Origin of the sequence: Buchnera aphidicola (Microlophium carnosum) (genome assembly GCA_011752475.1) — a bacterium.
GTDB lineage: Bacteria > Pseudomonadota > Gammaproteobacteria > Enterobacterales > Enterobacteriaceae > Buchnera > Buchnera aphidicola_BG.
The window spans coordinates 519,043-576,713 of record CP048747.1 but is presented as its reverse complement, the minus strand read 5'-3'; the positions used below and the strand labels follow the sequence as shown (position 1 = coordinate 576,713).

Sequence of the window (57,671 nt, the reverse complement as noted above, 5' to 3'; positions counted from 1 at the left end):
ATGGGTGCTTCTACTGATTCGAAAGTACATAGAATAAAATTTAATAACCATGATTTTTCTGCTATTGCAGATTTTGATTTAATTTATAATATAGTTTCAGTTGCAAGAAAAATGAATATTAAAGTCTCTATTGGTAATTTTTTTACCACAGATTCTTTTTATAATGATGACAATATAATGCTAAATATTTTAAAGAAATATAATATTATAGGAGTTGATATGGAGACTGCAGGAATATATGGAGTGGCTTCTGAATTAAAAGCTCAAGCATTGTCAATATGTACAGTATCTGATCATATTATAAATAAAAAATCTCTTTCATCAATAGAAAGAGAGTCGACGTTTAATGATATGATTGAATTAGCTCTAGAGTCAATTTTATAAAAAAATATTTTGTTTCTAAATTCACAATATATATTTTTTTGGTGAGAAAGGGATTCGAACCCTTGATACGTTGCCATATACACGCTTTCCAAGCGTGCTCCTTAAGCCTCTCGGACATCTCACCATTTTTTAAAAAAATATTAAAAAAATTGCTTTTATTGTATTTTAATATAAAAAAATCAACTGCGTCAAGTTTTTACTTATCTATATTATATTTTTTTTGAATAACACTTAATATTTTTTTATATCAGCAAAAAAAGATATCTTTTTTAAAATAAAAATAGAAAAAATTATGCTGATTCTGATAGAATATATTTTTATTATATTTTTAAAAGATAGTTATTGTTATATTTTTGCTGTATTAATAAAAAGGATTGAATTGATTAATGAAAAAATAATATAAAATATTTCTACATTTAAAAATTATTATAATTTATTTTATTCTATTTTCGCGTGTGTTTATGTCCTGCCGGCAAAATATGCTGAGCATTGGTATTATTAACGAATTATCCTAGTAATAAAAAAATGGCAGAAAAACGAAATATTTTTCTAGTTGGTCCTATGGGTGCCGGAAAAAGTACTATTGGTCGTCAATTGTCTCAACAACTTAACATGGAATTTTTTGATTCTGATCAAGAAATTGAGAAGCGTACTGGAGCTGATATAAGTTGGGTATTTGATGTAGAAGGTGAAAGTGGTTTTCGTTTGAGAGAACGAAAAATTATTGATGAATTAACTATTAAACAAGGTATTGTTCTTGCTACCGGAGGAGGTTCAGTCAAGTTTAAAGAAACTCGTAATTTTCTATCATCTCGTGGTATTGTTGTTTATTTAGAAACAACAATTGAAAAACAATTAGCACGTACTAAAAGAGATAAAACAAGACCATTATTACAATCTGTTACCTCAAATCGCATTATATTAGAAAATCTAGCTCATGAAAGAAATCCTTTATATGAAGAAATTGCAGATATAAAAGTTCAAACTGATGATTACAGTGCTAAATCTGTAGCTTTTAATATAATTCGTTTATTAGAAGAAATATAATCAAGACCAATAATAAAGAATATGTGGAGTATAAAACATTGTGGAACGATTAAAAGTTGTTCTAGGAGAACGTAGTTATCCTATTAATATAGGATCTGGTATTATTCAAGAAGATAATATCTTCTGGCCTTTAAAACCTGGTGATCAAGCAATGTTAGTGACTAATAAAACACTAGCTAATCTTTTAAAAGATAAAATTTTTTATCATTTAAGAAAGTCTGGAATTAAAATAGATCAAGTAATTTTATCAGATGGTGAACAGTATAAAACATTAAATGAGATGGAGCTAATAATTTCTGCTTTATTAGAAAAAAAACATGCTCGCGATACAACTATCGTTGCGTTAGGTGGAGGTGTGATAGGTGATTTAGCTGGTTTTGCTGCTTCTGTTTATCAAAGAGGCGTACGTTTTATTCAAATACCAACTACTCTTTTATCTCAAGTAGATGCTTCTGTTGGAGGAAAAACAGCTGTGAATCATTTACTTGGTAAAAACATGATTGGTTCTTTTTGGCAACCATCTTCTGTAATCATTGACATCGATTGCTTGAACACACTTCCATATACTGAATTAGTATCTGGTATGGCAGAAGTAATTAAATATGCTATTATTTTTGATGAAACATTTTTTTCTTGGTTAGAAGAAAACATTGAATCTATTTTAGCTCTTAATCATACAGCTATGTCTTATTGTATAAAAAAATGTTGTGAGTTAAAATCACAATTAATTTCTTTAGATGAAAGAGAAAATAATTTTAGAGCATTATTGAATCTTGGTCATACATATGGTCATGCGATCGAAGTGCATGCCGGATATGGAAATTGGCTACATGGAGAAGCAATATCAGTGGGTATAGTTATGGCTGCACGCACTGCTGAATTATTAGGACTCTTAAAAACAATTGATTTTAAAAGAATACTTGTTTTATTACAAAGAACTGGTTTACCTATAAAAGGACCAAAAAATATGTCTGCTGCTTCATATATCCCATATATGATGAGAGATAAAAAAGTAATTTCAGGAGAAATTAGACTAGTACTTCCGCTCTCTGTTGGAAAAGCAGAAATCTATAATAATATAGATAAAAACATTATTTTAACTGCTATTAAAAATTCTCAATAAATTGTTTTCGTCTAAAATATTAAAATTATCTAATATCATCATATAGTTTTTAACTATTTTTTGCTCTTATAGTTTTATTCTTTAGAAGGAAATTATCTATTCCATATTTTTAATGCAAAATTTATATTTAGAATAAAAAATTTTTTCTTTTTAAAATCACATATTTGTTAACAAAATATTCAAAAAATATTTTATAATTAATATGTTTTAAATTATCAAATAAAACTATAGAGAGTAAAAATAACATTTTAAAAAGATTGCACCTCAAACTAAATCAAATAATATAGATATTTTATGAAAAAAAAACGTTCTTTTCTAAAATGGGCAGGAGGAAAATATTTAATGTTAGACTATATCCTTAAAATCCTTCCCGAAAGAAAATGTTTAATTGAACCATTTGTAGGTGCCGGTTCAGTATTCTTGAATACTAACTATAATAATTATATTTTAGCAGATATTAATAGTGATCTTATTAATTTATTTAATATTGTTAAAACTCGTTTTTTAGATTTTATTAATGATGCACAATTTTTTTTTACCCCTCGCACCAATAAACTAGATTTTTATTCTATACATCGCACTATATTTAATAGTAGTTCTAACAATTATCAAAAAGCACTGATTTTCTTATATTTAAATAGACATTGCTATAATGGATTATGTCGATATAATTTAAAAGGAGAATTCAATGTTCCTTTTGGAAGTTATCAAAAACCATATTTTCCACAAAAAGAATTATATCAATTTTCTGAACATGCTCAAAAAGCAGTGTTTATTTGTTCTTCTTATAATAATACATTAAAAAAAATTAAAACTGATTCTGTAGTATACTGTGATCCACCTTATTTGCCTTTATCTAAAACTTCGAATTTTACTAGATATTATATTAATCATTTTGATTTTTATGAACATAAAAAATTAGTATATCTTATAGAATCTATTTTTAAAAAAAAATCTATTCCTTTTTTAGTATCAAATCAAGATATTTTATTAACACGTATATTATACCAAAAAGCTTTCTTATATTTTATAAAATCTAAACGTTCTATTAGTTGCACCGTAAAAAATCGGAAAAAATTTAATGAATTATTAGCTTTATATAATTAAAATTATAATAAATTAATTCAGATTAAAGATAGGAAAATTAAGATGAAAAATTTTTTTTTAGCTCCATCAATTTTATCTGCTGATTTTGCTCGTTTAGGAAAAGATACAAAAAAAGCAATAGATGCAGGAAGTGATTTGATACATTTTGATGTTATGGATAATCATTATGTACCGAATTTAACTATGGGTCCTATGATCTTAGAATCATTGCGCAATTATAATATTAACGCACCAATTGATGTTCATTTAATGGTAAAACCAGTAGATAATTTAATTCCTCAATTTGCTAAAGCAGGAGCAACTTTTATTACTTTTCATCCAGAAGCAACGCTTCATATTGAACGAACATTACAGTTAATTAAGGAACATGGATGTAAAGCAGGATTAGCATTTAATCCTGCTACACCACTTAATTTTCTTGATCATATACTAGAAAAATTAGATTTAATTTTATTAATGTCAGTAAATCCGGGATTTGGTAATCAGTCTTTTTTACCATCTACATTAGATAAATTACGTGAAGTAAGAAAAATGATTGATGCTAATTTTCCTGACATTCTTTTAGAAGTAGATGGTGGAGTAAAACTAAATAATATTGCTGAGATTGCATTAGCTGGAGCTAATGTTTTTGTTATCGGATCTGGATTATTTAAGTATTCTAATTATGAGCTTATCATTAAAAAAATTCGAAAAGAATTGCAACATGTTTGTTCTAGATCTATTCATTAACATTTTATTTAGGATATGCAATGATTTTTTCTAAACCTATTTTATTTAGTGCTGTACAGCCTTCTGGAAACTTAACTCTTGGAAATTATATAGGTACAATGCGTCATTGGTCTAAAATGCAGCATGATTATGAATGTCTCTATTGTGTTGCTGATTTGCATGCGCTAACTATGCAGGAAAATAAAATTGATTTAAAAACATTTACTTTTGATACATTATCTTTTTATTTAGCTTGCGGGGTGGATCCGAATAAAAGTATTATTTTTATTCAATCTCATGCTTATCAGCATAGTCAACTAAATTGGATTTTAAATTGTTTTAGTCAATTTTCAGAATTACTTCGTATGACACAATTTAAAATTAAACGAAACATAAAACAAAATTGTACACAACAAACAAATGCAGCTTTATTTAATTATCCAATTTTAATGGCGTCAGATATTTTGTTATATCAAACTAATTTTGTTCCAGTAGGACGAGATCAAAAACAGCACATAGAATTAACACGGAATATAGCTAATCGATTTAATACTTTGTACGGTAATATATTTACATTACCTGAACCACTCATTACTCAATATGGTTCTAAAATTATGTCTTTATTGGAACCAAATAAAAAAATGTCTAAATCTGATATTAATAAAAACAATGTAATCTTTTTATTAGACGATATTCCAACTATTATATTAAAAATACAACATGCTTTTACCGATTCAGAAATGCCATATAAAATATATTACGATGTAGAAAAAAAACCAGGAATTTCAAATTTATTAGAAATTCTTTCTGCTATTACTAATAAAGATATCAGTTTTTTACTAAAAGAATTAGAAGGTATAATGTACTCAGAATTTAAAAAGATTGTTGCAGATTATTTATCTAAATTTTTATCTAAATTGCAAAAATCTTATAATAATTATCGTTACGACGAATCTTATTTAAAAAAAATAGCTTATGAAGGCGCAATGAAATCTCAATTAAAATCTGAAAAAACTTTAAAAGATATACGTGATAAATTAGGATTAATTGCACCATTTAAATAAACCAGAATTTTTTCTTCTAGTTTATTTTATAATAAATAATGTTTGTTATATATAAAGCATGTTATTTAATATTTTGATATTTTTTATTAAAATAAATTAAAATAGACAAAAAAAATACTGTCGCATATAATATGTTTGAACTAATCAAAGTCATGTATAATCCTTTTACTTCTACTATAGGACTAGTTACAATAAATGTAAGTAAAGTTCCAATTGTACCAAATAATAAAATTAAGTTTATTAATTTTGGGGAAGGTTTTTTTGTCTGTAATGATGCTAATGTTATAATTATAGTATAAATAGCACTAGAGAAAAATCCTAAACCAATAATTATATATTGTTGATTTAAAAAAATTGTACTATGAATAAAGAAATACATAAGTATAGTAGAAATGCTGGTAAGAAAGATAAACATACGATATAAGTTAAAAAACTTAATTATCAAACTAAAAAACCACATTCCAATCATGTAAGACATCCAAAAACTGCTCACTAAACTACCAGTTTTTTTTATATCAATATTCATGATTTTAGCAGCATATTGCGGCACCCAAGAAATAAAACTTAATTGTCCTAAGATATAGAATAATGCTGAAATTGATAATAACAGTACATTAAAGTTCCACTTTTCTTTTATTTCTTTAATATTTTTTATGTCACGTTTAAAGTTTATAAAATTTATATTTATTGTTAGAAAAAAAATTAACAAATAGATGATTCCTATACATACATAAGTCCAATACCAAGTAATTTTTTTTTCTAAAAGATAAGCGGTAATGATCGGAAATATCATTCCAGACATACTAAAAAAAGAATCAGTTAATAGCAATTGAGAACCTCTTTTTGATCCTGAGTATAAATGAGTAATAATAAATGTACCAATTGACATAGTAATTCCACTTACTAAACCCAGTATGAACATATTTATTGAAAACAAAAATATACTATTACAGAAAACTATACCGATGATAGCTATAATAGTCAGTATAAATCCAAATATTAGCTGTTTTTTTAGGGATACAATTTCTATTAGCCAAGAATTTATAAAAATTGATATTAATATTCCTGCATTTAAAAAAGTAAATGTATTACTCATCTGAGATATAGATAAACGAAAATAATCAGCAATATTACCCATAATCATGCCAGTGACAACAACTAGCGCTCCGGTAAATGCATATGATAAAAAACTGATCCATGTTAGTCCCATTCGATTAATATCTTTCATATTTGATGACCTTTTCTCTGAATTTTTGATACAAACAGAATTGAATACATTATATTTTTTTGTAATTTTTTAATATATTGTAGGATGCTATGTAATAATTAAATTTATATATATGCTATATAAAATAGTATTTTATTTTCTTGAATCTTTAATAAAAAATAATGAATGTTTTAAATTTGATCAATAAAGAAGTTTAATTTTAACAAAATATAATGTATATTTTATTTGTAAGTTCTGTATGTATTTTAGAATTTTTATTCTTTTTTTTTAAATTAAGTTTCTATGAGTTTGCGATAGTAATAAATATATTTTAGGAAATTTCATAATATCAAAAAAAACTTTAATTACACGAGATACTTTCGATAAGTTTATTTTACTTATTCATCATCTAATTTCTTTTATTCCTATAATAGGAAAAGGTAGTCGTATTTCGGATTAAACAGGAAAAGAATATATTGATTTTTCTGTAGGAATTAGAGTTATATCATAAGAACATTGTTATTCTTTATTAAATAAAACTTTAAAAAATAAAAGTAAAATTTTCTAGCATGTTAGTAATATTTTTACTAATAAAACAGATCTTAGATGAGCTGAAACATTAGTATCTTCTAGATTTTCATTTACGAGGATTTTTTGCAAATTCTAGTTCGAAAGCTAACGAAGTTGCTTTTAAGTTAGCATATTATTATTCAGATAAAACATATAATTTTGAAAGAAAATAGCATTATTTTTTTATAACTCATTCCATAGATGTACATTTTTTACTGTTTCTATTAGTGAAAAATCAAAAATATTCTGATAATTTTGGTTTAAAACTTTAGGAATAATACATGCTTAATTTAATAATACTAACACTGTAAAAAATATAATTAATAACCATACATGTGTAGTAGTTTTGGCGCGGATTTAAGGGAGAGAGGAATAATACTAGCAATTGTTACTTTTATAAGAAAATTAAGAGAGTTATGTAATCAATATAATGCACTTTTAATTTTTGATAAAATATAAACTAAAATGGGTAAAACTAAAAAATTGTTTTGTTATTAATATTATAGTGTTACTCCAGATATTTTGACTCTTGAAAAGTTTTTAGGTACAGATCTTTCGATCAATTCCATATTAACTACAAATAAATTTTTATCAGTAATAAAGCTTTGGAATACATGACACACTACATATAGTGGAAATACTGTTGCTGTTGCAGTAGCAGAATTTGTTATTGATATTATTAATACTAAAAAATTTTTTTCGGGAATTATCAAAAAATATAAAAGAATAATGTCTAAATTAAATATTATTAACAAACGTTTAAAATGATTTGTAGACATAAAAGGAGTTAAGGATTATTAATCGGCATACTATTACAATTAAATTTTTCTTATAAAATATATAAAATATTCAATTTTATATTTTGAGAAGGTATTATTTTTCTTACAACTAGTGATAATGTAATTTGTTTGGCACCTTCATTAATTATTAGAGAATGTGAGATTATTGAAAGTATTAAATATTTTTATCATACTCTAGCAAAATGTTTCTTAATAAGAATTAGTGTTTATTTTTTATAACAATTAAGAGTGCTGTTATAATTAAATGTCTACGTGGTTATACTTTGTAATATAATTAATATATTTTTTTTCATTTTTAATAAAATTAAATTATACTTAATTTTATATTGTTTTTTCTGTAAATTTTATCTTTTACTTATTATTATTTTAATAAATAAAATACTTTTTTATTTCTATAGTTTTAACTGAAAAATTTTTTTAAGAAAATTAAGAAAGTAACAATAAAATATATTAATTTAATTTTTTTAAGCGGAAAATTTGTCTATTTTAAAGAAAATTATTTAAAATATATTAAAAAAAACATATACTGCATAAAAATATATCGATAATAAAATATGTAATATTTTATGTTTTTTGGAGTTATTAATGATTTTTTTTCTTCTAAAAAAAATAATATTAATTTGTTTAATATTATACGTTCCAAAGTCGTTTTCAATATCAGAACCTGTACCTGATATCTATTTCCAATCTTCTTCAAAAATAAATAATACATTGCACAACCAAAATGAAAAATTAGGTTATGCTTTAGGTGTTTCATTAGGTAATTATGTGAATCAATCTTTTGAAAAACAAAAAAAATTGGGTATTAAATTAGATAAAAATAGTCTTTTAAAAGGAATAGAAGATGCTATTTCTGGTAATTTAAAACTTTCACATCAAGAAATCTTTTCAATTCTCAAGAAGTTCGAAGAAAAATTAAAAAATGCAAATAAAGTTGAATTTAAAAAAAATGCAAAAGAAAACTTCATTCAAGGCGAACTTTATATGAAAAATTTTTCTAAAATGAAGGATGTCAAGAAAACCTCTAGTGGTCTCTTATATTTTATAGAAAGAGAAGGAGAGGGCGAGATATTGACAAATGATGCAAAAATTACTGTGCATTATAAAGGTACACTAATTAATGGAATAGAATTTGATAATTCTTATAGCAGAGGGAAACCTATATCATTGATGTTAAAAGATGTTATATTAGGTTGGCAAGAAGGTTTAAAATATATAAAAAAAGGCGGTAAAATAAAATTAGTAATACCACCTAATTTGGCATATGGAGAAAAAGAAGTTAATGGAATTCCAAAAAACTCTACTTTAATTTTTGACATAGAATTATTAGATGTAGTTAATACACTATAGTATACTATCATCTTGATTTTCAATTTTTACAATCTGATGTAATTAAATATTATTCTACAAGTATTTTGGTATAAAATTTTAAATATGAATTATACGATATTAGTAACAGGCGCTGCCTATGGAACACAAAATTCTAGCACTGCTTTTTTATTTTGTAAGTCTTTATTAAAAACAAAACATACATTACACAGTATATTCTTTTATTGTGATGGAGTCCTTAATGCTAATAGTATGACTCAACCGGCAACTGATGAATTCAACTTAATTAAAGCATGGCAGGGATTAAACAAAAAACATAAAGTAAAATTATATGTTTGTTATAGTGCTGCTTTAAGAAGAGGTGTTATAGAAGATGAAAAAATATTAAATATGCATGTTAAAAAAGGTAATCTAGCGTTTTTCTTTGAATTAAGTGGTTTAGTAGAACTAGCTAATTCTATAAAAATATGTGATCGAATAATACAATTTTAATTTGGTATATTTATTATAATGAAAATGCTTGCTTTTGTTTTTTCCCATGCTCCACATGGAACTAGTTTTGGTAGAGAAGGATTAGATGCTATTTTTAGCATTTCATCAATTTTTAAAAAGATAAGTTTGTTTTTTATTGGTGATGGTGTTTTACAGTTAATTAATAGTCATCAATCAGAAAATATTTTATCTCGCAATTATACATCTTCTTTTTCTATACTATCTTTTTATAATATAAAAGACTTCTATTGTTGTAAAGCATCATTAATTGAACGAGGATTAAGCAATAACAATTTTATATTAAATATAAATATATTAGATTCATATATGTTACGTTCAAAATTAGATAATTATGATGCAATTATGAATTTTTAAGGTTTATGAATATGTTACATACTTTAATGAAATCTCCTTTTGAAACTAATATTTCTCTTCTTATTAGTATGTTAAAAAAATCAGATGATTTTTTAGCACTTCAAGATGGTGTACTGATTGGATTAAAAGATAATATTTTTTTAAAAAGTATTATTATTTCTTCAGTAAAATTATATCTTATAAAAGAAGATGTTTATGCACGGGGGATTCATAAAAACATCTCTAAAAAATTTGTTTTAATAAGCTATATTCATTTCGTTTCATTAACACTTAAACATAAGAAACAAATGACTTGGTAAAAAATTCTGAGTTATTTTAATTTAAATATCCAATCCTAAAATTCTTCATGATAATAGAAAATATTTTTTATTTATATTATTTTGATATTTTTTCAGAAAATCAATTGAAATAATAGGAGTTTTTTTATGGCCACAGTAAATCAATTGGTCCGCAAACCTCGTGTACGAAAAGTTATTAAAAGTAATGTTCCCGCATTAGGAAAGAGTCCTCAAAAAAGAGGTGTGTGTATTAGAGTTTATACTACAACACCTAAAAAACCTAATTCAGCTTTACGTAAAGTATGTCGTGTAAGATTGACTAATGGTTTTGAAGTAACTGCTTACATTGGAGGTGAAGGTCATAATTTACAAGAACATTCTGTTATTTTAATACGAGGAGGTCGTGTGAAAGATTTACCTGGAGTGCGATATCATGTTGTTAGAGGATCACTCGATTGTGCTGGTGTTAAAGAACGTAAACAGGGTCGTTCTAAATACGGCGTAAAGAAAGTAAAAGTATAAAAAAATATTATTTATATATTGTTCATTTAATAGGAGTTTTCTATGCCACGTCGTCGTATTATCAGTACTCGAAAAATTTTACCAGATCCAAAATTTTCTTCAGAATTACTAGCTAAATTTATTAATATTCTTATGGTAAATGGTAAAAAATCTATTGCTGAAGTGATTGTTTATACTGCCTTAAAAAATTTATCTAAACGTACAGATAAAAAAGAACTAGAGGCATTTGAAATAGCTTTAGAACATGTACGTCCAACAGTAGAAGTAAAATCTCGTCGAGTTGGCGGCTCAACATATCAAGTACCTGTTGAAGTGCGTCCAGTACGTCGTAATGCTTTAGCTATGCGTTGGATCGTAGAATCTGCACGCAAGCGTGCTGATAAATCTATGTCTTTGCGTTTGTCTAATGAACTTTACGATGCTTTAGAAAATAAAGGTACAGCAGTTAAGAAAAGAGAAGAAGTTCATCGTATGGCAGAAGCTAATAAAGCTTTTGCTCATTATCGTTGGTAAAATTATTAAAGTATTTTTTGCATTACTTATAAATTATATTGAGGCAATTATCTCAATTCGGCTGATGAGGTCCAATTTTTCAAAACCTAAAAAATGAGAGAAAGATAATGTCTCGTACAACACCTATTTCTCGATATCGTAATATTGGAATTAGTGCACATATAGATGCAGGTAAAACAACTACCACCGAAAGAATTTTATTTTATACAGGAATTAATCATAAAATTGGCGAAGTTCATGATGGTGCAGCTACTATGGATTGGATGGAACAAGAACAAGAAAGAGGAATTACTATTACATCAGCTGCTACTACCACATTTTGGAGTGGGATGGCTAAACAATTTAAACCACATAGAATTAATATTATTGATACACCTGGACACGTGGATTTTACTATTGAAGTAGAGCGTTCTATGCGTGTTTTAGACGGTGCTGTTATGGTTTATTGTGCAGTTGGAGGCGTCCAACCGCAATCAGAAACTGTATGGCGTCAAGCAAATAAATATAACGTTCCTCGTATAGCATTTATAAATAAAATGGATCGTATGGGTGCGAATTTTTTAAAAGTAGTAAAACAAATTAAAACACGCTTAGGTGCTAACCCTGTTCCTTTACAGTTAGCTATTGGATCAGAAGATACTTTTGTTGGTGTTGTTGATTTAATTAAAATGAAAGCTGTTCATTGGAAAGAATCTGATCAAGGTTTGACATTTATTTATAATGAAATTCCCAAAGATATGATTGAATTGTCAAAAAAATGGAATCAAAATTTAATTGAGTCTGCCGTGGAATCTAATGAAGATCTTTTAGAAAAATATTTAAATGGAGTTCAGCTATCTGAAAGTGAAATTAAATCTGCATTGCGGAAACGTGCTTTAAATAGTGAAATCATACTTATTACTTGTGGATCAGCCTTTAAAAATAAAGGAGTGCAAGCTTTATTAGATGCAGTAATTGAATATTTGCCTGCTCCTAATGATGTTCAAGATATTAAAGGTGTCTTAAACAATAGTGAACACACTATAGCTATAAGACATTCAGATGACGAAGCTCCTTTTTCTGCTTTAGCTTTTAAAATTGCTAATGATCCATTTGTAGGAAATTTAACATTTTTTCGTGTGTATTCAGGAGTAGTCAAGTCTGGAGATACTGTATTTAATTCTGTAAAGTCTCAGCGAGAAAGATTTGGTAGAATTGTTCAAATGCATGCTAATAAAAGAGAAGAGATAAAAGAAGTACATGCAGGTGACATAGCAGCTGCTATTGGTTTGAAAGATGTTACTACTGGTGATACCTTATGTGATTTAAATCAACCAATTATATTAGAACGTATGGAGTTTCCTGAACCAGTAATATCTATTTCTGTAGAACCTAGAACTAAAGCTGATCAAGAAAAAATGGGTTTAGCATTAGGTCGATTAGCAAAAGAAGATCCTTCTTTTCGAGTACGAACTGATCAAGAATCTAATCAAACAATCATTTCTGGAATGGGTGAATTACATTTAGAAATTATTATTGATCGTATGAAACGAGAGTTTAGTGTTGATGCTAACATTGGAAAACCACAAGTTGCATATCGTGAAACTATTCTCAATAAAGTTGAGGATATTGAAGGTAAACATATTAAACAATCGGGGGGAAGGGGTCAGTATGGTCATGTTGTTATAGAATTATTTCCACTAGAACCAGGAGGAAAAGGATATTCATTTATTAATGATATTAAAGGAGGAGTTATACCTAGTGAATACATTTCAGCAGTTGATAAAGGAATTCAAGAACAATTGAAATGTGGCCCATTATCTGGTTATCCTGTAGTTGATATTGGGGTACGTCTTTATTTTGGTTCTTATCATGATGTTGATTCATCTGAATTAGCTTTTAAGTTAGCCGCTTCTATCGCATTTAAAACTGGTTTTAAAAAAGCAAAACCGATTTTACTAGAACCAATTATGAAAGTTGAAGTAGAAACACCAGATGACTATATGGGAGATGTTATAGGTGATTTAAATCGTCGTAGAGGTATTATTGAAGGGATGAAAGATTTGTCTGTTAGTAAAATTATTAACGCGTGTGTTCCTTTATCTGAAATGTTTGGTTATGCTACTGATTTACGCTCTCAAACTCAAGGAAGAGCTTCTTATTCTATGGAGTTCTTGAAATATGTAGAAGCTCCATCTAATATTTCTAAAGATATTATTGAAAGAAGAGAAAAGTAGAAGTTTTCTTATATAATGTATACAATATTTTTATTTGTAATAAATGTTTTAATATAAGGTAAACAGAATGTCTAAAGAAAGATTTCAACGTTTAAAACCTCACATAAACGTAGGTACAATCGGTCATGTAGATCATGGAAAAACAACGTTAACTGCAGCTATTACAACTGTTTTATCTAAAAAATTCGGTGGTTCTGCACGTGCTTTTGATCAAATCGATAATGCACCAGAAGAAAAAGCAAGAGGTATTACTATTAATACCTCTCATGTAGAATATGATACTGAGTTCAGACACTATGCTCATGTAGATTGTCCAGGACATGCTGATTATATAAAAAATATGATTACTGGTGCAGCGCAAATGGATGGTGCAATTTTAGTTGTTGCAGCAACTGATGGACCAATGCCCCAAACTCGTGAACATATTTTACTTGGAAGACAAGTAGGTGTACCGTATATTATTGTTTTTCTCAATAAGTGTGATATGGTAGATGATGACGAACTACTAGAACTAGTAGAAATGGAAGTTCGTGACTTATTAACACAATATGATTTTCCTGGAGATGACACTCCTATAATTCGTGGTTCAGCTCTTAAAGCATTAGAAGGTGTTCCTGAATGGGAGTCAAAAATAATTGATTTATCTAAATTTTTAGATAGTTATATTCCTGAACCAAAACGAGCAGTAGATCAACCTTTTTTATTACCAATAGAAGATGTTTTTTCTATATCAGGAAGAGGTACAGTTGTCACTGGACGAGTAGAAAAAGGTGTGATTAAAGTGGGTGAAGAAGTTGAAATTGTAGGAATAAAAAAAACAACTAAAACCACTTGTACAGGTGTAGAAATGTTTAGAAAGTTATTAGATGAAGGTCGTGCTGGAGAAAACGTAGGCGTTTTGCTTCGCGGTACAAAGCGTGATGAAATTGAAAGAGGTCAAGTTTTAGCTAAACCAGGTAGTATTCATCCACATACAACATTTGAGTCTGAAGTTTATGTTCTATCCAAAGAAGAAGGTGGGCGTCATACTCCATTTTTTAAAGGATATCGTCCTCAGTTTTATTTTAGAACTACTGATGTAACAGGTTCCATTGAATTACCTGAAGGCATTGAAATGGTTATGCCAGGAGACAATATAAAAATGACTGTTACTTTAATTAATCCTATTGCAATGACTGATGGATTACGATTTGCTATACGTGAAGGTGGTCGTACTGTGGGAGCTGGTGTAGTATCTAAAGTTTTACTTTAAGATTTTATATTTAAAATATTTTTATATTGATATTTAGTTGAATTTATTAAGAAAAGAGTATAAAATGCTCTTTTCTTGATTATTGTTATTTATATCTCATAAAGAAAATACTATTTTTTCTAATATAATTATCAATTAAAAATTAATTTTTTATATTATAAAAAAATTATATAAATCAATACCGTAAATGTATTAAAATACTTTAAAAAAATACTCCTGATATAGGAGTTATATAGTAATAATTAATTATATCTACTTTCGAATAATATATATTTATTCAAAGCAGATCAAATTTTCATTTGTAAATAATTGGAGTTCTGGTCTGATGCAGAACCAAAGAATTCGTATTCGTTTAAAAGCCTTTGATCATAGATTAATTGATCAATCAACAACAGAAATTGTTGAAACAGCAAAAAGAACTGGTGCACAAGTACGTGGACCAATTCCTCTTCCAACTCGTAAAGAACGTTTTACTATTTTAGTTTCTCCACATGTAAACAAGGATGCACGTGATCAGTATGAAATGCGTACACATAAACGTTTAATTGATATAGTAGAACCTACTGAAAAAACTGTTGATGCACTAATGCGGTTAGATCTAGCTGCCGGAGTAGATGTGCAAATTAGTTTAGGTTAATCAGATAAACATGATTAGGGTATTGAATAAATGATTGGTTTAGTTGGTAAAAAAATAGGAATGACTCGTATTTTCACGAAAGAAGGTTCTTCAGTTCCTGTTACAGTAATTGAACTAAAAGAAAATCGAATTACACAAGTAAAAAATATCAATACTGATTGTTATTGTGCTATTCAAGTAACAACTGGTGCAAAAAAAACGAATAGATTAACAAAACCACAAGCAGGACATTTTTTAAAATCTGGTGTTATTCCTGGTCGTGGTTTATGGGAATTTAGAATTAATAGAGATAAAACTTTTCAAGTTGGACAAAGTATTACAATGAATGTTTTTAATAATGTAAAAAAAGTGGATGTTACAGGTATTTCTAAAGGAAAAGGTTTTTGTGGTACAGTAAAACGTTGGAACTTTCATACTCAAGATGCTACACATGGAAACTCTTTGTCTCATAGAGTTCCTGGTTCTATTGGTCAGAATCAAACTCCGGGTAGAGTATTTAAAGGTAAAAAAATGGCAGGTCAACTAGGAAACAATCGTGTTACTGTGCAAAGTTTAAACATAGTACATATCGATGAACAGAAAAATCTTCTTTTGGTAAAAGGTGCTGTTCCCGGTGCTATTGGTAGTGATCTTATCGTTAAACCAGCTATTAAGGTGTAAGCAGTGAGGAGTAAAGCATGGAATTAGTAGTTAAAGACGGACAAAGTGTTATTAGTGTTTCTGAGGTTATCTTTTCTCGTGATTTCAATGAAGCTCTAATTCATCAAGTCGTTATTGCTTATTCAGCATCTACTCGTCAAGGTACGAGAGCGCAAAAAAGTCGTGCTGAGGTTTCTGGATCAGGTAGAAAACCATGGCGTCAAAAAGGTACAGGTCGTGCACGAGCAGGATCATTTAGAAGTCCAATTTGGCGGTCAGGTGGTGTTACATTTGCTGCGAAACCGCAAGAATATAGTCAGAAAGTTAATAAAAAGATGTATCGTGGTGCATTAAAAAGCATTTTTTCTGAATTAATACGTCAAAAAAGATTAATAGTTTTTAAAAATTTTTCATTAGATTTACCTAAAACAAAACTTTTAGTTCAGAAATTACAAGATATCAATTTAAAAAATGTCCTAATTATTACTAATAAAATAGATAATAATTTATTTCTTGCATCTAGAAATCTATATTCAGTTGATGTGAAAGATGTTCATTCTATAGATCCTGTTAGTTTGATTGCTTTTGAGCATGTTATTATTACTGTTGAAGCAGTGAAAAAAATAGAGGAAATACTTTCATGATTTCTGAAGAACGTTTGCTAAAAATATTACTTTCTCCACATGTATCTGAAAAATCATCGATATCTATAGAAAAATTTAATACCGTTGTTCTAAAAGTTTTAAATAACGCTACGAAATATGAAATTAAATGTGCAGTAAAAAAAATATTTAATGTGGAAGTTGATAGTATAAAAACATTAAAAGTTAAAGGGAAAAAAAAACGTCAATCTAATCGTATTATTCAAAGAAGTAACTGGAAGAAAGCGTATATTAAAGTTAAAAAAGGGTATAATTTAGATTTCATAGGCAATACAGAGTAGTCGGAGGACAAAACAATGGCAATTGTTAAATGCAAACCGACATCTCCGGGTCGTCGCCACGTTATTAAAGTTGTTCATACAGAATTATATAAAGGAAAACCATATTCTTTATTACTAAGAAAAAAAAGTAAAAGCGGAGGACGTAATAATAATGGTAGGATTACAACTCGTCATATCGGTGGCGGACATAAAAGAGCGTATCGTATTATAGATTTTAAAAGAAATAAAGATGGTATCGAAGCTACTGTAGAAAGATTAGAATATGATCCTAATCGTTCTTCTAACATTGCTTTAATATTGTATAAGGATGGTGAAAGAAACTATATTTTAGCTCCCAAACATTTAAAGATAGGAGAAACTATAATATCTGGTGTACATTCTCCTATTAAAGTAGGAAATTCTTTGCCACTTAAAAATATTCCAGTAGGTACATTTATTCATAATGTAGAAATGAGGCCTGGAAAAGGTGGTCAAATAGCTCGTTCTGCAGGAAGTTATGTGCAACTAGTAGCATTTGATGAAGAATATGCTACTTTAAGATTACGCTCTGGTGAAATGAGAAAAACTAAATCTGATTGCAGAGCTACTATTGGTGAAGTAGGTAATGCCGAACATATGTTAAAAGTTTTAGGAAAAGCGGGAGCTTCTCGTTGGATAGGTATACGTCCTACTGTACGTGGTACAGCTATGAATCCTGTCGATCATCCTCATGGTGGTGGTGAAGGAAAAAATTTTGGTAAGCATCCAGTTACTCCATGGGGAATTCAGACAAAAGGTAAAAAAACTCGTAAAAATAAACGTACTGAAAAATTTATTTTACGTCATCGTAGAAAATAATTATTGTAAGGATCATTTTATGCCACGTTCTCTTAAGAAAGGTCCTTTTATCGATGCAAGTTTGTTGAACAAAGTAGAAAAATCAGTAAAATTAAATGATAAAAAACCTATTAAAACATGGTCAAGACGTTCAACAATCTTTCCAAATATGGTAGGTTTAACAATATCTATTCATAATGGTCGTAATCATATTCCTGTTTTTATTACTGAAGAAATGGTTGGACATAAACTAGGTGAGTTTTCTTTAACTCGTACTTACAGAGGGCATACTGCTGATAAAAAAGTAAAAAAACGATAATTTAAAAAAATATAAAAGAGGAGTACATGGAAACTTTAGCTCAACATCGTCAAGCACGTTCTTCAGCTCAAAAAGTTCGTTTAATTGTAGATTTAATTCGTGGAAAAAAAGTTCCACAAGCATTAAACATTTTAACTTATACTAATAAAAAAGCTGCGATTTTAGTAAAAAAAGTTCTTGAATCAGCTATAGCAAATGCAGAACATAATGATGGTGTCGATATAGATAAATTAAGAATTAAAAAAATATTTGTTAATGAAGGTTCAACAATGAAAAGAATGATGCCACGTGCTAAAGGACGTGCAGATCGTATTTTAAAACGTACTAGTCACATTACTGTCGTTGTGTCTGATCGTTAACATTGAGGAGAATCAGTGATGGGTCAGAAAGTACATCCTAATGGTATGCGATTGGGTATAATAAAAAAATGGAATTCTGTTTGGTTTGCTAATACTAAAGATTTTGCTGATCATCTAGATAGTGATCATAAAGTTCGTCAATTTTTAATGAAAAAACTAGAAAAAGCATCTATTTCTCGAATTATTATTGAAAGACCAGCTAAAAGTATTCGAATTACAATTTATACTGCTAGACCTGGTATTGTTATTGGTAAAAAAGGTGAAGACGTAGAAAAATTAAGAGTAGCTATTGCTCAAATTACTAGTGTACCAGTTCAAATTAATATTTCTGAAGTACGTAAACCTGAATTAGATGCTAAACTTGTTTCTGATAGTATTACTTCTCAGTTAGAACGAAGAGTTATGTTTCGACGTGCTATGAAAAGATCAGTTCAAAATGCAATGAGACAAGGTGCTAAAGGTATTAAAGTTGAAGTTAGCGGACGTTTAGGAGGAGCTGAAATAGCTCGTAGAGAATGGTATAGGGAAGGAAGAGTTCCTTTACATACTTTACGCGCAGAGATTGATTATAGTGTTTCAGAGGCTCACACAACATATGGTGTTATAGGTGTTAAAGTATGGATTTTTAAAGGTGAAATATTAGGTGGTATGGCAACCGTTGAAAGATTAGAAAAACCTGCTGTTCAAATAAAAAAGCAATATCGTAAAAATAGAAAGTAATAGAGAGAAGCTTATAATGTTACAACCAAAACGTACTAAATTTCGCAAAATGCATAAAGGACGAAATCGTGGTTTAGCTTCTGGTACTGATATTAATTTTGGTTCTTTTGGTTTGCAGGCTATTGATAGAGGACGTTTAACTGCTCGTCAAATTGAATCTGCACGAAGAGCTATAACTCGTTGTATTAAAAGACAAGGAAAAATGTGGATACGTGTATTTCCTGATAAACCTATAACTCAAAAACCATTAGAAGTAAGAATGGGTAAAGGGAAAGGTAATGTGGAATATTGGGTCGCTCTAGTACAACCTGGTAAAATTCTTTATGAATTAGATGGGGTTACTGAAGAAGAATCTCGTGAAGCATTTAAGCTAGCAGCAGCAAAGTTGCCAATTAAAACTACTTTTGTAACTAAGATGGTGACGTGATGAAGGAAATAGTAGAATTTAGAAAAAAAAATAAAAAAGATCTTTACATTGAACTTTTACAATTATTGCGAGAACAATTTAATCTTCGTATGCAATCTGTTTCTGGAAAGTTAAAACAGCCTCATTTACTACGAACAGTGCGACGAAATATTGCACAAGTAAAGACTTTGTTAGATGAAAAGGAAAAAGTAAAATAATGGAAAAAATTCGAACTTTACAGGGTCGTGTAATAAGTAATAAGATGCAAAAATCTGCTGTTGTAGCAATTGAACGTTTTGTCAAACATATTATTTACGGAAAATTTATAAAACGTACTACAAAATTACATATTCATGATGAAAAAAATGAATGTACCGTAGGTGATTGGATAGAAATTCGGGAATCTCGTCCTATTTCTAAAACAAAATCTTGGATTTTAGTGCGTATTATTGAAAAAACAGTTTTTTAAAAAAACAAAAATATAAACAAATATAAGTCTGCTGATGTTTTCTGTTCATAAAATCTAAGTAGTGTTATAATAAAATTATTTTTAATTATTAGCTTGTTTATCTATTTTAATTAAAATAATTGGAGTGTTATAAATATGATTCAAGAACAAACTATTCTTCATGTAGCTGATAATTCTGGTGCACGATCTGCAATGTGTATCAAAGTTTTAGGTGGTTCGCGTCGTCGTTATGCAGGCATCGGTGATGTTATTAAAATTACAATTAAAGAAGCAATACCTAGGGGAAAAGTAAAAAAAGGAGAAGTTCTTAAAGCAGTAGTAGTGAGAACTAAAAAAGGAGTTAGACGATCTGATGGTTCTGTTATTCGATTTGATACGAATTCTTGTGTTGTACTAAACAATAATGAACAACCTATTGGAACTCGTATTTTTGGACCTGTTACTCGTGAATTAAGAACAGAAAAGTTTATGAAAATTATTTCGCTAGCTCCTGAAGTTCTTTAGTAATACAATCTAGAAGGAATAAAAAATGGCATCAAAATTGCGCCGGAATGATACAGTTATTATATTAACGGGAAAAGATAAAGGAAAAACAGGAACTATAAAAAATTTTTTATCTTTAAATAAAGTGATTATTAAGGGATTAAATTTAATTAAAAAACATCAAAAACCAGTTCCATCTCAAAACAAAAGTGGCGGTATTATAGAAAAAGAAGCACCTATTCACATATCAAACATTGCTATTTTGAATCCTGAATCTAATAAATCAGATCGTATTGGTTTTAGATTTGAAGAAGGAAAAAAAGTTCGGTTTTTTAAATCTAATAGTAAAACGATTTAATAGTTTGGAGTAATATGATGGCAACATTATATAATTATTATAAGTCAAAAGTCATCAAACAGCTTATGGTTAAACTAAATTACAGTTCTGTTATGCAAGTTCCTAAAATTGATAAAATAACCTTAAATATGGGTGTGGGTGCTGCTGCTTCTGATAAAAAAATTTTAGATAATGCTATTTTAGATTTAACAGCGATATCCGGACAAAAACCACTAATTACTAAAGCTCGTAAATCTGTTGCTGGTTTTAAAATTCGACAAGGTTATCCTATTGGATGCAAAGTTACACTACGTGGTCAGAAAAAATGGGATTTTTTTGAGCGTTTAATTATTATTGCTGTTCCGCGTATTCGTGATTTTCGTGGATTATCAAGCAATTCTTTTGATGGACAAGGAAATTATAGTTTTGGAATACGGGAGCAAATTATTTTTCCTGAAATTGATTATGATAAAATTGATCGAGTTCGTGGATTAGACGTAACAATAACTACTAGTGCTAAATCTGATCATGAAGCTCGTTTATTATTATCTGCTTTTAATTTTCCTTTTCGTAAGTAAAAAAGGCTATGCAATGGCTAAACAATCAATGAAAGCACGTGAAGTAAAACGTATAAAACTAGCTAATAAATTTTATACACAACGTAATGAACTAAAAAATATTATTTCTAACATGAATTTGACAGAGGAAGAACGTTGGAATGCAGTTCTTAAGCTGCAATCTTTTCCACGTGATTCCAGTCCATCGCGTCAGAGAAATAGATGTCGTCAAACAGGTCGTCCACACGCTTTTTTGCGTAAATTTGGATTGAGTCGTATCAAAGTCAGAGAAGCTGCTATGAAAGGTGAAATACCTGGTTTAAAAAAAGCAAGTTGGTAAAATACACTTTTTTAGGTTTTGGAGTTTAAAATGAGCATGCAAGACCCGGTAGCAGATATGTTGACTCGTATTCGAAATGGTCAATCAGCTAATAAATATTCTGTTAAAATGCCTTTATCCAGATTAAAACAATCAATTATTAAATTATTAAAAAAAGAAGGTTATATTCAAGATTATAAGATTTTGGGTAATGTGAAATTAGAATTAGAAGTAGTTCTAAAATATTTTCAAGGAAAACCAGTAGTAGAAATGATCCAACGTATTAGTCGTCCTAGTTTACGAATATATAAAAATAAAAATAATTTGCCTAAGGTTATGTCCGGTTTAGGAATAGCAGTAATTTCTACTTCTAAAGGAGTTATGACAGACCGAGTAGCTCGTCAAGCAGGTCTTGGCGGTGAAATTATTTGTTATGTAGCTTAATGGAGGAAGAATGTCTCGTGTTGCTAAATGTCCAATTGTTGTTCCTTCCGATATTAGTATTCAATTAAATTTGCAGGATATATCAATTAAAGGAAAATATGGTCATCTTTCACGTACTATTCATGAATCAGTTAAAATTGAATATTTAAATAATAAAATAATTTTTTCGCCACATTCAGGTTTTTCTAATAGTTGGGCGCACGCAGGAACTTCAAGAGCTCTTGTCAATTCTATGATTATAGGTGTTTCTAAAAAATTTAGTAAAAAATTACAATTATCTGGAGTTGGTTATCGTGTTTCAATAACAAAAGGCGAGATAATCAATATGTCATTAGGTTATTCTCATATAATTACATATTATCTACCTAAAGGTATTAATGCAGAAAATCCATCTCCGACAGAAATTATTATTCAAGGAATAGATAAACAATTAGTCGGACAAATTGCAGCTAATTTACGTTCCTATCGTATACCAGAACCTTATAAAGGAAAAGGTATACGATATTCAGATGAAATCGTACGTATAAAAGAGGCTAAAAAGAAATAAAAATGGTCTTTTCCAGTAAAAATAAAATAATTTCTCGTATACGCCGTTCTATAAAAACACGTTGTAAAATTAAAAAATTAGGTGCTATTCGATTAGTTGTACATCGTACTTCACGTCATATGTATGCTCAAATAATTTCTTCTGCAGAATCGAAAGTATTAGCATTTGCTTCAACGTTAGAAAAAAAAATCAATCGCAGTTTGAAATATACAGGAAATAAAGAAGCTGCAGAAAAAATAGGCAAAATTATTGCAGAACGCGCTTTGTCAAAAGGAATAGATCGTGTTTCTTTTGATCGATCTGGTTTTAAATATCATGGTCGTATACAAGTTTTAGCTGAATCTGCACGTGAAGTTGGACTAAAGTTTTAAGGCGAAAATTACAGAATGTCTAATATTGAAAAAAAAAATAATAGTGATTTACAAGAAAAATTAATTACAGTCAATCGTGTTTCAAAAACTGTTAAAGGTGGTCGTATATTTTCTTTTACAGCATTAACTGTCGTAGGAAATGGAGATGGACGAGTTGGTTTTGGTTATGGAAAAGCGCGAGAAGTCCCTGCAGCTATTCAGAAAGCTATGGAAAAGGCTAGACGTAACATGATTACGATACCGTTAGTTAATAAAACTTTACAACATTCATTAAAAGGCTCTCATACTGGGTCAAATATTTTTATGAAGCCTGCTTCTGATGGAACTGGAATTATTGCGGGAGGAGCTATGCGTGCAGTTTTAGAGGTAGCAGGAATACATAATGTGTTAGCCAAAACTTATGGTTCTACTAATCCAATCAATGTAGTACGAGCTACTATGAATGGTTTAGTTAACATGAAATCTCCAGAAATGATAGCTGCTAAAAGAAATAAACGTATTAAAGATATATTAGGATAAATTATATTTAATGAAAAATATAAAAATCACTCAAATAAAAAGTGCCATAGGAAGATTGCCTAAGCATAAAAAAACATTGATTGGACTTGGATTACGTTATATCGGACATACTGTTGTACGTGAAGATACACCATCCATTCAAGGAATGATTAAAAAAATTTCTTATCTTTTAAAAATACAAGAGGAATAAAATATGCATTTAAATACTCTTTCTCCAGCAAACGGAGCGCGTCAAAATCAAAAAAGATTAGGTCGTGGTATCGGTTCGGGATTTGGAAAAACTTCTGGTCGCGGTCATAAAGGTCAAAAATCTAGAACAGGAAGTAGTATTCGTCGTGGTTTCGAAGGAGGACAAATGCCTTTATATAGAAGACTTCCTAAGTTTGGTTTTAATTCTAGAAAAAAAAATATTACAACGGAAGTTCGTTTATCAGATTTATCAAATTTATCTACAAACATTATTGATCTTAATATATTAAAACAAGAAAATATTATCAAAAAAAATATCAAATATGCCAAGATAATTCTTGCAGGGAAATTAAAAGCATCCTTAATCATTCGAGGTTTACGTGTTACTAAAGGTGCTCGTTCTGCAATTGAAAATTCTGGTGGCAAAGTGGAAGGATAAGCCGTAAATAATGGTTAAGAAATTAGGATTAAATTTTAAAAATAATAAAAAAAGTTTTAGTGAACTAAAACAGAGAATTATTTTTCTAATAGTAGCTATCATCGTTTTTCGTATTGGTTCTTTTATTCCGATTCCTGGAATTAATACTACGATTTTATCTAAAATATTGAACGAACAAAAAGGCACTATTGTTGATATGTTTAATATGTTTTCTGGTGGTGCTTTAAGTCGTGCTTCTATTTTTGCTTTAGGAATCATGCCCTATATATCAGCTTCTATTATTATTCAACTACTTACATTAGTATATCCCACTTTATCTGAAATCAAAAAAGAAGGAGAATCTGGACGCCATAAAATCAATCAGTATACTAGATATGCCACTTTAGTCTTAGCTCTTGTGCAGTCTATTGGAATTGCTACTACACTTCCTAATACAACAGGAATGCATGCAATTATAATAAATACTGATTTTTGTTTTTATTTAATTGCTATTATAAGTTTAGTAACGGGTACTATGTTTTTAATGTGGTTAGGGGAATTAATTACAGAATATGGTATTGGTAATGGTATTTCAATCATTATTTTTATAGGAATTATAGCTGGATTACCATCAGCTATCGGAAATACTATTGAAAAAACTAGACAAGGGGATTTACATCTTGCATTGTTTTTATTTATTTTACTATTAATTTTTTTAGTGATTTTTCTTGTTGTCTTTATGGAAAGAGGACAGAGAAAAATTATTGTACATTATGCACAGCGTCAACAAGGTCGACGTATCTATTCCGCTCAAAGTACTCATTTACCTTTAAAAATTAATATGTCTGGTGTTATACCTGCAATTTTTGCTTCTAGTATTGTTCTATTTCCTCCAACTATTATATCTTGGTTTAAAGTAAATAACGAGTGGTTAAAAACCATATCATTTTATTTGCAACCTAATCAATCCTTATATTTAATTTTATATATATCTGCAATAGTATTTTTTTGTTTTTTTTATACAAGTTTAGTATTTAATCCCCGTGAAACAGCAGATAATTTAAAGAAATCAGGAGCTTTTATTTCAGGAATTAGACCTGGTGAACAAACAGCAAAATATATTAATAAAATTATGTTAAGATTAACATTATTTGGTTCTTTGTATATTACATTTATTTGTTTAATCCCAGAATTTATGCGAAGCGCTATGAATGTTCCTTTTTATTTTGGTGGGACTTCATTGTTAATTGTTGTAGTAGTTATTATGGATTTTATTACTCAAATTCAAACACTGATAATGTCTAATCAATATGAATCTATGCTAAAAAAAGCTAATTTAAACTAAATATTTTATATAAGAAAATTCAAGGGTACAAAATGAAGGTACAAGCTTCTGTAAAAATACTTTGTCGAAATTGTAAAATAATAAGAAGAAATAATGTTGTAAGAGTTATTTGTAGCAATGATCCAAAACATAAACAGCGTCAGGGTTGATAATTTTTATTAATTGAAATATTTTTTTAGTATTAATTATTATCTTTAATTTTATAAATACATGTAAAATATATTCATAAGGTCTTATAATATGGCACGTATTGCAGGTATTAATATTCCTGAACATAAACATACTTTAATTGCATTAACTGCAATATATGGAATTGGTAGAAAACGTTCTAAAGAAATTTGTTCTATTACAAATATTTCTGAATACTCTAAGATTATAGATTTAAATGAAGAACAAATTGACCTTTTAAGAACACATGTTGCAAAATATGTTATTGAAGGTGATTTAAGAAGAGAAAGAACTCTCAATATTAAGCGTCTAATTGATCTAAGTTGTTATCGTGGTCTGCGTCATCGTAGAAGTCTTCCAGTACATGGACAAAGAACTAAAACTAATGCTAGAACTTGTAAAGGTCCTCGAAAACCAATAAAAAAATAATTAGGTAAGATTAATCATGGTAAAAAATTCAGTATCTGTTCGTACGCGTAAACGAGTAAAAAAACAAATTTTAGATGGAATAGCTCATATTCATGCATCTTTTAACAACACCATTGTGACTATTACTGATAGACAAGGTAATGCTTTAGGTTGGGCAACTTCTGGAGGTTCTGGTTTTAGAGGTTCTCGAAAATCTACTCCTTTTGCAGCACAAGTTGCCGCCGAACGTTGTGCAGAAATAGTAAAAGACTATGGTATAAAAAATTTAGAGGTGATGGTTAAAGGTCCAGGTCCAGGTAGAGAATCTACAATTCGAGCTTTAAATGCAGCTGGATTTCGTATTACAAATATCACTGATGTGACACCGATTCCTCATAATGGTTGCCGTCCTCCCAAAAAACGTCGAGTATGATTTTTAGGGATTCTTGGAGAACAACATGGCAAAATATTTAGGCCCGAAATTAAAATTAAGTCGACGTGAAGGTACTGATTTATTTCTTAAATCAGGACTCCGTCCAATAGAATCAAAATGTAAATTAGAACAGCCTCCTGGACAACATGGTATTCGAAAACCTAGATTATCTGATTATGCGATTCAATTGCGTGAAAAACAAAAAGTGCGTCGTTTATACGGTATTTTAGAAAGACAATTTAAAATATATTATAAACTAGCAGCTAGTTTAAAAGGCAATACCGGAGCAAATTTATTACAGTTACTAGAATCTAGATTAGATAATGTAGTTTATCGTATGGGTTTTGGTTGTACTCGTTCTGAAGCAAGACAATTAATTAATCATAAATCTATTATGGTAAATAATAAAGTTGTTAATATTGCTTCATATCAAGTGTCTCCTAATGATCTAATTTCTATTAGAAATAAATCTAAAAATCAATCACGAATAAAAGCAGCTTTAGAACTTGTTGAACAAAGAGAAAAACCAATTTGGTTAGAAGTTAATCCAACTAAAATGGAAGGTATTTTTAAAAGATTTCCTGAACGTTCTGATTTATCCGCAGAAATTAATGAATACTTAATTATTGAACTTTATTCTAAATAATAAAGTTAATTATTAAAGAGAGGATAATATGCAGAATTCTATTATAGATTTTTTGAAACCGCGTTTAGTTGATATCGAGCAAATTAGTGCAACTCATACTAAAGTAACTTTAGAACCATTAGAAAGAGGATTTGGTCATACACTTGGAAACGCACTTCGTAGAATTCTTCTATCTTCTATGCCAGGATGTGCAGTAACTGAAGTTGAAATTGATGGAGTGTTGCATGAATATAGTGCTAAAGAGGGTGTACAAGAAGATATTTTAGAAATATTGTTAAATTTAAAAGGATTATCTGTAAAAGTATATGGAAAAGACGAAGCTTTTCTTACATTGAATAAATCTGGAATTGGTTCTGTTACTGCTGCAGATATCATACATGATGGTGATGTCGAAATTATTAAACCAGAACATATGATTTGTCATTTAACTTACGATAGTGCTTCTATTAAAATGCGAATAAAAGTACAACGTGGAAGAGGTTACATTCCTGCATCTTCAAGAGTTCATTTAGAAGACGATTCAAGACCAATAGGTTGTTTATTAGTAGATGCTTGTTATAGTCCTATAGATCGAATTTCTTATAATGTAGAAGCTGCACGTGTAGAACAAAGAACTGATTTAGATAAATTAGTTATTGAAATGGAAACAAATGGAACGATTGATCCAGAAGAAGCAATTCGAAGAGCTGCTACTATTTTAGCCGAGCAATTAGAAGCTTTTGTAGATTTAAGAGATGTTCGTGAACCTGAAATAAAAGAAGTAAAACCTGCATTTGAACCTATTTTATTACGTCCAGTAGATGATTTAGAACTAACGGTTCGTTCTGCTAATTGCCTTAAAGCAGAAGCAATACATTATATTGGTGATTTAGTGCAAAGAACTGAAGTAGAACTTTTAAAAACTCCTAATTTAGGAAAAAAGTCTTTAACTGAAATTAAAGATATATTAGCTTCTCGAAGTCTATCTCTTGGTATGAGATTAGAAAATTGGCCACCATCAAATATTGTAGATGAATAATTTATATTTTATTTTATATTAATATCTTAATAGAAGGAATAAATTTATGCGTCATCGAAAAAGTGGCCGTCAATTAAATCGTAATAGTGCCCATCTTAATGCTATGCTGAAAAATATGGCATGTTCGTTATTTACATATGAAGTTATAAAAACTACTCTAGCTAAAGCAAAAGAACTACGTCGTATTGTCGAACCTCTTATTACTTTATCTAAAATAGATACTATTGCACATAGAAGATTAGTTTTTTCTCGTATTCGTGATAATGTAATAGTAGTAAAATTATTTAAAAATTTAGGACCTTTTTTTTTTAGTAGATTAGGTGGTTATACGCGTATTTTAAAATGTGGATTTCGTTCTGGAGATAAAGCTCCAATGGCTTATATCGAATTAGTTGATCGTGTTAAAAAAAATAAAAAACAAGAAATCGTAGAATCATAACATTTGTATTTTTCTTTTAGAAAAATCTATTAAATATGCTTTTCAAGCAAACGGAGATATACCGTTTGCTTATTTTTTAATATACATAGTTTTGATATATATATAAATTTATTAATATTTTTTTATACAATAGTACCAATTTTAAATAAATTTTTTTGAGAAAGCATTACATTTTTAACATCTATAATTTTTTTTCCAGGTAATTGTAATTTTTCAATATTTAATATTTGATGAGATGTGTTTATTTGAATTCCATTTTTATTAGAACAGATAATTTCTCCTATAGAAAAATTTGACTGTACTATCGGAATTACTGATGATTGCCATACTCTTATAGTTTTTTTTTGCAAGAAAAAATAACATACAGGCCATGGATTAAATGCTCGTATTAAACGTTCTAATTTTTTAGCTTGCAAATTCCAGTCCAACAAAGCATCTTTTTTATGTATTTTTTTTGATATAAGTACATTTTTTTCATCTTGTTTTTTTGCAATAATTGTATTTGAAATAATTTTTTCTAAAACTTCTAATAATGCTTTTATTCCAATTTTTATTAGTTTTAAAGATAAACTTTTAGTAGTATCTTTCAATGATATGCTGCACGTTATTGAATGTATTATAGTACCAGAGTCAATTTTTTCATTCATATTAATGATACTTATACCTGTTTTTTTATCACCATATAAAATTGATGATTGAATTGGAGTTGCTCCTCTCCATCTAGGTAATAATGAAGCATGAACATTAATACAGCCTTTTGGAAACATAGTCAGAATTATTTTGGGTATTATGTTGCCATAGGATACAACTATCATTATATCTGCATTAAGTTGTAATAGTTGATTTTGAAAATTTTTATCATTTAAATTTAAAGGCTGAAAAATAGGTATTTGATTATTTATAGATAGAATTTTTACAGGAGAAAAAATAATTTTTTGTCCTCTTCCAGAAGAACGATCTGGTTGAGTGATTACTGCAATTACGTCATGTGAAGAAACAATTAGTGCGTTTAAATGTTCTGCAGAAAAATATTCTGTTCCAGCAAAAATAATTTTTAACTTGTTCAAATGTATTTTATTCCCTAATTAAGAATTTATTTTTATTACTTTTTTTTGTTAATTTATTAATTTTTTTTTGCATTCTCTCTCTTTTAAATTTTGATAAATAATCAATAAATAGTTTACCTTTAAGGTGATCTATTTCATGTTGTATACAAATAGACATTATTGATTCTGCTTCTGTCTCTATTTTTTCTCCATAAAGATTAATTGATTGGACTCTTATATAGTTATATCTTGGTACAGAAGCACGATATTCTGGAATTGATAAACATCCTTCTTCAATACTAATATTACCTTCTTTCTTAATAATTTTAGGGTTAATAAGCACTAAATTATTTTTTTCTTGCTCCATTGTGTTGATGACTATAATTTGTAATTGAATGTTTACTTGTGTTGCTGCTAAACCAATTCCTTCTTCTTGATGCATTGTATCTATCATATTATTTATAATTTTTTTTATTTTCTTATCAACTATATTAACTGGTTTAGCGATAAGTCTTAAACGTATATCAGGATAATAGAGTATTTTTAACAAAGACATATATATTTTAGATGTAAAATAGTAGAATTTTATATTAGTATAGACTTTTTTATTATAATTAAAAGTTTGCTATTGTTGTTTTTTATATTTTCAACAAAACAATCTATTATATTTTTAGTAAAAATTTATCTCTATTAAAATATAGTATTTTTCATATATTATATATTAGTAATGCTAATGATGAAATTATATATAGAATGTATTACTAAATATTTAAGTTTTTTTAATATTTGATTGAGGACGTAATGTTTGATATATTAATATATTTTTTTGAAAATTATGTACATAGTGAATCAAAAATTTCTATTGATTACGATATTCTAACTAATGATTTGTCTGATATAGGTTTTCAGAAACGAGATATTTATAATGCTTTACGTTGGTTAAAAAATCTTTCTTGTTATAAAAAAAATATTATTTCATCTATTAATTTATTATCGAAACAGATTTCTACTCGAATTTACACTCAAGAAGAATCTCTTAAACTCAATGTTGATTGCCGTGGTTTTATACTTTTTTTAGAACAGTTAGAAATATTGACATTAGATACACGTGAAATGATTATCGAAAGAATTATGGAGTTAGAAATTAATGAATTGAATCTTGAAGATTTAAAATGGATTGTATTAATTGTATTGTTTAATGTGCCTGGATGTGAATTAGTATATCGTAAACTTGAAAATTTATTATTTAATTTTACAGAAGAGATCGTTCATTAAATAATATCATTTTTAATTAAAATTAAAAAAAGTAATAATTTTTATTATGAGAAAATGTTCATGGATAAACATTGTTTTTCAAATTCATTACTTTATTGTATAAAAATGTTGCATGATGATAATGTCATTGCTTATCCTACAGAATCAATGTTTGGGTTAGGTTGCGATCCTACTAGTAAAAAAGCTGTAAAAAAATTATTAAATTTAAAAAAAAGAAGTGTAGAAAAAGGATTTATATTAGTAGCTGCAGATTTTAATCAGCTAAAAATGTACATTAATGAAAAAAATTTAACAAATAAACAAAAAAATAAGATTTTTTTTCATTGGCCGGGACCTTTTACTTTTTTACTTCCAGCAAAGTCTGATGTTCCTTATTGGTTAACCGGTAAATTTAATACTGTAGCTGTGCGTGTAAGCGCTCATTTTGAAATAATCAAACTATGTAATGCTTTTGGAGGAGCATTAATATCGACTAGTGCTAATATTTCAAATATGACGCCATGTTTTACTCCCGAAGACGTATTTAAGTTTTTTGGTAAAGATTTTCCATTATTAAATGGAAAAATAGGTGACGAAAAGAATCCTTCTAAAATTATTAATATTATTAATGGAAAGTTAATTCGCTATGTTTAAATACCAAAATTTTAATTATGCTGTATTTGGTAATCCTATTAATCATAGTAAATCTCCTAAAATTCATAGTTTATTTGCGAAACAAACAGGTATTCTTCATATTTATAAATCTATTCATGTTCCATTAGATGGCTTTCGTACTGTTTTATGTAATTTTTTTGAACAAGATGGTCAGGGTGCAAACATTACTGCACCATTTAAACAAGAAGCTTATTTTTTCTGTGATAAACTAACTGAAAGAGCAAAAATAGCTCAATCTGTTAATACATTTAAAAACATAAATGGTAAATATATTTTAGGAGATAATACAGATGGTATTGGATTATTATCTGATTTAATAAGATTAAATTTTATAAAAAAAAAATACTCAATATTAATAATTGGTGCAGGTGGTGCAGCTAAAGGAATTATTTCTCCTCTTTTATCATTTGGATGTTCTATTTTTATTTTAAATAGAACTTATTTAAATGCTGCAAAATTAGTTTTACAATTTAATAAGTATGGAAATATATATGTATTCAATAAAAAATTATTAAAAATCAAACACTTTGATTTGATTATTAATGCAACATCAAAATCCGTTATAAAAAAAGATGATTTTTTTCCTATATCTATAGTTTCTTCAAAAACATGTTTTTATGATATGAATTATCAAGTAGGTAATACAATTTTTATTGATTGGTGTCTTGAAATAGGAGCTAATTTTTATTCTGATGGGATAGGGATGTTAGTTTTTCAAGCTGCTCATTCTTTTTCTTTATGGCATCATGTTCTTCCAGAAATAGATTATATTATTGATATTTTAAAAAAATAATTTTTTTAAAAGGAATAAAAACATTATTTAATCTATAAGTTTTTTAGTATATTTTTCAATATTTTAATTAATTAATAATAAAAAATACTTGACTCTTTTTTTTTGATCTGTTATTAATTATATTAACTATTATGTATTATATTATATTAAATAAAAAATAATTTTACGTTAAAGGTCCCCTTCGTCTAGAGGTCTAGGACACCGCCCTTTCACGGCGGCAACAGGGGTTCAAATCCCCTAGGGGACGATAAATAAAAATATTTTTAAAAATATTATATACTAATTTAAATTATTGTGTTATTCTCAAAATAACTTTTTAATAAAAGTTAAAATTAATAAAAAAAAGCTCTTTAAAAATTCGGAAAAACAAGCATATAACTTATTTTTTTAAAAAACACCTGTGGGTTGTAAGGTTAAGCAAATAAGCGTACATGGTGAATGCCTTGGCAGTCAGAGGCGAAGAAGGACGTGCTAATCTGCGAAAAGCGTCGGCAAGCTGATATGAAGCGTAATAACCGTCGATATCCGAATGGGGAAACCCGATGCAATTTTATGCATCATTATTAACCGAATTAAATAAGTTAATAAAGCAAACCAAGGGAACTGAAACATCTAAGTACCTTGAGGAAAAGAAATCAACCGAGATTCCCCTAGTAGTGGCGAGCGAAAAGGGAACAGCCCAGAACTATAATCAATATAAATCATAGTAGAATGATTTGGAAATTTCAGCGAAACAAGGTGATAGCCCTGTATACGAAATAATTTATATTGTGAGTTCGAAAAGTAGAGCGGGACACGAGAAATCCTGTTTGAATATGGGGGGACCATCCTCCAAGGCTAAATACTCCTGACTGACCGATAGTGAACTAGTACCGTAAGGGAAAGGCGAAAAGAACCCCGGCGAGGGGAGTGAAATAGAACCTGAAACCGTGTACGTACAAGCAGTGGAAGCATTTTTTTTTAAAGAATGTGACTGCGTACCTTTTGTATAATGGGTCAGCGACTTGTACTCTGTAGCAAGGTTAACCAAATAGGGGAGCCGAAGGGAAACCGAGTCCTAAATAGGCGTTAAGTTTCAGGGTACAGACCCGAAACCCGGTGATCTAGCCACGGGCAGGTTGAAGGTTGGGTAAAACCAACTGGAGGACCGAACCGACTGATGTTGAAAAATCAGCGGATGACCTATGGCTAGGGGTGAAAGGCCAATCAAACCGGGAGATAGCTGGTTCTCCCCGAAAGCTATTTAGGTAGCGCCTCGTGAATTCATCTTCGGGGGTAGAGCACTGTTTCGACTAGGGGGCCATCCCGGCTTACCAAACCGATGCAAACTCCGAATACCGTAGAATGTTATCACGGGAGACACACAGCGGGTGCTAACGTTCGTTGTGGAAAGGGAAACAACCCAGACCGCCAGCTAAGGTCCCAAAGTCATAGTTAAGTGGGAAACGATGTGGGAAGGCATAAACAGCCAGGATGTTGGCTTAGAAGCAGCCATCATTTAAAGAAAGCGTAATAGCTCACTGGTCAAGTCGGCCTGCGCGGAAGATATAACGGGGCTCAAACTATGCACCGAAGCTGCGGCAGTAAAAATATATTTTTTTGCTGGGTAGGGGAGCGTTCTGTAAGCCAAAGAAGATATATTGTAAAATGTATTGGAGGTATCAGAAGTGCGAATGCTGACATGAGTAACGATAAAGCAGGTGAAAAACCTGCTCGCCGAAAAACCAAGGTTTCCTGTCCAACGTTAATCGGGGCAGGGTAAGCCGACCCCTAAGGCGAGGCTGAAAAGCGTAGTCGATGGACAACAGGTTAATATTCCTGTGCTTAATATTACTGCGAAGTGGGGACGAAGAAGGTTAAGTTATCCAGGTGACGGTTATCCTGGTTTAAATGTGTAGGTATGATAATTAGGCAAATCCGGTTATCTTTAATCTGAGGCATGATGACGAATCATTAAGGTGATGAAGTAACTAATACCACGCTTCCAAGAAAAGCCTCTAAGCATCAGGTAAAATTAAATCGTACCCTAAACCGACACAGGTGGTTAAGTAGAGAATACTAAGGCGCTTGAGAGAACCCAGGTGAAGGAACTAGGCAAAATAGTGCCGTAACTTCGGGAGAAGGCACGCTAATATTAAGTGAAAAGATTTACTCTAATAGCTGAAGTTAGTCGAAGATACCAGCTGGCTGCAACTGTTTATTAAAAACACAGCACTGTGCAAACACGAAAGTGGAAGTATACGGTGTGACGCCTGCCCGGTGCCGGAAGGTTAATCGAAAGAGTCAAAGGAAACTTAAAGCTCTGAACTGAAGCCCCGGTAAACGGCGGCCGTAACTATAACGGTCCTAAGGTAGCGAAATTCCTTGTCGGGTAAGTTCCGACCTGCACGAATGGCGTAATGATGGCCAGGCTGTCTCCACCTGGGACTCAGTGAAATTGAATTTGCTGTGAAGATGCAGTATATCCGCGGCAAGACGGAAAGACCCCGTGAACCTTTACTATAGCTTGACACTGAATTTTGAATTTTAATGTGTAGGATAGGTGGGAGGCTATGAAATTAAAACGCTAGTTTTAACGGAGCCAAACTTGAAATACCACCCTTTAAAATACGGTATTCTAACCTAGTGCCGTAATCCGGCACAGAGACAGTGTCTGGTGGGTAGTTTGACTGGGGCGGTCTCCTCCCAAAGAGTAACGGAGGAGTACGAAGATTGGCTAATCACGGTCGGACATCGTGAGGTTAGTGCAAAGGCATAAGCCAGTTTGACTGTGAGCGTGATAACGCGAGCAGGTGCGAAAGCAGGTCTTAGTGATCCGGTGGTTCTGAATGGAAGGGCCATCGCTCAACGGATAAAAGGTACTCCGGGGATAACAGGCTGATACCGCCCAAGAGTTCATATCGACGGCGGTGTTTGGCACCTCGATGTCGGCTCATCACATCCTGGGGCTGAAGCAGGTCCCAAGGGTATGGCTGTTCGCCATTTAAAGTGGTACGCGAGCTGGGTTTAGAACGTCGTGAGACAGTTCGGTCCCTATCTGCCGTGGGCGTTGGAAGATTGAGGGGGGCTGCTTCTAGTACGAGAGGACCGAAGTGGACGCATCACTGGTGTTCGGGTTGTCATGCCAATGGCATTGCCCGGTAGCTAAATGCGGAAAAGATAAGCGCTGAACGCATATAAGCACGAAACTTGCCCCAAGATGAATCTTCCCTGAAACAGAAATGTTTACTGAAGGGACGTTGAAGACTACGACGTTGATAGGCTAGATGTGTAAGCATAGCGATATGTTGAGCTAACTAGTACTAATGACCCAAGAGGCTTAACCTTGCAACACCAGAGGTGTTTTTAAAATAAATTTAATTAAAAAGCTTGTTTTACTGAATTAATTACTTTTTAAAGTATTTTAAAAAATAAAAAATTATTAAAAATTCCTGGTAAAAATAGTGTAGTAGAACCACCTGAATCCATTCCGAACTCAGAAGTGAAATGCTATAACGCCAATGGTAGTACGGGGCCTCCCCGTGCGAGAGTAGGTCAAATCCAGGATAAAAAAACCCGAAATTTTTTTCGGGTTTTTTTATATTCAAAATAAATTATTTTTAAAAATAAATTACTTTCTAGCTAACAATAGATTTACATGTTAATCTATTGAGAATTTAAATATTTTATATTATTTTTTTTAAATTCTAATATCATTAGTAATTATTAATTAGTCTTTTTTCAATTTAGTATATTTTTTTATGTAAGGTAATATAGATGTCCAAGATTAAAGGTAATGTGAAGTGGTTCAATGAATCTAAAGGTTTTGGTTTTATTACTCCAGAAGATGGAAGTAAAGATGTATTTGTGCATTTTTCAGCTATACAAAGCAATGGGTTTAAAACTTTAGCAGAAGGTCAAAGTGTTGAATTCGAGATTACTGAAGGAGCAAAAGGACCATCTGCTGCTAATGTTATTAGTTTATAAAATGATTCAATTTTTTTGATGTAAAAAAATGTGTTTTTTATAGTACGGCTCTTTAATAGGGCTGTACTATATTGTTTTAAAATATTTTTATATATATTTTAAATTGCTCATAACACCATTCGAACTATATTAATTTTACTAATTTCATGATATAAAATTTCAATTTGTTCAAAATTTTTAGCACATATTGTAATTGAAACAGAAAGATAATTTCCTCTGTTACTTGATTTTACTTGAGGTGTATAATCTCCAGGAATTTGAATTTGAATAACTTTTATTATTTGATCAATAAGTTCAGGCTGTGCCAATCCAATAATCTTATAAGTAAAAAAACAAGGGAATTTTAACATTTCTCGTAATTTTGTTTTCATTATTAATCCCCTATTTTTTTTACGAAGAATATTCTTTTTTTTAAAATACATAATTTTTTTCTCATGTATTTTACAATTAATTTTAAAAGGATTGTAAATAATAATTTATTCAGTTTAGCACATTGGCAATATGGAAAATAATATATTTTATATTATTTTTTACTGAATATATTTTTATAGGATATAAATTATGCTGAAAATTTTTAATACACTAACTGGTAAAAAAGAAATTTTTAAACCTATTATAAAAGATAAAATTAATTTATATGTATGTGGTGTTACTGTATATGATTTTTGTCATATTGGACATGGACGTACTTTTGTGTTTTTTGATATATTAGTTCGTTATCTGCGTTTTTCTGGTTTTGAAGTAAAATATATTCGAAATATTACTGATATCGATGATAAAATTATTCTAAGATCAGCTAAAGAAAAAACTAATATTCATTCTTTTACTTCTTCTATGATAAAAGAAATGCATAAAGATTTTAATTTGTTAGGAATTTCCCCTCCTGATGAAGAGCCTCGTGTTACAGATTTTATTACTAATATTATTCAAATCATTATGAAGTTGATACAAAAAAAACATGCATATAAAAATAAAAATGGAGACATTGTCTTTGCTATAGATAGCGATCCCAATTATGGTACTTTATCTCGTCAATCTTTAATTTTATTAAAATCTGGATTGCGTATTCCTGTGAATAACATGAAAAAAAATCCAATAGATTTTGTACTTTGGAAAATTTCTGATCAAGAGGAATATTCTTGGGATTCTCCATGGGGTAGAGGACGTCCTGGTTGGCATATTGAGTGTAGTGCGATAACTAGTATTTTTTTTAATAATGCTATAGATATTCATGGAGGTGGTTCTGATCTTATTTTTCCTCATCATGAAAATGAAAAGTCTCAATCTACGTGTTTCAATAATAAATCGATAATAAATTTTTGGATGCATACTGGCATGGTTATTATAAATAATCAAAAAATGTCTAAGTCATTAGGAAATGTTCATTTGTTAAGAAATATATTAAAAAATTATGATCCTGAAGTTTTACGTTATTTTTTTCTTTCAACACATTACCGTCATCCTATTTACTATTGTGAAAAAAAAATAGATCAAGCATACATAGCATTGAAATATTTGTATACAGCATTATGCAATACTAATCCTTTTGTTAATAACAAAGAAAATGTTAAATTTGAATTTGAATTTGAATTTTATGATGCTATGAATGATGATTTTAATACTCCTAGAGCATTTTCTATTTTTTTAAAAATAGCACGTAAAATTAATTTTTTTAAAAAGACAGATATATTAAAAAGTAATCAACTTGCTTTTATATTAAAATATTTAGCTAATAATTTAGGTTTTTTATTACAAAATCCAGAAGATTTTTTGCAAGAAAAAACTACATTGAATTCATGTGAATTAAAAGAGATTGAATTATTAATAGAAAAAAGAAATATTGCAAGACAGTTAAAATTATGGAAAAAAGCAGATAATATACGAGAAAAATTAATATCTTTAAATGTTATCTTAGAAGATCTTCCCGACAAAACAATATGGCGTAAAAATAAAAAAATTTAAAAATCGTGATAATTCTCACAAGCCTCTAATGTATTTTGTAATAATGTTGCTACTGTCATAGGACCAACTCCTCCAGGTACAGGAGTGATATAAGATGCTCTTAAATATGCATTTTTAAAGTCTACATCACCTACTATTTGCCCATTTTCTAATCTATTAATACCAACATCTATAACTATAGAACCACGCTTAATCCAATTTCCTTTTAAAAAGTTTGCTTTTCCAACTGCAACAATTAATAAATCAGCATTTTTTACATGATTTTTTAAATTTTTAGTAAATCGATGTGTAACAGTAGTTGTACATCCTGCTAATAATAATTCTAGACTCATCGGTCTTCCAACTATATTCGATGCGCCAACCATGACTGCATGTAGTCCATGAGTTTTTATTTTATTATATTTTAACATTGTAATAATACCCTTAGGGGTACATGCTCTTAATTTTGGGGTTCTTTGGCATAAAGAACCAGTGTTATATGGATGAAATCCATCTACATCTTTATCGGGAGTAATACTACTTAAAACATTCATATAGTTTATTTGTTGAGGAAGTGGTAATTGTATCAAAATTCCATCTATATTTTCGTTTTTATTTAATTTGGAAATGAGATTTAATACTTCGATTTCATGAACATTATCAGGAAAATTCCAACATTCTGAAAAAAAACCAACATTTTTGCATGCTATTTTTTTTTTATTGACATAGATCTGTGAAGGAGTATTAGTTCCTACTAAAATCATAGCTAATCCGGGTATTTTTTTTCCATCTTTTTTTCGTTTTTTTACTTTGTTTAAAATATTTAATTCTAATTGTTTTGCTATTTTATTACCATCGATAATTATTGCTGGCATCGGTAAGTGACTCAATTATTTTTTACGTTATTATATACAAAAATACTATTATAATATAGGTTAGTATAATTAAACATATTAAAATATAATAATAATAGTAATTTAGTTGCATATATATTATATTAATGTTAAATTTTAAATCTAATTATTTTATGCGTTCTTAGCTCAGTTGGATAGAGCAACGGCCTTCTAAGCCGTAGGTCACAGGTTCAAATCCTGTAGAACGCAAAAATCATTTTTTTAAAATCATTTCTACCTCTTTTTTTATCAATGATAAAACATTCATGGCATTAATTTGAAAAAATTTTATTTTTCCTAATTTTTTTTCATTTATGTAATATTCAACTAATAAACGATTTGTTTTTTTATATTCTTCTAATCTATTTTTAACACTCTCTTCTTTATCATCTTTTCTTATAATTAATGACTCTCCAGTTAGATCATCCTTATCTTTATTTTTTGGAGGATTGAATTTTACATGATAGATACGTCCTGATTGAATGTGTATTCGTCTACCTAATATTCGTTCTAATATAGAGTCATATGGCATTATAAATTCTAATACATAATCTATTTTTATTTTATTTTTTGATAAGTAAAAAGCTTGTTCAATAGTTCTTGGAAAACCATCTAATAAAAAACCATTGATACAGTCTTTTTTTTTCACTCTTTTTTTTATCAAATCACATACAATTTTATCAGAAACTAATTTACCTTTTTCTATAATTTTTTGAATACTTGTTCCTATTTTATTTTTTGCACGAATGGTTTCCCGAAGCATATCACCTGTAGATATTTGAGGAATTTGATATTTTTTGGCAATAAATTTTCCTTGTGTTCCCTTTCCTGTACCAGGTGCACCTAGTAAAATAATACGCATAATAATTTTTTATTCATCTTAAAGTTAATTTTAAGATTACTACTATATGATAGTAGTAATCATATTTTTTATTATTTAACAAGTAATTTATTCATTCTTGAAATAAATTTATGTGGATTTTCTAAATTTCCTTTTTCAGCTAATAATGCTTGATCTAATAATAATTTAATCCACTGATTAAGTTCATTTTGATTGTTAATTAAACATATTTTTTTTATTAAAATATGTTCTGGATTAATTTCAAAAATATATTTTAATTCCGGTACAGACTGTCCTGCTGCAGAAAAAAGTTTAGCCATTTGTGTAGTCATTTCAGCAGAATCACTCAGTAAAATACAGGGAGTTTCTGTTAATCGATGAGTTAATCTTACATCTTTTACTTTATTTCCAAGTACTTGTTTTACTGTTTTTAAAAATTCAATCATATTTACTGAAACGTCACTATTGTTTATTTTTTTTTCTTTTGTGATTTTGTTTAGTGATGAATCTTCTTTACTAATAGATTGGAATTTTTTTCCTTCAAATTCAGTAAGATAATTCATCATCCATTCATCGATTCGATCTGATAATAATAAAACATCAATATTATTTTTTTTAAATAATTCTAAATGAGGACTATTTTTAGCGGATGAATAACTATCTGCAGTAATATAATATATTTTTTCTTGTTTTTCATTCATATTAGATATGTATTTTTTTAAAGAAACGTTTTGTTCAGAACTATTATTTTTTATAGATGAAAAACGTAATAAATTAGCAATCTTTTCTAAATTCTCATGATCTTCAGCAGGACCTTCTTTTAATACAAGACCAAATTGATTCCAGAAAATTTGATACTTTTCACTAGTGTTTTTTGCTAATTTTTCTAACATACTTAAAGATCTTTTGATTAGTGCTTTTCTTAATTTTTCTGTTATTGCATTATCCTGCAATATTTCACGGGAAATATTTAAGGGTAAATTACTAGAATCTATTAAACCTCTTATGAAACGTAAGTAATTAGGAAGAAAAGCTTGCGCATTATCCATAATATAGACGCGTTTTACATATAATTTTAAACCATTTTTATTATCTCTATTCCAGATGTCCCAAGCTGCTTTTTCAGGAATATATAATAGACTAATATATTCTTGATTTCCTTCGACACGATTATGACTCCAAATCAGTGGATTGTTTTGATCATTAGTAAGATGTTTATAAAAATCTTGATAATCGTTATCAGTAATAGAAGATTTATTTAGTGTCCATAATGCTTTAGCTTTATTAATTTGTTCCCAAAAATATGTTTTATTTTTTTCATCGTAATTTTGTATATGTATTGGAACAGTAATATGATCAGAATATTTGCTAATTATACTTTTAATACGCCATATTTCTAAAAATTCTTCTTCTTCTGGTTTTAAAAATAGAGTAATTTCAGTTCCCCGAGTTTTTTTTGTAATATTTGTAATATCATATTCTCCTTCTCCCGAGGATTCCCATAATGTTCCTTCATTAGATTTTGAATCAGCATATCTAGTTCTAACCGATACTTTTCGTGATACAATAAAAGATGAATAAAAACCAACTCCAAATTCTCCAATTAATTCATTTTTTTTATCTTGTTTTTTTTCTAGAGATTCAAGGAAAGATTTTGTTCCTGATTTAGCAATTGTACCAAGATTTTCAATAGTATCTTGTTTAGTCATTCCAATACCATTATCACTAATAGTTAGTGTTTTTTGTGCTTGATTAATGGATATTTGAATTTTGAGATTGCTATCGTTTTCATATAGTTCTGGTGATGATATAGATTCAAATCTTAATTTATCTATTGCATCTGATGAATTAGATATTAATTCTCTTAAAAAAATTTCTTTATTAGAGTAAAGTGAATGAATCATTAAATGTAATAATTGTTTTACTTCTGATTGAAAATTATAGATTTCTTTTTTTTGTGTTTTCATACAGTCATCTCTTTTTAAATAAAAAATAAAAGAAACTTATTAAAAAAATAAAATTAGTTATTTATAAAATTATTTTTATAGAAAAATATATATTTTAAATGAATGTGTAATCATGAATTAATAAGATATTTTTCATTTTATATTATTTTAAATAGGTAAATTAAATCCAGTCGGAAGCTGCATTCCTGTAGATATAGCAGACATTTTCTTTTTTTGAACTTCAGATATTCTTCTTGTCGCATCATTAAACGCAGCTGCTGCTAAATCTTCTAGCATATCTTTATCATCTTGTAATAAACTTGGATCTACTTCGACACGTCTACAATTATGTGCTCCATTAATAGTTACTTTAACTAATCCAGCTCCTGCTTCTCCTGTTACCTCCATTTGAGCGATTTCTTCTTGTATTTTTGCCATTTTTTCTTGCATTTGCTGTGCTTGTTTAATCAAATTACTTAACCCACCTTTAGTAAACATATGTATTGACCTCTCTTGTAATTTTCTCAAAATAATATTTTTTATACTTTTAGTATATATTTAAATGAGATTAATATTAGTTTTTTGCAATTTTATATTAAGAAATTTTTTTAATATTGCAATATTAGGATCTTTTTTTAATAATGAATGCTTTGTTAATATTTTTTCTTTGTATATTTTGCGAACTACTGATAAGGCGTCAATGTATGTAGTTTATTTTTTTCTATAATTAATTGAATTTTGTTATAGTTATTTTATATAGTTCTTTTTTGAAAATTATCTATTTATATTTCTAAATTAAATATTTTTTGATCGGTCATATATATATTAACATTTTAAAGTATTGTTATAGGAAATATGCATTACTAATTTTTTTACATCTATTAATAGTTTTTTTAATTTGCATATTTTGTCATACCAAAGATCTATTTTTTCAATTTTTTCTTTTAATCTTATTATTACTTGTTTATCTTTTATAGTTTCTATCTAATAATTGTATTTGTGCGATGTTAAATTTATTTTTTTATATAGATAGATGTTTTATTTATTCTCTTGTGTAGAAGTATTATTTTTTATTACTTTTAAATAGTTCATTTTTATTTTTTAATACTAAATTTTTTGTATTCATTCATTTTTTTCTATTATAGTCATTGCACGTAATAAAGACATTTCCACTCCTATTTTTTGATTTGGAGCAAACTGTAGTTCTTTTCTTCCATTTAATAGTATTTGATAACATAACTGAACATGTTTTTTACTGATATTTTTAGATATTTTTTGAATCTGATGCCTATATGTTTTTGTAAAACATGTTTCGTATGATATCGGAAAAGTTTGCGATATAGAAATATGATATAAAAAACGTAACATTTCTATTAAAACTTCTTCCCATTCTACTCCTATACTGCTTATTTTATTTAACAATAACATTGTTTTTTTTGAATCTTTTTTTAAAACTGCATCAGTTAATAAAAAAGAATATTTTTTAGATGGAATACCTAACATTTCTGTTATATTTTTTATATAGACGTGACCGTTTCCGAGATAGATAGCATGTTCTAGTAAATTAAGTGCATCTCGTATGCTTCCTTTAGCATGATGAGAGATTTTTTGTAAAGAATATTCATCAGTATTAATTGATTCTTTTATTAGAACATGTTTTAAAAAGTTAAAAATCTTTTCTTCAGAAATTATCTGTAATTTAAAATACAAACAACGAGAGATAATAGTCTTAGGAATTCGTTCTATATCTGTCGTTGCTAAAATAAATTTAATATGCGCAGGAGGTTCTTCAAGTGTTTTAAGCAGTGCATTAAAACTATGACGAGAAAGCATATGAACTTCATCAATTATATATACTTTAAAACGGCTTTTATTAGGAGCATAGTAAACGTTATCTAAAATTTCTCGCATATCTTCTACTTTGGTACGAGAAGCTCCATCTATTTCAAGTACATCTAGACATAATCCTTTTTCTATTTCTTCACAAATTATACATTTTCGACAAGGATTTGATGAAATGCCATTTTGACAATTTAAACTTTTAGCAAGTAATCGAGCAATTGTAGTTTTTCCAATTCCTCTTGTACCAGATAATAACCATGCATGATGAATACGACCAAGAGAGAACCCATTAGATATAGCAGTTACAATGTGTTTTTGACCAACTATATCTTTAAAAGATTGCGGACGCCATTTTCGTGCTAATATTTGATAGTTCATATAAATGTTATATATTTCATTAAAAGACTATTATGCTATCAATATTCATTGTATTATGAAAGTATTCTTACTTATTTTATAAAAATTTTTTATAATATATAATTTAAATGTAAATATTAGTTGTAAATTTCATATTTGATATATACAATAAAACCTTAATTTAATTTTTCTATACAAAATATATAATAGAGTTTTCTGTTAGCTCCAAACACTGTTATATTGAATACCTGGTCAGATTCGGAAGAAAGCAGCCATATCAAATTAATACAGGTGTTCTGATACAGCTAACAGAAACTCTTTACAACTTAGATAATTGAAATTTTTGCATTTTCCAATAACAATTTTTTTTATTTAATAATTGCTGATGCGTGCCTAGTTCAATAACTTTTCCTTTTTTTAAGACTACAATGAGATCTGCTTCAATAATTGTCGAAAGTCTATGAGCGATTACTATTAATGTACATTTTTTTCGTATTGACAATAATGCTTTTTGAATTAGTTGTTCTGTTTCAGAATCAATATTAGCAGTAGCTTCATCTAATATAAGAACTTTAGGATATGAAACTAGTATTCTAGCAATCGCTAGCAATTGCTTTTGACCGACAGATAAATTATTACCTTCTTCCCCTAATAGAGAATAGATACCATTTGGCATAGATTTCACTATGTATGAAAGATGAACTGTATCTAATATTTTCCAAACTTGTTCTTCAGATATTTTTCTTCCTAGTGTAATATTATAAAAAATAGTATCTGAAAGAACTATTGGTTCTTGCTGTACCATTAATACATTTTTTCTTAAGACATAATGACTTATTGAATCAAGAGATTGATTATCTAAATATATTTTTCCATTTTGTATAGGATAGTATCCCATTAATAAACTTGCTAAAGTGCTTTTTCCACTTCCAGTATGTCCTACAAATGCAACAAAACTTTTAGAGAGAATATTAATATTAATATCCTCCAGTATATTGTTTTTACAATTTTTATACTTAAAACTAATATTTTTAATATTTATTTTTCCACTGTTTAATGAATTTTTATTTTTTCCATATTTTTGTTTTGGTGAATCTATAAGTGAAAATATTCTTTCTCCTGCAACAATAGATTGTTGCAATGTTGATTGTTGAATAGTTATAGCAATTAAGGGTTCGTTAAGTCGTCCAAGATAGGTAATAAATGCATATAATATACCTACCTCAAATGCTTTAATCGGAAAAAAACTAAACAAGAATATAAAGTTACATAATACTACGGCTGATAACAAACTAAGTAGTGGTCTTAATAAAAAACCATCTAATCTCAATATTTTCATACGTGACATATAATGTAAATGACTACTGTTTTTTATTTTTTTTTCAAATCTACTTTGCTGACGAAATTGTTGAATGACATTCATTCCATTAATAGTTTCATTAAATTTGTTATTAATATCAGCTAAGTAGTATCTTACTTTTCGTAAAAGTGGAGTACTATAATACTGATAAACTAACATTACTGTAATCATTAATGGTAAAATAAATAAAGCTATAATTGCCATATGCCATTCAAGAGTAAACATTGCGAATAATATAATAAAAATTAACATTATACTGCGAAATAGAGTAGGTCCAACTGTATCATATAATTCTTTAACTGCTTCAGTATCGTTTGTCACCTTTGAAATCATTTGTCCAATAGGTTGAGAATCAAATTTACTAATAGGTTGTCTTAATGCAGCATACATAACATCTTGTCGTAATTTATTAGTGCTTTCTACTGCTATTTTATTAAATAAAATACTTTGAAAATAATTTAGGCAAACTGATGATATTTGCAATAATATGAATGATATAATAATAATAAATATTATTAATAAATCTAATTGGTGTTTAGATAAAATATTATTAATAAAATAACTTATTAAAACTGGTCCTAAAACTTCTGATATCGATCCACTTAAAAGTAAAATAAATGCTAAAATTAATTTTTTTTTATAAGGTTTTACATAAATTAGCAAACGTTTTAAAATTGGCCAAAACTCAATTAAATGATCCATAGTATAAATTTTTCACCTGTTTTTTAGTCATCCTCAAGTTCTACTTCTAATTGTTGATAAGAGAACATAGATTTATACCAATTGTCTTCTTGAATTAATTTCAAATGATTACCTCTCTGTATAATAGAACCATTTTTTATAACTATAATTTCATCTGAATTAATTAATGCAGATAGACGATGTGCTGTAATGATTAATGAATGTCCTTTTTCTTTCCATTTTTTAATGTTGTTTAAGATATTGTTTTCAGTTTGAGCATCAACAGCAGAGAGTGCATCATCTAATATTAATATTTCTGCATTTAATAATAATGCACGTGCTATACAAATTCGTTGTTTTTGACCACCAGATAGCATTACACCACGTTCTCCTACTTGAGTGTCATATCTTTCTGGTAAATAGAGAATATCTTTATGTACATCAGCTAGTTTTGCTGCTTTTTCAATTTCTTTTTGAGATGCATTAATTTTCCCTAAAGAAATATTATTAGCTATACTTTCGGAAAATAAAAAAGAAGTTTGATTGACAACTGCGATTCGACTTCTCCAATCATCAATTTTTAATTCTAATAATGATGAAGAATGATAAACTATTTCTTCTTTATTAAAATTAAATTGTCGTTGAATCAGTTTTAATAAAGTACTTTTACCAGATCCTGTGGGCCCACAAATGCCTAGAGTATGTCCTGGTTTTAAAAGAATATTTATATTTTTTAAAGATGGTGTTTGATTATTTGGATAACAAAATTTATTAATATTGATACTTAATATTCCAGGAGATAGTGGAATCGTTTTATTTCCATCTTGAATGTATAATTGTTTATTTATAATAGAATGAATTCTATCCCAAGCTGCACTACCTCTTTCAACTATATTAAACATCCATGCAAGTGCTAACATCGGCCAAATCATTAATCCAAGATACATTATAAAGCTAGTTAGTTGTCCTATGGTAATCTGATTATTCCATACTAACCATCCTCCGCCCATAATAGCTAATAAATTAGAAAAAGCTACTGATAAATAAATTACTGGATCAAAACGCGCGTCGATTTTAGCTACTTCCATGTTTTTTTTTCCTGTATTAGTTACAATAAAATTAAATTTATTTGATTGATTTTTTTCTAATCCAAAAGCCCTGATCATTCGAATACTTGTCAACATTTCTTGCGTTTGATTATTTAATAGAGAAAAAGCAATTTGAGCATGACGAAAAGTTTCATGTAATTCTTTTCCATATTTTTTTATTAATATAGCCATTATTGGCATAGGTATTAAAGAAATGATTGTTAATTTAAAACTAATTTGAGTACTCATTACTATTAAAACAGAACAACCCATAACTAATGAATCAACAAGTGTTAGAACACCTTCTCCTGCAGCAAAAACTACACGATCAACATCGTTTGTTGCTCTTGCTATTAAATCTCCGGTCCTGTTTTTTAAAAAAAATATTTGACTTTGTTGACTCAGATAAGAATAAAACTTTACTCGAAGTTCTGTAGCTAATTGATAAGAAGCACCAAATAGTAATATTCTCCACAAATAACGTAATATATATACAATTACAGCCACCACAAGAATAATTGAAATATATGGCAATATTTGCAAACTATCCATGTTTTTTTTTATAATTGAGTCTATTAAAACACCTACTATTTTAGGAGGTAATAATTGTAAAGCAGCAATTATTATTAATAAGAAAATTGCTCCTAAATACCTCTTCCATTCTCGTATAAAAAACCATCTTAATTGATTAAACAATTTCACAAAGAAATCCTAGTTTTTAAATATTATAAATGTGTTTTTGAGAATAAAGTATTTTTGATAAACATAAAAAATACTTTTATTTTTTAATATAAAAATGAATTTCTTGATAACATTTTTATTGATTTTTAGTTAAAATTAAATGTTGTTTTTTCTATATAAAAATATCACACTTAAAAAGTGTAACTTATAAAAAACGAGAAACTTTTATTATTTTTAAATCATAGATGAAGTTGAACAACTTATTTAATATATTACTCTCATGATAGAGAAATGTATTGTATCAATGTTGATTGTGATTAATTATATACATACGAAATAAATTTTTCTTTTTTGCACTTAAAAAATTATAAATAAAAAATTATATAATCCTATATGTTTAATATTCAATAGTTAGTATCTTAAAAAAATAATATATTAATTGATAATCGTTATGTACTAATTTTTTTTAATCATATTTTTATTTTTGAATATTTTATTTGTCAAATTTATTTTTTAGATAGTTTAATATAAAAGAATAAATTTAGTAGTTTTTGGTATAGAGAAAACTTCTCTTTCTTGATTATAAAAATAGTAGAAATAAATTTTTCAAACAATTCAATAATATTATTGAAATGAGATGTTAATAATAGCATTAACATCAAAACATCTTTAATTAATTTAAGTAACTCAGAAATATGGATTTTATTAGACTAATAGAATATGATATTGATATTATTTTAAATAAGGCAAGTTATTTCTTATATTAGAATTTCATGAAAAAAGATTGCTTTATACGTCAAACTTATATCTTTTTTCGAAATAAAAAAATTGATTAACAAAAAATAAATTGTTATTTTTATTATGCAGGCATTAAAATAAATATAAAAAATATTATAATTAATTTTATATATCTTTTCAATTAAGTTATAATTTTTTTATAAAGTTATTTATATTTATAAACAATATATTTATTTTTAATAACTGTTTTCAGTGTAGTTTATATTTTTTCTATTTTTTCGTATGTAATTATTGATTTTTCACGAATATCTTTAAGAATAGAATTAAAAATTATTTCAGTATTATTTTTTTCTAGATATTCAATAATAACATTTTTTTCTCTTTGAGAAAAATTTGTATTATAAACTTTTTCAAGTGATATAATTATAAAATCTTTATTTTTATCTTGATATAAAGTATATATTTTTTTTCCTTCTTGTGGATGAGGCAAAGAAAACACTATTGATGTAATAGGATTTTGATCATAACGAGATATAATTTCAGGATCAGTAAAATAAAGATTTGATTTGTGAAATAAATTTGTTCTTTCTTTTTTTAATTCATCAACAATTTTTTCGGATTTTTGTCTTGTTTCTTTAATTGCTTTTATAAATTTTAATTTTTTTATAATATTTATTTTAACATCTTCAAAGTTTTGCATTTTTTTATGTCTAAAATCTTTAATTTTAATTAAAAAAGATTGATGATTTTTTAAATTAATTAAATGTAAACGTGGTTTTGTTGTATTATTTTTAAATAATTCTTTATTAAAAATTACTTTTGTTAAAATAGGGATATTTAATATTTTAGGAATAGATTTTTTATCAAACCAATCAGTTTCTTGAGTAGCTATATTACTTTTCTGCAGAATTAATGTAATTTTATCTGGATTGGTTTTAAGATTATTAGATATTTCATTTTTTAACTTATTATATAGATTTAATGATTTTTTATTTTGTATTTCTTTTTTAATTATATCAAATACTTCATATATTTTTTTTGGTTTTCCAACTTCAATTTCATTTAATTTAATAATTAAAAATTCGTTTCGAAATGGAACAACATTAGATATTTGATTTTTTTGATTCAGATTAGCGTTTTTAATTTCATTTGGTATAAGGTCGATTGATATCCATCCAATATCTCCACCTTTTTTTGATGAAATAGGATCTGTTGATTTTTTCTTAGCTATGTTTGAAAAATCTTTTGGTGTATTGTGTAATTGAGATAATATCGATAATGCTTCATTTTTATTTTTTATTTGAATAATACTATATTTTCTTTTTTCTTTTGTTGAGTATTGTTTAATATTTTTTAAATACCACTCATAAATTTCTTCATTTTTACAATTTGTTTTGAATGTATCCACTTTAAATTGAATAAAACTAATTTTAAATTGTTCTGGAATATAAAAATTATCTTTATTTTTATAGAAGTAATTCTGCGCTTCTACATCAGTTATATTTTGTTTGTCAATTATAGAATTTGTTTTAATAATGGATTTTTTAATGATTCTTTTTTGAGATAGTAGTTTTATAATATTTTTTTCTTCATTTTCTAAAATAAAATTACTATTAGCAATAGTATGTATTAAATTTTTGGTATTTATTTTTTTCTTAATAATATTTATATATTGATCATTAGTTAAATTCATAGATGTAAGATAATGAAAATATTTTTCTTTATTAAATCTGTTATTTTTCTGAAATATAGGAGAACTTAATATAATTTTTTTTATTTCATTATCATTTACTTGTAAATGTATTTTTTTTACGTATTGTTCTAAAAGAACATTATTAATTAGTTGAGATAAAACATAATTGTAAGTGTCCTTTGTAAATTTTTTATTGAGACTAAATTTCAAAAAATTTTTTCCTAGTATTTTTTTTTGTTTTTCTCTTTCAACAAAATACATTTTTTTAAAAATATTAAAACTAATTTTTTCACCATTGACTGTTGCTATATATTTTTCTGAATCTTTATTTACATAGCTATTCATAGTACTCAATATTAAAGATAAAATAATTATTCCTAAAATGCACTTAACTATAATACGATTTAATCGTGATTTTAAATATTTTGTCATAATATGACGATCCTAGAAATTTTTAATATTAATTAGAGTTAAAAATATTTTTATTATCATATCTAAATCTAAAGGCTGACAATTATTTGTCAGCCAAATTTGACTTTATTTATAAAATATTATTTTTACGTATTAAAACATAAGGAGCATGTTCTAATGCTAAGTTTAAAACTTCTTCAATTTTTTTCACTGGATATATCTGTAATCCTTCAATAATATTTTGAGGTATTTCTTCTAGATTACGTTTATTTTCATAGGGTATTAATACTGTTTTAATTCCTCCACGATGTGCTGCTAATAGTTTTTCTTTCAATCCTCCAATTGGTAGAACTTGTCCATGTAAAGTAATCTCTCCTGTCATTGCAATATTGGATTTAACAGGATTCTTTGTTAAAGATGAGACTATAGCTGTACACATTGCTACACCTGCACTTGGTCCATCTTTTGGCGTTGCACCCTCAGGAACATGAACATGGATATCATGTTTTTCATGAAAGTTTTTATTAATTCCTAATTTATCAGCTTGAGAACGAACCACAGTTAATGCTGCTTGAATAGATTCTTGCATAACTTCGCCTAAAGAACCTGTATATGTAAGTTTTCCTTTCCCTATTACACATGCCGTTTCAATGGTAAGCAATTCTCCACCTACTTCAGTCCATGCTAATCCAATTACTTCTCCAATTTGATTAGTACTGTTAATTTTTCCATAGTCAAAACGTTTTATTCCTAAAAACTTTTTTAGGTTTTTTTTATTTATTTCAACATGTTTTAAAGATTTATCTAACAGTAAATTTTTTACTACTTTTCGACATATTTTAGAAATTTCACGTTCTAAACTGCGAACACCTGCTTCACGAGTGTAGTAGTGAATAATACTAGTTATTGCACAATCAGTAATTGTGAGTTCGTCTTCTTTTAGTGCATTTCTTTCTATTTGTTTTGGGTATAGATATCGTTTAGCTATATTTAGTTTTTCATTTTCAGTGTAACCAGAAAGACGAATAATTTCCATACGATCAAGTAATGGTGCAGGTATATTCATAGAATTTGATGTCGCAACAAACATCACATCTGAAAGATCATAATCTACTTCTAGATAATGATCATTAAAAGTGACATTTTGTTCTGGATCTAATACTTCTAATAAAGCAGATGCTGGATCTACTCTTATGTCGTGAGACATTTTATCAATTTCATCTAGTAGAAATAAAGGATTTTTAACTTTTGCTTTTGCCATTTTTTGAATTAGTTTGCCAGGCATAGAACCTATATATGTACGTCTATGACCTCTAATTTCTGCTTCATCTCTAATTCCTCCTAAAGCCATTCTTACATATTTTCTACCTGTAGATCTCGCAATAGATTTTCCTAATGATGTTTTTCCTACACCAGGAGGTCCAATTAAACATAAAATCGGTCCTTTTATTTTGTTTTTTCGGCTTTGTACTGCTAAATATTCCAATATTCTATCTTTTACTTTTTCGAGACCAAAATGGTCAATATCAAGAATTTTTTTGGCTTTTTTAATATCTTTTTTTATTTTTGTCCTAATATACCAAGGTACTTGTATCATCCAGTCAATATAACTGCGCACTACAGTTGCTTCTGCTGACATAGGTGACATCATCTTTAATTTTTGAAGTTCTGATTCTGTTTTTTCTTTTGCTTCTTTTGGCATTCGTGATGCTTTAATTTTACGTTTTAATATTTTATTTTCATCTGGAATTTCATCCATATCACCAAGTTCTTTTTGTATAGCTTTTATTTGTTCATTTAAATAATATTCTCTTTGACTTTTTTCCATTTGCTTTTTTACACGGTTTCTAATTCTTTTTTCAACTTGTAATAAATCTATTTCAGTTTCCATAATAGCCATTAAAAACTCTAATCTTTCATTTATGTTACGTATTTCTAAAACTGATTGTTTATCATTTAATTTTAATGGCATATGAGCAGCAATAGTATCTGCTAGTTTTTCTGAATTGTGAATATTATTAAGAGTATTTAATATTTCTGATGGAATTTTTTTATTAAGTTTAATGTAAGATTCAAACTGATTAATTGTTGTACGAATTAACACTTCTTGTTCTTTATCTATAATAATAGGAGAAATAATTAATTCTACTTCTGCAATGAAATATTGCCCATTATTTGTTAAATTTTTAATATAAGCACGTTGTAAACCTTCTATTAATACCTTTACTGTTCCATCTGGTAATTTTAACATTTGTAAAATTGAACTAATAGTTCCTATATTAAATAAATCATTTGTAGTAGGTTCATCTTTAGATGCTTCTTTTTGTGCAATTAACATAATTTTTTTGTCATTATTCATAGAAGTTTCAATACATTTAATTGATTTTTTACGACCTACAAATAATGGAATTACCATATGAGGATATATAACTACATCTCTCAGTGGTAAGACAGGGATTTTAATGCGTTCAGAACGCTCAGAATTCATAGAGCTCTCTCTTAGTTGAATTTCCCGATATTTATAATATTTAAAAACTGCAGATATAATACAACATGCAGTTACACCTATAATCAGCCAAGTATATCAGAATGGTCGCTTGACGTTTAATGCTAAGCGTTTGACAAAATAAAAGACAATTACTTTTATTTTTTAGATCATCGGATGTTTTTTTTATGCACCTGATGCTTTTTTTGATTTGTTCTTTCCATATATTATTTTTGGTAACGAATTAGTATTTACAACAGATTCATTAATTAATACTTTTTCTATGTTTTTTACAGATGGTAATTCATACATTATATTGAGTAGTATACCTTCAATAATAGAACGTAGTCCTCTAGCACCTGTTTTTTTATTCATGGCTTTTCGTGCAATAGCTAAAATAGATTCTGTACTAAATTCTAATTGCACTTTTTCTAATTCGAATAATATTTGATATTGTTTAATTAAAGCGTTTTTAGGCTTACATAATATGTTAACTAATGCATCTTCAGTTAATTTATTTAATATAGTTATTATTGGTAATCGACTAATAAACTCTGGAATTAATCCAAATTTCATTAAGTCTTCAGGTTCTACTTGTTTCAGTAAAAAGTCTTCTGATATTTTTTGTTGTTTTTCTTTAACATTAGCGTTAAAACCTATTTCTGTTCCTGTATTAATTCTTTTAGAGATTATTTTAGATAATTCTGAAAATGCCCCAGCACATATAAATAAAATATTTGAAGTATTTACTTGTAAAAATTCTTGTTGTGGATGTTTTCGTCCTCCTTGAGGAGGAATAGAAGCTAATGTTCCTTCAATTAACTTCAATAGAGCTTGTTGCACTCCTTCTCCAGATACATCTCTAGTAATAGAAGGATTATCAGATTTTCTTGCTATTTTATCTATTTCATCTATATAAACAATACCTAATTCCGCTTTTTTTACGTTGTATTTACATTTTTGTAACAATTTTTGTATTACATTCTCAACATCTTCTCCTACATATCCAGCTTCGGTTAAAGTTGTGGCATCTGCAATAGTGAATGGAACATCTAGGAGTTTAGCTAATGTTTGTGCTAGTAATGTTTTCCCGCTACCTGTTGGTCCTATTAATAAAATATTGCTTTTACCTAATTCAACTGAATCTATATTTTCATTAAAATTATGGAGACGTTTGTAATGATTATAAACTGCAACAGATAGAATTTTTTTTGTATGATCTTGTCCAATTACATAATTATCAAGATGTTTTTTTATTTCATATGGTGTGGGTAAATAATTTATTTTATTTTCAGTATTATTTATTTTATTTTTTAGGGTTTCTTCAATAAGAATATTATTACATAATTTAACACATTCATCACATATGTGTACTGTTGGTCCGGCTATTAACTTTTTTACTTCTTTTTGACTTTTTCCACAAAAAGAACAACAAAGTAGCTTTTTAGAATTTTCTTTACTCTTATCTGTCATGCTTAACCTCTTTTTTTTACATATTTTATATTTTTGAGTAAATAGATTCTATATATTTTCATTAAATATTTTAAAATAAAATGGATTGATTTAATGTTTTTATTGACGCTGAGTTAAAATGGAATCGATTAGTCCGTATTTAATAGATTCATCTGCTGATAAAAAACAATCTCGTTCTGTATCTTTATTTATTCTTTTTATAGATTGACCAGTGTGAAATGACATTAATTTATTTAGTTTTTTTTTCATTTCCATTATTTCTCTAGCATGAATTGCAATATCTGAAGCCTGTCCTTGGTATCCACCTAATGGCTGATGAATCATAACTTTTGAATTAGGCAAACAAAATCTTTTTCCTTTTGTCCCAGATGTTAATAATAAAGCAGCCATTGAGCATGCTTGACCCATACAAATAGTACTGATTTCTGGTTTAACAAACTTCATGGTGTCATAAATAGACATACCTGATGTAATAATTCCTCCTGGAGAATTAATATATAAAAATATATCTTTTTCTGGATTTTCAGCTTCTAAAAATAATATTTGAGCTACAATATTATTAGCCATATTATCTTCAATAGTCCCTATCATAAAAATTATTCGTTCTTTTAATAATCTTGAATATATATCATATGAACGTTCTCCTCTAGAATGTTCTTCTACAACCATTGGAATTAACGTTGCGTATGAGTGTTTATTATTATATAACATTTTTTATTCCTGAAAAAATTGAATATCTTAAATAATTATCATTATTCTTTTGATAATTTTCTTGTTAAATTATTTAATAATTACACCAAAGATTAATAAAGTGAAAAAATTATATTATAATAATATAATTAATTATAGAATTCATACCTTATAATTTGTCCAGTTATAATTTATAAATTCTTCAAAAGTCCAATATTTTTTTTCTATTTGAATACTTTTTTTTAAAAAAAGCATGGCTTGATTTTTTAATTCTATATCTTTTATCGCGTTTTTTAGATTTTTATTTTGATTATATAAATTAATAATTTCTATTGGTCTTTTATAACTCAAAGATATTTCTTGAATTAATTTTTGTATATTATTTTCATTGGCTAAGAATTGATTATCAGAAATAATTTTTTCTATTATCATTTGAGAATATAATTTTTTTTTAACTTGTGAACTCAGATCTAAATGATATTTTTTTTCTAAAATATTAGATTTTTCTTCTTTATATTTTTTTTTGTATTGTTGAGATAAAATTTTTATTTCTTCTTCAAATAAAAGTGGAGGTATTAGGATAATATTTTTTTCAATTATTTTTTGTATGATTTGATCTTCTAAATATTTTTCAGTTATGATATTGATTTGAGAATGAAGATTATTTTTTATTGTTTGGTAATGTTTTTGTGTGATTTTTTTTTCTATAAAATCTTGTTTGCTATTGTTTTCTAGTTCTATTTCTTGTTTTTTTTCAATTTTAATAATTTTTATTTTAAATGTTATATCTTTGTTTTGTAGTTCTTTTTCTGGATGAAATTGATGAACTTTGATTTTAAAAAAAATAATATCATTCAAAAAGTGATTAATTATTTTATAATTTAATTGAGGTATGAGTGTATTTTGAGATACAATAAAGCTAATTTTTTCTATATTAAATTTGTTTATTTTTTTATGTTTTTCATAAATACAATAATTGATTGTCACACGATCATGAGATTTAATGGCTTTATTAACTGTATTCCAAATATTTTTTTTTGTATTATATTTTTCTATATTTTTTTTAATATCTTGATCGGTTATTTTTACATTTACTTTTTTTACTTGTATTTTTTTTATATTTTTTATTTGAAATTCTGGATAAATTTCATAAATCACCGAATATTCAAAATGTTCTTTTTTATTATCTTCATTTTGATGCATGTAAAATTTTGGAGATCCAATAAGTTTTATTTTTTCTTTATTTATAAATTCATAAAAAAATTTTTGCATTAGTTGTTTAAATATATCATAATAAACAGAATTTCCATATTTTTCTTTTATGACTTTAATAGGAGTTTTACCTTTTCTAAATCCATTAATGTTAGTAGTTTTACTAATTTTAGTGAATTCTCTAAGAAGAGAGTTGTTAACTGTAGTTTTTGGAATATTAATTGTAACACGATGACCTGCATCTTTATTTTTTTCCATAAAAAATTTCATCTTATTACCTCAAACGATTACTTTTATCAGTATATTTTAGATGTTTTATTATATTATATTTTTAAAAATTTTTCTTTTAAGACAAGTTATTTTTATATTTTTAAATATAAATTTTTAAAAAATTATATAGCTATTTTGCAAAATTTTTTTAGCAAACTGATAAAATATTATTTTCTTTTGAAACACTTAGCATGATTACTTTTTTTAAATTTTTTATTGCTCCATTCATTTAAAGTGTAAGTATTTAGTGTTAATGAGTATATTTTTTTTTTGATTATTTCTGATAATATTGAAAAAATCATGCGGTGTCTAATGATTAATTTTTGCTTAATAAAATCATTGCTAATAATAATTATTCTTAAATGTGTAAGACCTGTTTCTGAATAATTATGAAACGAG

General features: G+C 27.7%; 65 protein-coding genes, 3 tRNA genes, 2 rRNA genes and 1 other RNA gene (2 of these 71 only partly in view). 52 read left to right on the top strand and 19 right to left on the bottom strand.

The window, feature by feature from the left end; all coding sequences use genetic code 11:
* Positions 1–384, top strand: partial view of a purine-nucleoside phosphorylase gene (gene deoD / locus G4A98_02705; protein QIQ42100.1) — the 3' portion only. The gene continues 321 nt to the left of window position 1, outside the view; only the last 384 of its 705 coding nucleotides appear in the window; the start codon falls outside the window, past its left edge; its stop codon occupies positions 382–384.
* Positions 385–423: 39 nt separating this feature from the next.
* Here the strand turns inward: deoD and G4A98_02700 are convergent.
* Positions 424–508: transfer RNA gene (locus tag G4A98_02700), tRNA-Ser, on the bottom strand.
* 401 nt (positions 509–909) lie between these two features.
* On the opposite strand from G4A98_02700, the gene aroK reads away from it, so the two are divergent.
* The 5 genes from aroK to trpS all read left to right on the top strand — a co-directional run bounded on the left by aroK (position 910) and on the right by trpS (position 5,433).
* Positions 910–1,431 carry a shikimate kinase AroK gene (gene aroK / locus G4A98_02695; protein ID QIQ42099.1) on the top strand — a complete coding sequence of 174 codons (522 nt, stop codon included), beginning with the start codon at positions 910–912 and terminating at the stop codon, positions 1,429–1,431.
* Between the two features lie 40 nt (positions 1,432–1,471).
* Entirely contained in the window at positions 1,472–2,554 is a 1,083-nt protein-coding gene (aroB, locus tag G4A98_02690) for a 3-dehydroquinate synthase (GenBank protein QIQ42098.1), read from the top strand.
* A gap of 294 nt (positions 2,555–2,848) precedes the next feature.
* Positions 2,849–3,661 (top strand): Dam family site-specific DNA-(adenine-N6)-methyltransferase, encoded by an 813-nt coding sequence (locus G4A98_02685; protein ID QIQ42097.1) that lies wholly within the window; start codon positions 2,849–2,851, stop codon positions 3,659–3,661.
* A 42-nt stretch (positions 3,662–3,703) separates the two neighbouring features.
* Positions 3,704–4,390, top strand: coding sequence for a ribulose-phosphate 3-epimerase (rpe, locus tag G4A98_02680; protein QIQ42096.1), 687 nt, complete (start codon positions 3,704–3,706; stop codon positions 4,388–4,390).
* Between the two features lie 20 nt (positions 4,391–4,410).
* Positions 4,411–5,433: a tryptophan--tRNA ligase gene (gene trpS / locus G4A98_02675; protein QIQ42095.1), complete on the top strand. Its 1,023-nt coding sequence runs from the start codon at positions 4,411–4,413 to the stop codon at positions 5,431–5,433.
* Between the two features lie 61 nt (positions 5,434–5,494).
* On the opposite strand, the gene tsgA is transcribed toward trpS, so the two are convergent.
* The gene (gene tsgA, locus G4A98_02670) at positions 5,495–6,661 is read right to left on the bottom strand and encodes an MFS transporter TsgA (GenBank protein QIQ42094.1); all 1,167 of its coding nucleotides are present in this window, start codon (positions 6,659–6,661) and stop codon (positions 5,495–5,497) included.
* A gap of 1,049 nt (positions 6,662–7,710) precedes the next feature.
* Positions 7,711–7,989, bottom strand: coding sequence for a hypothetical protein (locus G4A98_02665; protein QIQ42093.1), 279 nt, complete (start codon positions 7,987–7,989; stop codon positions 7,711–7,713).
* Positions 7,990–8,595: 606 nt separating this feature from the next.
* Here G4A98_02665 and fkpA point away from each other — a divergent pair.
* The 36 genes from fkpA (at position 8,596) to rplQ (ending at position 28,936) form a co-directional block, all read left to right on the top strand.
* Entirely contained in the window at positions 8,596–9,360 is a 765-nt protein-coding gene (fkpA, locus tag G4A98_02660) for an FKBP-type peptidyl-prolyl cis-trans isomerase (protein ID QIQ42092.1), read from the top strand.
* Between the two features lie 84 nt (positions 9,361–9,444).
* A complete protein-coding gene (tusD, locus tag G4A98_02655) occupies positions 9,445–9,831 on the top strand; it encodes a sulfurtransferase complex subunit TusD (GenBank protein QIQ42091.1) in 387 nt (128 codons plus the stop codon).
* Positions 9,832–9,849: 18 nt separating this feature from the next.
* Entirely contained in the window at positions 9,850–10,206 is a 357-nt protein-coding gene (gene tusC, locus G4A98_02650) for a sulfurtransferase complex subunit TusC (GenBank protein QIQ42090.1), read from the top strand.
* A gap of 11 nt (positions 10,207–10,217) precedes the next feature.
* Positions 10,218–10,505 carry a sulfurtransferase complex subunit TusB gene (tusB, locus tag G4A98_02645; GenBank protein QIQ42089.1) on the top strand — a complete coding sequence of 96 codons (288 nt, stop codon included), beginning with the start codon at positions 10,218–10,220 and terminating at the stop codon, positions 10,503–10,505.
* A 126-nt stretch (positions 10,506–10,631) separates the two neighbouring features.
* Positions 10,632–11,006: a 30S ribosomal protein S12 gene (gene rpsL, locus G4A98_02640; protein ID QIQ42088.1), complete on the top strand. Its 375-nt coding sequence runs from the start codon at positions 10,632–10,634 to the stop codon at positions 11,004–11,006.
* A 42-nt stretch (positions 11,007–11,048) separates the two neighbouring features.
* Positions 11,049–11,519 carry a 30S ribosomal protein S7 gene (gene rpsG / locus G4A98_02635; protein ID QIQ42087.1) on the top strand — a complete coding sequence of 157 codons (471 nt, stop codon included), beginning with the start codon at positions 11,049–11,051 and terminating at the stop codon, positions 11,517–11,519.
* Between the two features lie 107 nt (positions 11,520–11,626).
* Entirely contained in the window at positions 11,627–13,735 is a 2,109-nt protein-coding gene (fusA, locus tag G4A98_02630; GenBank protein QIQ42086.1) for an elongation factor G, read from the top strand.
* Positions 13,736–13,802: 67 nt separating this feature from the next.
* Positions 13,803–14,987 carry an elongation factor Tu gene (gene tuf / locus G4A98_02625; GenBank protein QIQ42085.1) on the top strand — a complete coding sequence of 395 codons (1,185 nt, stop codon included), beginning with the start codon at positions 13,803–13,805 and terminating at the stop codon, positions 14,985–14,987.
* A gap of 325 nt (positions 14,988–15,312) precedes the next feature.
* Positions 15,313–15,624, top strand: coding sequence for a 30S ribosomal protein S10 (gene rpsJ / locus G4A98_02620; protein ID QIQ42084.1), 312 nt, complete (start codon positions 15,313–15,315; stop codon positions 15,622–15,624).
* A 30-nt stretch (positions 15,625–15,654) separates the two neighbouring features.
* Positions 15,655–16,284 carry a 50S ribosomal protein L3 gene (gene rplC, locus G4A98_02615; protein QIQ42083.1) on the top strand — a complete coding sequence of 210 codons (630 nt, stop codon included), beginning with the start codon at positions 15,655–15,657 and terminating at the stop codon, positions 16,282–16,284.
* Positions 16,285–16,301: 17 nt separating this feature from the next.
* Entirely contained in the window at positions 16,302–16,907 is a 606-nt protein-coding gene (rplD, locus tag G4A98_02610) for a 50S ribosomal protein L4 (protein QIQ42082.1), read from the top strand.
* The gene (gene rplW, locus G4A98_02605; GenBank protein ID QIQ42081.1) at positions 16,904–17,206 is read left to right on the top strand and encodes a 50S ribosomal protein L23; all 303 of its coding nucleotides are present in this window, start codon (positions 16,904–16,906) and stop codon (positions 17,204–17,206) included. The genes rplD and rplW overlap by 4 nt, the downstream gene beginning before the upstream one ends.
* A gap of 15 nt (positions 17,207–17,221) precedes the next feature.
* Entirely contained in the window at positions 17,222–18,043 is an 822-nt protein-coding gene (rplB, locus tag G4A98_02600; GenBank protein QIQ42080.1) for a 50S ribosomal protein L2, read from the top strand.
* Between the two features lie 19 nt (positions 18,044–18,062).
* Complete coding sequence (gene rpsS, locus G4A98_02595; GenBank protein QIQ42079.1) at positions 18,063–18,341, top strand: 30S ribosomal protein S19; 279 nt, start codon at positions 18,063–18,065, stop codon at positions 18,339–18,341.
* Positions 18,342–18,367: 26 nt separating this feature from the next.
* Positions 18,368–18,700, top strand: a complete 333-nt coding sequence (gene rplV / locus G4A98_02590) for a 50S ribosomal protein L22 (protein QIQ42078.1) — start codon at positions 18,368–18,370, stop codon at positions 18,698–18,700.
* Positions 18,701–18,718: 18 nt separating this feature from the next.
* Positions 18,719–19,420 (top strand): 30S ribosomal protein S3, encoded by a 702-nt coding sequence (rpsC, locus tag G4A98_02585; GenBank protein QIQ42077.1) that lies wholly within the window; start codon positions 18,719–18,721, stop codon positions 19,418–19,420.
* Between the two features lie 16 nt (positions 19,421–19,436).
* Positions 19,437–19,847, top strand: coding sequence for a 50S ribosomal protein L16 (gene rplP / locus G4A98_02580; GenBank protein ID QIQ42076.1), 411 nt, complete (start codon positions 19,437–19,439; stop codon positions 19,845–19,847).
* Positions 19,847–20,044 carry a 50S ribosomal protein L29 gene (gene rpmC / locus G4A98_02575; GenBank protein ID QIQ42075.1) on the top strand — a complete coding sequence of 66 codons (198 nt, stop codon included), beginning with the start codon at positions 19,847–19,849 and terminating at the stop codon, positions 20,042–20,044. The genes rplP and rpmC overlap by 1 nt, the downstream gene beginning before the upstream one ends.
* The gene (gene rpsQ, locus G4A98_02570; protein QIQ42179.1) at positions 20,041–20,295 is read left to right on the top strand and encodes a 30S ribosomal protein S17; all 255 of its coding nucleotides are present in this window, start codon (positions 20,041–20,043) and stop codon (positions 20,293–20,295) included. The genes rpmC and rpsQ overlap by 4 nt, the downstream gene beginning before the upstream one ends.
* Positions 20,296–20,430: 135 nt before the next feature.
* Complete coding sequence (rplN, locus tag G4A98_02565; protein ID QIQ42074.1) at positions 20,431–20,799, top strand: 50S ribosomal protein L14; 369 nt, start codon at positions 20,431–20,433, stop codon at positions 20,797–20,799.
* A gap of 25 nt (positions 20,800–20,824) precedes the next feature.
* Positions 20,825–21,136, top strand: a complete 312-nt coding sequence (rplX, locus tag G4A98_02560; GenBank protein ID QIQ42073.1) for a 50S ribosomal protein L24 — start codon at positions 20,825–20,827, stop codon at positions 21,134–21,136.
* Positions 21,137–21,153: 17 nt separating this feature from the next.
* Positions 21,154–21,693, top strand: coding sequence for a 50S ribosomal protein L5 (gene rplE, locus G4A98_02555; GenBank protein QIQ42072.1), 540 nt, complete (start codon positions 21,154–21,156; stop codon positions 21,691–21,693).
* 13 nt (positions 21,694–21,706) lie between these two features.
* Positions 21,707–22,012: a 30S ribosomal protein S14 gene (rpsN, locus tag G4A98_02550; GenBank protein QIQ42071.1), complete on the top strand. Its 306-nt coding sequence runs from the start codon at positions 21,707–21,709 to the stop codon at positions 22,010–22,012.
* A gap of 30 nt (positions 22,013–22,042) precedes the next feature.
* Entirely contained in the window at positions 22,043–22,435 is a 393-nt protein-coding gene (gene rpsH / locus G4A98_02545) for a 30S ribosomal protein S8 (protein ID QIQ42070.1), read from the top strand.
* Between the two features lie 10 nt (positions 22,436–22,445).
* On the top strand, positions 22,446–22,982 hold the full coding sequence (rplF, locus tag G4A98_02540) for a 50S ribosomal protein L6 (protein QIQ42069.1): 537 nt from the start codon (positions 22,446–22,448) through the stop codon (positions 22,980–22,982).
* A 2-nt stretch (positions 22,983–22,984) separates the two neighbouring features.
* Positions 22,985–23,353 carry a 50S ribosomal protein L18 gene (rplR, locus tag G4A98_02535; protein ID QIQ42068.1) on the top strand — a complete coding sequence of 123 codons (369 nt, stop codon included), beginning with the start codon at positions 22,985–22,987 and terminating at the stop codon, positions 23,351–23,353.
* Between the two features lie 15 nt (positions 23,354–23,368).
* Positions 23,369–23,872 carry a 30S ribosomal protein S5 gene (gene rpsE / locus G4A98_02530; GenBank protein QIQ42067.1) on the top strand — a complete coding sequence of 168 codons (504 nt, stop codon included), beginning with the start codon at positions 23,369–23,371 and terminating at the stop codon, positions 23,870–23,872.
* Positions 23,873–23,882: 10 nt separating this feature from the next.
* Positions 23,883–24,062, top strand: a complete 180-nt coding sequence (gene rpmD / locus G4A98_02525) for a 50S ribosomal protein L30 (protein ID QIQ42066.1) — start codon at positions 23,883–23,885, stop codon at positions 24,060–24,062.
* A 3-nt stretch (positions 24,063–24,065) separates the two neighbouring features.
* Positions 24,066–24,500, top strand: coding sequence for a 50S ribosomal protein L15 (rplO, locus tag G4A98_02520; protein ID QIQ42065.1), 435 nt, complete (start codon positions 24,066–24,068; stop codon positions 24,498–24,500).
* Positions 24,501–24,510: 10 nt separating this feature from the next.
* Complete coding sequence (gene secY, locus G4A98_02515; GenBank protein QIQ42064.1) at positions 24,511–25,824, top strand: preprotein translocase subunit SecY; 1,314 nt, start codon at positions 24,511–24,513, stop codon at positions 25,822–25,824.
* 32 nt (positions 25,825–25,856) lie between these two features.
* A complete protein-coding gene (rpmJ, locus tag G4A98_02510; protein QIQ42063.1) occupies positions 25,857–25,973 on the top strand; it encodes a 50S ribosomal protein L36 in 117 nt (38 codons plus the stop codon).
* 91 nt (positions 25,974–26,064) lie between these two features.
* Positions 26,065–26,421: a 30S ribosomal protein S13 gene (gene rpsM, locus G4A98_02505; GenBank protein QIQ42062.1), complete on the top strand. Its 357-nt coding sequence runs from the start codon at positions 26,065–26,067 to the stop codon at positions 26,419–26,421.
* A 16-nt stretch (positions 26,422–26,437) separates the two neighbouring features.
* Positions 26,438–26,833: a 30S ribosomal protein S11 gene (gene rpsK, locus G4A98_02500; protein ID QIQ42061.1), complete on the top strand. Its 396-nt coding sequence runs from the start codon at positions 26,438–26,440 to the stop codon at positions 26,831–26,833.
* A 25-nt stretch (positions 26,834–26,858) separates the two neighbouring features.
* A complete protein-coding gene (gene rpsD / locus G4A98_02495) occupies positions 26,859–27,479 on the top strand; it encodes a 30S ribosomal protein S4 (protein ID QIQ42060.1) in 621 nt (206 codons plus the stop codon).
* 28 nt (positions 27,480–27,507) lie between these two features.
* The gene (rpoA, locus tag G4A98_02490; protein QIQ42059.1) at positions 27,508–28,497 is read left to right on the top strand and encodes a DNA-directed RNA polymerase subunit alpha; all 990 of its coding nucleotides are present in this window, start codon (positions 27,508–27,510) and stop codon (positions 28,495–28,497) included.
* A 46-nt stretch (positions 28,498–28,543) separates the two neighbouring features.
* Positions 28,544–28,936 (top strand): 50S ribosomal protein L17, encoded by a 393-nt coding sequence (rplQ, locus tag G4A98_02485; GenBank protein ID QIQ42058.1) that lies wholly within the window; start codon positions 28,544–28,546, stop codon positions 28,934–28,936.
* Between the two features lie 122 nt (positions 28,937–29,058).
* Here the strand turns inward: rplQ and G4A98_02480 are convergent, their stop codons facing one another.
* Together G4A98_02480 and def are read right to left on the bottom strand one after the other, a co-directional pair.
* Positions 29,059–30,003 (bottom strand): methionyl-tRNA formyltransferase, encoded by a 945-nt coding sequence (locus G4A98_02480; protein ID QIQ42057.1) that lies wholly within the window; start codon positions 30,001–30,003, stop codon positions 29,059–29,061.
* A gap of 7 nt (positions 30,004–30,010) precedes the next feature.
* Entirely contained in the window at positions 30,011–30,538 is a 528-nt protein-coding gene (gene def / locus G4A98_02475; GenBank protein QIQ42056.1) for a peptide deformylase, read from the bottom strand.
* A gap of 245 nt (positions 30,539–30,783) precedes the next feature.
* On the opposite strand from def, the gene G4A98_02470 reads away from it, so the two are divergent.
* The 7 genes from G4A98_02470 (at position 30,784) to cspE (ending at position 36,670) form a co-directional block, all read left to right on the top strand.
* Positions 30,784–31,257 carry a DUF494 family protein gene (locus G4A98_02470; GenBank protein QIQ42055.1) on the top strand — a complete coding sequence of 158 codons (474 nt, stop codon included), beginning with the start codon at positions 30,784–30,786 and terminating at the stop codon, positions 31,255–31,257.
* Between the two features lie 60 nt (positions 31,258–31,317).
* The gene (locus G4A98_02465) at positions 31,318–31,890 is read left to right on the top strand and encodes an L-threonylcarbamoyladenylate synthase type 1 TsaC (GenBank protein QIQ42054.1); all 573 of its coding nucleotides are present in this window, start codon (positions 31,318–31,320) and stop codon (positions 31,888–31,890) included.
* The gene (aroE, locus tag G4A98_02460; protein QIQ42053.1) at positions 31,883–32,704 is read left to right on the top strand and encodes a shikimate dehydrogenase; all 822 of its coding nucleotides are present in this window, start codon (positions 31,883–31,885) and stop codon (positions 32,702–32,704) included. Before G4A98_02465 ends, aroE begins: the two co-directional genes overlap by 8 nt.
* Before the next feature lie 174 nt (positions 32,705–32,878).
* Positions 32,879–32,951 (top strand) — tRNA-Glu (locus tag G4A98_02455).
* 157 nt (positions 32,952–33,108) lie between these two features.
* Positions 33,109–36,049, top strand: a 23S ribosomal RNA gene (locus G4A98_02450).
* A gap of 85 nt (positions 36,050–36,134) precedes the next feature.
* Positions 36,135–36,250: ribosomal RNA gene (gene rrf / locus G4A98_02445) — 5S ribosomal RNA — on the top strand.
* Between the two features lie 210 nt (positions 36,251–36,460).
* Positions 36,461–36,670 (top strand): transcription antiterminator/RNA stability regulator CspE, encoded by a 210-nt coding sequence (gene cspE / locus G4A98_02440; GenBank protein ID QIQ42052.1) that lies wholly within the window; start codon positions 36,461–36,463, stop codon positions 36,668–36,670.
* A gap of 107 nt (positions 36,671–36,777) precedes the next feature.
* Here the strand turns inward: cspE and G4A98_02435 are convergent, their stop codons facing one another.
* Entirely contained in the window at positions 36,778–37,041 is a 264-nt protein-coding gene (locus G4A98_02435) for a DUF493 family protein (protein ID QIQ42051.1), read from the bottom strand.
* Between the two features lie 190 nt (positions 37,042–37,231).
* On the opposite strand from G4A98_02435, the gene G4A98_02430 reads away from it, so the two are divergent.
* A complete protein-coding gene (locus tag G4A98_02430) occupies positions 37,232–38,632 on the top strand; it encodes a cysteine--tRNA ligase (GenBank protein QIQ42050.1) in 1,401 nt (466 codons plus the stop codon).
* On the opposite strand, the gene folD is transcribed toward G4A98_02430, so the two are convergent.
* Positions 38,629–39,486 carry a bifunctional methylenetetrahydrofolate dehydrogenase/methenyltetrahydrofolate cyclohydrolase FolD gene (gene folD / locus G4A98_02425; protein QIQ42049.1) on the bottom strand — a complete coding sequence of 286 codons (858 nt, stop codon included), beginning with the start codon at positions 39,484–39,486 and terminating at the stop codon, positions 38,629–38,631. The genes G4A98_02430 and folD overlap by 4 nt on opposite strands.
* Before the next feature lie 154 nt (positions 39,487–39,640).
* Here folD and G4A98_02420 point away from each other — a divergent pair.
* A tRNA-Arg gene (locus tag G4A98_02420) sits at positions 39,641–39,714 on the top strand.
* Between the two features lie 4 nt (positions 39,715–39,718).
* On the opposite strand, the gene adk is transcribed toward G4A98_02420, so the two are convergent.
* From adk to dnaX, 4 genes are all read right to left on the bottom strand, one after another.
* Complete coding sequence (gene adk, locus G4A98_02415; protein ID QIQ42048.1) at positions 39,719–40,366, bottom strand: adenylate kinase; 648 nt, start codon at positions 40,364–40,366, stop codon at positions 39,719–39,721.
* A gap of 71 nt (positions 40,367–40,437) precedes the next feature.
* Positions 40,438–42,312 (bottom strand): molecular chaperone HtpG, encoded by a 1,875-nt coding sequence (gene htpG, locus G4A98_02410; GenBank protein QIQ42047.1) that lies wholly within the window; start codon positions 42,310–42,312, stop codon positions 40,438–40,440.
* A 147-nt stretch (positions 42,313–42,459) separates the two neighbouring features.
* Complete coding sequence (locus G4A98_02405; protein QIQ42046.1) at positions 42,460–42,789, bottom strand: YbaB/EbfC family nucleoid-associated protein; 330 nt, start codon at positions 42,787–42,789, stop codon at positions 42,460–42,462.
* Between the two features lie 624 nt (positions 42,790–43,413).
* On the bottom strand, positions 43,414–44,511 hold the full coding sequence (gene dnaX, locus G4A98_02400; protein ID QIQ42045.1) for a DNA polymerase III subunit gamma/tau: 1,098 nt from the start codon (positions 44,509–44,511) through the stop codon (positions 43,414–43,416).
* 196 nt (positions 44,512–44,707) lie between these two features.
* Between dnaX and ffs the strand changes: the two genes are divergently transcribed.
* Positions 44,708–44,804, top strand: an RNA gene (gene ffs / locus G4A98_02395) — signal recognition particle sRNA small type.
* A gap of 5 nt (positions 44,805–44,809) precedes the next feature.
* On the opposite strand, the gene G4A98_02390 is transcribed toward ffs, so the two are convergent.
* The 8 genes from G4A98_02390 to G4A98_02355 form a co-directional block, all read right to left on the bottom strand.
* Positions 44,810–46,552, bottom strand: coding sequence for a SmdB family multidrug efflux ABC transporter permease/ATP-binding protein (locus tag G4A98_02390; GenBank protein ID QIQ42044.1), 1,743 nt, complete (start codon positions 46,550–46,552; stop codon positions 44,810–44,812).
* 23 nt (positions 46,553–46,575) lie between these two features.
* Positions 46,576–48,321, bottom strand: a complete 1,746-nt coding sequence (locus G4A98_02385) for a SmdA family multidrug ABC transporter permease/ATP-binding protein (protein ID QIQ42043.1) — start codon at positions 48,319–48,321, stop codon at positions 46,576–46,578.
* 976 nt (positions 48,322–49,297) lie between these two features.
* Positions 49,298–51,163: a peptidylprolyl isomerase gene (locus G4A98_02380; GenBank protein ID QIQ42042.1), complete on the bottom strand. Its 1,866-nt coding sequence runs from the start codon at positions 51,161–51,163 to the stop codon at positions 49,298–49,300.
* Positions 51,164–51,272: 109 nt separating this feature from the next.
* Positions 51,273–53,630: an endopeptidase La gene (gene lon, locus G4A98_02375; protein ID QIQ42041.1), complete on the bottom strand. Its 2,358-nt coding sequence runs from the start codon at positions 53,628–53,630 to the stop codon at positions 51,273–51,275.
* A gap of 183 nt (positions 53,631–53,813) precedes the next feature.
* Positions 53,814–55,100: an ATP-dependent protease ATP-binding subunit ClpX gene (clpX, locus tag G4A98_02370; protein QIQ42040.1), complete on the bottom strand. Its 1,287-nt coding sequence runs from the start codon at positions 55,098–55,100 to the stop codon at positions 53,814–53,816.
* 99 nt (positions 55,101–55,199) lie between these two features.
* Positions 55,200–55,811 (bottom strand): ATP-dependent Clp endopeptidase proteolytic subunit ClpP, encoded by a 612-nt coding sequence (gene clpP, locus G4A98_02365; protein ID QIQ42039.1) that lies wholly within the window; start codon positions 55,809–55,811, stop codon positions 55,200–55,202.
* Positions 55,812–55,952: 141 nt separating this feature from the next.
* Positions 55,953–57,272: a trigger factor gene (gene tig / locus G4A98_02360; protein QIQ42038.1), complete on the bottom strand. Its 1,320-nt coding sequence runs from the start codon at positions 57,270–57,272 to the stop codon at positions 55,953–55,955.
* 167 nt (positions 57,273–57,439) lie between these two features.
* A protein-coding gene (locus G4A98_02355) for a BolA family transcriptional regulator (GenBank protein QIQ42037.1) crosses the window boundary here: on the bottom strand, positions 57,440–57,671 show its 3' portion. The gene runs 74 nt beyond the window's last position; only the last 232 of its 306 coding nucleotides appear in the window; its start codon lies beyond the right edge, outside the window; its stop codon occupies positions 57,440–57,442.

Excerpts from the sequence above, each read along its gene's own strand:
- rplE (QIQ42072.1), top strand. The coding sequence starts at position 21,154 with ATGGCAACATTATATAATTATTATAAGTCAAAAGTCATCAAACAGCTT.
- rpmC (QIQ42075.1), top strand. The coding sequence starts at position 19,847 with ATGAAGGAAATAGTAGAATTTAGAAAAAAAAATAAAAAAGATCTTTAC.
- rpoA (QIQ42059.1), top strand. The coding sequence starts at position 27,508 with ATGCAGAATTCTATTATAGATTTTTTGAAACCGCGTTTAGTTGATATC.
- G4A98_02470 (QIQ42055.1), top strand. The coding sequence starts at position 30,784 with ATGTTTGATATATTAATATATTTTTTTGAAAATTATGTACATAGTGAA.
- rpsG (QIQ42087.1), top strand. The coding sequence starts at position 11,049 with ATGCCACGTCGTCGTATTATCAGTACTCGAAAAATTTTACCAGATCCA.
- rplX (QIQ42073.1), top strand. The coding sequence starts at position 20,825 with ATGGCATCAAAATTGCGCCGGAATGATACAGTTATTATATTAACGGGA.
- G4A98_02685 (QIQ42097.1), top strand. The coding sequence starts at position 2,849 with ATGAAAAAAAAACGTTCTTTTCTAAAATGGGCAGGAGGAAAATATTTA.
- rpe (QIQ42096.1), top strand. The coding sequence starts at position 3,704 with ATGAAAAATTTTTTTTTAGCTCCATCAATTTTATCTGCTGATTTTGCT.
- adk (QIQ42048.1), bottom strand. The coding sequence starts at position 40,366 with ATGCGTATTATTTTACTAGGTGCACCTGGTACAGGAAAGGGAACACAA.
- tsgA (QIQ42094.1), bottom strand. The coding sequence starts at position 6,661 with ATGAAAGATATTAATCGAATGGGACTAACATGGATCAGTTTTTTATCA.
- rplN (QIQ42074.1), top strand. The coding sequence starts at position 20,431 with ATGATTCAAGAACAAACTATTCTTCATGTAGCTGATAATTCTGGTGCA.
- rpsD (QIQ42060.1), top strand. The coding sequence starts at position 26,859 with ATGGCAAAATATTTAGGCCCGAAATTAAAATTAAGTCGACGTGAAGGT.
- rpsE (QIQ42067.1), top strand. The coding sequence starts at position 23,369 with ATGTCTAATATTGAAAAAAAAAATAATAGTGATTTACAAGAAAAATTA.
- G4A98_02430 (QIQ42050.1), top strand. The coding sequence starts at position 37,232 with ATGCTGAAAATTTTTAATACACTAACTGGTAAAAAAGAAATTTTTAAA.
- rplB (QIQ42080.1), top strand. The coding sequence starts at position 17,222 with ATGGCAATTGTTAAATGCAAACCGACATCTCCGGGTCGTCGCCACGTT.
- rplD (QIQ42082.1), top strand. The coding sequence starts at position 16,302 with ATGGAATTAGTAGTTAAAGACGGACAAAGTGTTATTAGTGTTTCTGAG.
- rplQ (QIQ42058.1), top strand. The coding sequence starts at position 28,544 with ATGCGTCATCGAAAAAGTGGCCGTCAATTAAATCGTAATAGTGCCCAT.
- aroK (QIQ42099.1), top strand. The coding sequence starts at position 910 with ATGGCAGAAAAACGAAATATTTTTCTAGTTGGTCCTATGGGTGCCGGA.
- rplR (QIQ42068.1), top strand. The coding sequence starts at position 22,985 with ATGGTCTTTTCCAGTAAAAATAAAATAATTTCTCGTATACGCCGTTCT.
- rplF (QIQ42069.1), top strand. The coding sequence starts at position 22,446 with ATGTCTCGTGTTGCTAAATGTCCAATTGTTGTTCCTTCCGATATTAGT.
- rpmJ (QIQ42063.1), top strand. The coding sequence starts at position 25,857 with ATGAAGGTACAAGCTTCTGTAAAAATACTTTGTCGAAATTGTAAAATA.
- htpG (QIQ42047.1), bottom strand. The coding sequence starts at position 42,312 with ATGAAAACACAAAAAAAAGAAATCTATAATTTTCAATCAGAAGTAAAA.
- rpsC (QIQ42077.1), top strand. The coding sequence starts at position 18,719 with ATGGGTCAGAAAGTACATCCTAATGGTATGCGATTGGGTATAATAAAA.
- G4A98_02380 (QIQ42042.1), bottom strand. The coding sequence starts at position 51,163 with ATGACAAAATATTTAAAATCACGATTAAATCGTATTATAGTTAAGTGC.
- rplP (QIQ42076.1), top strand. The coding sequence starts at position 19,437 with ATGTTACAACCAAAACGTACTAAATTTCGCAAAATGCATAAAGGACGA.
- cspE (QIQ42052.1), top strand. The coding sequence starts at position 36,461 with ATGTCCAAGATTAAAGGTAATGTGAAGTGGTTCAATGAATCTAAAGGT.
- rplV (QIQ42078.1), top strand. The coding sequence starts at position 18,368 with ATGGAAACTTTAGCTCAACATCGTCAAGCACGTTCTTCAGCTCAAAAA.
- G4A98_02465 (QIQ42054.1), top strand. The coding sequence starts at position 31,318 with ATGGATAAACATTGTTTTTCAAATTCATTACTTTATTGTATAAAAATG.
- rpsJ (QIQ42084.1), top strand. The coding sequence starts at position 15,313 with ATGCAGAACCAAAGAATTCGTATTCGTTTAAAAGCCTTTGATCATAGA.
- rplW (QIQ42081.1), top strand. The coding sequence starts at position 16,904 with ATGATTTCTGAAGAACGTTTGCTAAAAATATTACTTTCTCCACATGTA.
- G4A98_02390 (QIQ42044.1), bottom strand. The coding sequence starts at position 46,552 with ATGGATCATTTAATTGAGTTTTGGCCAATTTTAAAACGTTTGCTAATT.
- G4A98_02665 (QIQ42093.1), bottom strand. The coding sequence starts at position 7,989 with ATGTCTACAAATCATTTTAAACGTTTGTTAATAATATTTAATTTAGAC.
- tusD (QIQ42091.1), top strand. The coding sequence starts at position 9,445 with ATGAATTATACGATATTAGTAACAGGCGCTGCCTATGGAACACAAAAT.
- secY (QIQ42064.1), top strand. The coding sequence starts at position 24,511 with ATGGTTAAGAAATTAGGATTAAATTTTAAAAATAATAAAAAAAGTTTT.
- rpsS (QIQ42079.1), top strand. The coding sequence starts at position 18,063 with ATGCCACGTTCTCTTAAGAAAGGTCCTTTTATCGATGCAAGTTTGTTG.
- tusC (QIQ42090.1), top strand. The coding sequence starts at position 9,850 with ATGAAAATGCTTGCTTTTGTTTTTTCCCATGCTCCACATGGAACTAGT.
- tusB (QIQ42089.1), top strand. The coding sequence starts at position 10,218 with ATGTTACATACTTTAATGAAATCTCCTTTTGAAACTAATATTTCTCTT.
- tig (QIQ42038.1), bottom strand. The coding sequence starts at position 57,272 with ATGAAATTTTTTATGGAAAAAAATAAAGATGCAGGTCATCGTGTTACA.
- folD (QIQ42049.1), bottom strand. The coding sequence starts at position 39,486 with ATGCCAGCAATAATTATCGATGGTAATAAAATAGCAAAACAATTAGAA.
- rpsK (QIQ42061.1), top strand. The coding sequence starts at position 26,438 with ATGGTAAAAAATTCAGTATCTGTTCGTACGCGTAAACGAGTAAAAAAA.
- fkpA (QIQ42092.1), top strand. The coding sequence starts at position 8,596 with ATGATTTTTTTTCTTCTAAAAAAAATAATATTAATTTGTTTAATATTA.
- rpsN (QIQ42071.1), top strand. The coding sequence starts at position 21,707 with ATGGCTAAACAATCAATGAAAGCACGTGAAGTAAAACGTATAAAACTA.
- G4A98_02435 (QIQ42051.1), bottom strand. The coding sequence starts at position 37,041 with ATGAAAACAAAATTACGAGAAATGTTAAAATTCCCTTGTTTTTTTACT.
- fusA (QIQ42086.1), top strand. The coding sequence starts at position 11,627 with ATGTCTCGTACAACACCTATTTCTCGATATCGTAATATTGGAATTAGT.
- rplC (QIQ42083.1), top strand. The coding sequence starts at position 15,655 with ATGATTGGTTTAGTTGGTAAAAAAATAGGAATGACTCGTATTTTCACG.
- aroE (QIQ42053.1), top strand. The coding sequence starts at position 31,883 with ATGTTTAAATACCAAAATTTTAATTATGCTGTATTTGGTAATCCTATT.
- rpsM (QIQ42062.1), top strand. The coding sequence starts at position 26,065 with ATGGCACGTATTGCAGGTATTAATATTCCTGAACATAAACATACTTTA.
- dnaX (QIQ42045.1), bottom strand. The coding sequence starts at position 44,511 with ATGAACTATCAAATATTAGCACGAAAATGGCGTCCGCAATCTTTTAAA.
- rplO (QIQ42065.1), top strand. The coding sequence starts at position 24,066 with ATGCATTTAAATACTCTTTCTCCAGCAAACGGAGCGCGTCAAAATCAA.
- trpS (QIQ42095.1), top strand. The coding sequence starts at position 4,411 with ATGATTTTTTCTAAACCTATTTTATTTAGTGCTGTACAGCCTTCTGGA.
- clpX (QIQ42040.1), bottom strand. The coding sequence starts at position 55,100 with ATGACAGATAAGAGTAAAGAAAATTCTAAAAAGCTACTTTGTTGTTCT.
- tuf (QIQ42085.1), top strand. The coding sequence starts at position 13,803 with ATGTCTAAAGAAAGATTTCAACGTTTAAAACCTCACATAAACGTAGGT.
- G4A98_02405 (QIQ42046.1), bottom strand. The coding sequence starts at position 42,789 with ATGTTTACTAAAGGTGGGTTAAGTAATTTGATTAAACAAGCACAGCAA.
- lon (QIQ42041.1), bottom strand. The coding sequence starts at position 53,630 with ATGAATTCTGAGCGTTCTGAACGCATTAAAATCCCTGTCTTACCACTG.
- rpsL (QIQ42088.1), top strand. The coding sequence starts at position 10,632 with ATGGCCACAGTAAATCAATTGGTCCGCAAACCTCGTGTACGAAAAGTT.
- clpP (QIQ42039.1), bottom strand. The coding sequence starts at position 55,811 with ATGTTATATAATAATAAACACTCATACGCAACGTTAATTCCAATGGTT.
- rpmD (QIQ42066.1), top strand. The coding sequence starts at position 23,883 with ATGAAAAATATAAAAATCACTCAAATAAAAAGTGCCATAGGAAGATTG.
- rpsH (QIQ42070.1), top strand. The coding sequence starts at position 22,043 with ATGAGCATGCAAGACCCGGTAGCAGATATGTTGACTCGTATTCGAAAT.
- def (QIQ42056.1), bottom strand. The coding sequence starts at position 30,538 with ATGTCTTTGTTAAAAATACTCTATTATCCTGATATACGTTTAAGACTT.